General features: G+C 56.0%; 46 protein-coding genes and 3 tRNA genes (2 of these 49 only partly in view). 21 read left to right on the top strand and 28 right to left on the bottom strand.

Translation table 11 applies throughout. The features are described from left to right. The 6 genes from OSH09_RS17035 to OSH09_RS17010 all read right to left on the bottom strand — a co-directional run. Positions 1-34: the start of a formate dehydrogenase subunit gamma gene (locus OSH09_RS17035; RefSeq protein ID WP_266121650.1), read on the bottom strand. 620 nt of this gene lie to the left of the window's left edge; 34 of the gene's 654 nt are visible here — the first part of the coding sequence; it begins with the start codon at positions 32-34; its stop codon lies off the left edge, out of view. Further along, positions 18-938, bottom strand: a complete 921-nt coding sequence (gene fdxH, locus OSH09_RS17030) for a formate dehydrogenase subunit beta (RefSeq protein WP_266121649.1) — start codon at positions 936-938, stop codon at positions 18-20. The genes OSH09_RS17035 and fdxH overlap by 17 nt, the downstream gene beginning before the upstream one ends. Further along, positions 935-4,027, bottom strand: a complete 3,093-nt coding sequence (gene fdnG, locus OSH09_RS17025; protein WP_266121648.1) for a formate dehydrogenase-N subunit alpha — start codon at positions 4,025-4,027, stop codon at positions 935-937. The genes fdxH and fdnG overlap by 4 nt, the downstream gene beginning before the upstream one ends. A gap of 133 nt (positions 4,028-4,160) precedes the next feature. Continuing rightward, a complete protein-coding gene (locus OSH09_RS17020) occupies positions 4,161-5,066 on the bottom strand; it encodes a catalase (RefSeq protein WP_266121647.1) in 906 nt (301 codons plus the stop codon). 10 nt (positions 5,067-5,076) lie between these two features. After that, positions 5,077-6,570: an aldehyde dehydrogenase family protein gene (locus OSH09_RS17015; RefSeq protein WP_266121646.1), complete on the bottom strand. Its 1,494-nt coding sequence runs from the start codon at positions 6,568-6,570 to the stop codon at positions 5,077-5,079. 305 nt (positions 6,571-6,875) lie between these two features. Then, complete coding sequence (locus OSH09_RS17010) at positions 6,876-8,444, bottom strand: GMC family oxidoreductase (RefSeq protein ID WP_266121645.1); 1,569 nt, start codon at positions 8,442-8,444, stop codon at positions 6,876-6,878. A 73-nt stretch (positions 8,445-8,517) separates the two neighbouring features. Here OSH09_RS17010 and OSH09_RS17005 point away from each other — a divergent pair, with 73 nt between their 5' ends. The 4 genes from OSH09_RS17005 (at position 8,518) to fauA (ending at position 14,314) form a co-directional block, all read left to right on the top strand. Further along, positions 8,518-9,501 (top strand): LysR family transcriptional regulator, encoded by a 984-nt coding sequence (locus tag OSH09_RS17005; protein ID WP_266121644.1) that lies wholly within the window; start codon positions 8,518-8,520, stop codon positions 9,499-9,501. Between the two features lie 213 nt (positions 9,502-9,714). Then, a complete protein-coding gene (locus OSH09_RS17000; RefSeq protein ID WP_266121643.1) occupies positions 9,715-10,659 on the top strand; it encodes a helix-turn-helix transcriptional regulator in 945 nt (314 codons plus the stop codon). 101 nt (positions 10,660-10,760) lie between these two features. Further along, positions 10,761-12,002 (top strand): multidrug effflux MFS transporter, encoded by a 1,242-nt coding sequence (locus OSH09_RS16995; RefSeq protein ID WP_266121642.1) that lies wholly within the window; start codon positions 10,761-10,763, stop codon positions 12,000-12,002. 116 nt (positions 12,003-12,118) lie between these two features. Next, positions 12,119-14,314 carry a TonB-dependent alcaligin siderophore receptor FauA gene (gene fauA, locus OSH09_RS16990; RefSeq protein WP_323178771.1) on the top strand — a complete coding sequence of 732 codons (2,196 nt, stop codon included), beginning with the start codon at positions 12,119-12,121 and terminating at the stop codon, positions 14,312-14,314. A gap of 139 nt (positions 14,315-14,453) precedes the next feature. On the opposite strand, the gene OSH09_RS16985 is transcribed toward fauA, so the two are convergent. Next, the gene (locus tag OSH09_RS16985; protein WP_207875493.1) at positions 14,454-14,978 is read right to left on the bottom strand and encodes a DinB family protein; all 525 of its coding nucleotides are present in this window, start codon (positions 14,976-14,978) and stop codon (positions 14,454-14,456) included. A gap of 174 nt (positions 14,979-15,152) precedes the next feature. Between OSH09_RS16985 and OSH09_RS16980 the strand changes: the two genes are divergently transcribed. From OSH09_RS16980 to OSH09_RS16950, 7 genes are all read left to right on the top strand, one after another. Continuing rightward, entirely contained in the window at positions 15,153-15,668 is a 516-nt protein-coding gene (locus OSH09_RS16980) for a MarR family winged helix-turn-helix transcriptional regulator (protein ID WP_266121641.1), read from the top strand. Positions 15,669-15,727: 59 nt separating this feature from the next. Next, the gene (locus OSH09_RS16975; RefSeq protein ID WP_266121640.1) at positions 15,728-16,897 is read left to right on the top strand and encodes an MFS transporter; all 1,170 of its coding nucleotides are present in this window, start codon (positions 15,728-15,730) and stop codon (positions 16,895-16,897) included. Positions 16,898-17,017: 120 nt separating this feature from the next. Continuing rightward, complete coding sequence (locus tag OSH09_RS16970; RefSeq protein ID WP_266121639.1) at positions 17,018-17,602, top strand: hypothetical protein; 585 nt, start codon at positions 17,018-17,020, stop codon at positions 17,600-17,602. A 218-nt stretch (positions 17,603-17,820) separates the two neighbouring features. Further along, entirely contained in the window at positions 17,821-18,420 is a 600-nt protein-coding gene (locus OSH09_RS16965) for a TetR/AcrR family transcriptional regulator (protein WP_207875490.1), read from the top strand. After that, positions 18,417-20,069, top strand: coding sequence for an MFS transporter (locus OSH09_RS16960; protein ID WP_266121638.1), 1,653 nt, complete (start codon positions 18,417-18,419; stop codon positions 20,067-20,069). The genes OSH09_RS16965 and OSH09_RS16960 overlap by 4 nt, the downstream gene beginning before the upstream one ends. Positions 20,070-20,084: 15 nt before the next feature. Continuing rightward, positions 20,085-21,266, top strand: a complete 1,182-nt coding sequence (locus OSH09_RS16955) for an HlyD family secretion protein (protein ID WP_266121637.1) — start codon at positions 20,085-20,087, stop codon at positions 21,264-21,266. Next, positions 21,263-22,672 carry an efflux transporter outer membrane subunit gene (locus OSH09_RS16950; RefSeq protein WP_266121636.1) on the top strand — a complete coding sequence of 470 codons (1,410 nt, stop codon included), beginning with the start codon at positions 21,263-21,265 and terminating at the stop codon, positions 22,670-22,672. The genes OSH09_RS16955 and OSH09_RS16950 overlap by 4 nt, the downstream gene beginning before the upstream one ends. Before the next feature lie 171 nt (positions 22,673-22,843). On the opposite strand, the gene OSH09_RS16945 is transcribed toward OSH09_RS16950, so the two are convergent. Both OSH09_RS16945 and feaR read right to left on the bottom strand, forming a co-directional pair. After that, positions 22,844-24,817, bottom strand: coding sequence for an esterase/lipase family protein (locus OSH09_RS16945; RefSeq protein WP_266121635.1), 1,974 nt, complete (start codon positions 24,815-24,817; stop codon positions 22,844-22,846). Between the two features lie 196 nt (positions 24,818-25,013). Continuing rightward, positions 25,014-25,937: a transcriptional regulator FeaR gene (gene feaR, locus OSH09_RS16940; RefSeq protein ID WP_266121634.1), complete on the bottom strand. Its 924-nt coding sequence runs from the start codon at positions 25,935-25,937 to the stop codon at positions 25,014-25,016. Positions 25,938-26,116: 179 nt separating this feature from the next. Here feaR and OSH09_RS16935 point away from each other — a divergent pair, with 179 nt between their 5' ends. Continuing rightward, positions 26,117-27,769 (top strand): GMC family oxidoreductase, encoded by a 1,653-nt coding sequence (locus OSH09_RS16935; RefSeq protein ID WP_266121633.1) that lies wholly within the window; start codon positions 26,117-26,119, stop codon positions 27,767-27,769. 49 nt (positions 27,770-27,818) lie between these two features. Here the strand turns inward: OSH09_RS16935 and OSH09_RS16930 are convergent. The 3 genes from OSH09_RS16930 to OSH09_RS16920 form a co-directional block, all read right to left on the bottom strand. Continuing rightward, positions 27,819-27,894: transfer RNA gene (locus tag OSH09_RS16930), tRNA-Gly, on the bottom strand. A 37-nt stretch (positions 27,895-27,931) separates the two neighbouring features. Beyond that, positions 27,932-28,005 (bottom strand) — tRNA-Cys (locus OSH09_RS16925). Positions 28,006-28,047: 42 nt separating this feature from the next. Continuing rightward, a tRNA-Gly gene (locus OSH09_RS16920) sits at positions 28,048-28,123 on the bottom strand. Positions 28,124-28,471: 348 nt separating this feature from the next. On the opposite strand from OSH09_RS16920, the gene murB reads away from it, so the two are divergent. Then, complete coding sequence (murB, locus tag OSH09_RS16915; protein WP_266121632.1) at positions 28,472-29,482, top strand: UDP-N-acetylmuramate dehydrogenase; 1,011 nt, start codon at positions 28,472-28,474, stop codon at positions 29,480-29,482. On the opposite strand, the gene OSH09_RS16910 is transcribed toward murB, so the two are convergent. Then, entirely contained in the window at positions 29,479-30,150 is a 672-nt protein-coding gene (locus OSH09_RS16910) for a GntR family transcriptional regulator (protein WP_207875483.1), read from the bottom strand. The two genes, murB and OSH09_RS16910, sit on opposite strands and share 4 nt — an antisense overlap. A 172-nt stretch (positions 30,151-30,322) precedes the next feature. Here OSH09_RS16910 and OSH09_RS16905 point away from each other — a divergent pair, with 172 nt between their 5' ends. Beyond that, positions 30,323-31,612: a C4-dicarboxylate transporter DctA gene (locus tag OSH09_RS16905; protein ID WP_207875482.1), complete on the top strand. Its 1,290-nt coding sequence runs from the start codon at positions 30,323-30,325 to the stop codon at positions 31,610-31,612. Positions 31,613-31,711: 99 nt separating this feature from the next. Here OSH09_RS16905 and OSH09_RS16900 read toward each other — a convergent pair whose 3' ends face one another. The 3 genes from OSH09_RS16900 to OSH09_RS16890 all read right to left on the bottom strand — a co-directional run bounded on the left by OSH09_RS16900 (position 31,712) and on the right by OSH09_RS16890 (position 35,203). After that, positions 31,712-33,076 (bottom strand): MFS transporter, encoded by a 1,365-nt coding sequence (locus OSH09_RS16900; RefSeq protein WP_207875481.1) that lies wholly within the window; start codon positions 33,074-33,076, stop codon positions 31,712-31,714. A 157-nt stretch (positions 33,077-33,233) separates the two neighbouring features. Beyond that, a complete protein-coding gene (locus OSH09_RS16895) occupies positions 33,234-34,481 on the bottom strand; it encodes an iron-containing alcohol dehydrogenase (protein ID WP_266121631.1) in 1,248 nt (415 codons plus the stop codon). Further along, entirely contained in the window at positions 34,478-35,203 is a 726-nt protein-coding gene (locus OSH09_RS16890; protein ID WP_207875479.1) for an alpha/beta fold hydrolase, read from the bottom strand. Before OSH09_RS16890 ends, OSH09_RS16895 begins: the two co-directional genes overlap by 4 nt. A 137-nt stretch (positions 35,204-35,340) precedes the next feature. Here OSH09_RS16890 and OSH09_RS16885 point away from each other — a divergent pair, with 137 nt between their 5' ends. After that, positions 35,341-36,063: a GntR family transcriptional regulator gene (locus OSH09_RS16885; protein ID WP_207875478.1), complete on the top strand. Its 723-nt coding sequence runs from the start codon at positions 35,341-35,343 to the stop codon at positions 36,061-36,063. 18 nt (positions 36,064-36,081) lie between these two features. Here the strand turns inward: OSH09_RS16885 and OSH09_RS16880 are convergent, their stop codons facing one another. From OSH09_RS16880 to OSH09_RS16870, 3 genes are all read right to left on the bottom strand, one after another. Continuing rightward, positions 36,082-36,897 (bottom strand): sterol desaturase family protein, encoded by an 816-nt coding sequence (locus tag OSH09_RS16880; protein ID WP_207875477.1) that lies wholly within the window; start codon positions 36,895-36,897, stop codon positions 36,082-36,084. 241 nt (positions 36,898-37,138) lie between these two features. Then, positions 37,139-37,930, bottom strand: a complete 792-nt coding sequence (dapB, locus tag OSH09_RS16875; protein ID WP_266121630.1) for a 4-hydroxy-tetrahydrodipicolinate reductase — start codon at positions 37,928-37,930, stop codon at positions 37,139-37,141. A gap of 25 nt (positions 37,931-37,955) precedes the next feature. Beyond that, positions 37,956-38,423, bottom strand: coding sequence for an outer membrane protein assembly factor BamE (locus OSH09_RS16870; RefSeq protein WP_266121629.1), 468 nt, complete (start codon positions 38,421-38,423; stop codon positions 37,956-37,958). 146 nt (positions 38,424-38,569) lie between these two features. Between OSH09_RS16870 and fur the strand changes: the two genes are divergently transcribed. Then, on the top strand, positions 38,570-39,025 hold the full coding sequence (gene fur / locus OSH09_RS16865; protein WP_207875474.1) for a ferric iron uptake transcriptional regulator: 456 nt from the start codon (positions 38,570-38,572) through the stop codon (positions 39,023-39,025). A gap of 178 nt (positions 39,026-39,203) precedes the next feature. On the opposite strand, the gene recN is transcribed toward fur, so the two are convergent. Both recN and OSH09_RS16855 read right to left on the bottom strand, forming a co-directional pair. Next, entirely contained in the window at positions 39,204-40,853 is a 1,650-nt protein-coding gene (recN, locus tag OSH09_RS16860) for a DNA repair protein RecN (RefSeq protein ID WP_266121628.1), read from the bottom strand. A 6-nt stretch (positions 40,854-40,859) separates the two neighbouring features. Beyond that, positions 40,860-41,759: an NAD kinase gene (locus OSH09_RS16855; RefSeq protein ID WP_222666854.1), complete on the bottom strand. Its 900-nt coding sequence runs from the start codon at positions 41,757-41,759 to the stop codon at positions 40,860-40,862. Positions 41,760-41,886: 127 nt separating this feature from the next. Between OSH09_RS16855 and hrcA the strand changes: the two genes are divergently transcribed. The 5 genes from hrcA to dnaJ all read left to right on the top strand — a co-directional run bounded on the left by hrcA (position 41,887) and on the right by dnaJ (position 48,103). After that, positions 41,887-42,900, top strand: a complete 1,014-nt coding sequence (hrcA, locus tag OSH09_RS16850) for a heat-inducible transcriptional repressor HrcA (RefSeq protein ID WP_207875471.1) — start codon at positions 41,887-41,889, stop codon at positions 42,898-42,900. Positions 42,901-42,963: 63 nt separating this feature from the next. After that, a complete protein-coding gene (gene hemH / locus OSH09_RS16845) occupies positions 42,964-44,049 on the top strand; it encodes a ferrochelatase (RefSeq protein ID WP_207875470.1) in 1,086 nt (361 codons plus the stop codon). A 115-nt stretch (positions 44,050-44,164) separates the two neighbouring features. Beyond that, on the top strand, positions 44,165-44,755 hold the full coding sequence (grpE, locus tag OSH09_RS16840; protein ID WP_207875469.1) for a nucleotide exchange factor GrpE: 591 nt from the start codon (positions 44,165-44,167) through the stop codon (positions 44,753-44,755). 186 nt (positions 44,756-44,941) lie between these two features. Beyond that, positions 44,942-46,867, top strand: coding sequence for a molecular chaperone DnaK (gene dnaK, locus OSH09_RS16835; protein WP_207875468.1), 1,926 nt, complete (start codon positions 44,942-44,944; stop codon positions 46,865-46,867). 102 nt (positions 46,868-46,969) lie between these two features. Further along, complete coding sequence (gene dnaJ / locus OSH09_RS16830) at positions 46,970-48,103, top strand: molecular chaperone DnaJ (protein WP_266121627.1); 1,134 nt, start codon at positions 46,970-46,972, stop codon at positions 48,101-48,103. An 88-nt stretch (positions 48,104-48,191) separates the two neighbouring features. On the opposite strand, the gene OSH09_RS16825 is transcribed toward dnaJ, so the two are convergent. The 7 genes from OSH09_RS16825 to OSH09_RS16795 form a co-directional block, all read right to left on the bottom strand. Next, on the bottom strand, positions 48,192-51,035 hold the full coding sequence (locus tag OSH09_RS16825) for a M16 family metallopeptidase (RefSeq protein WP_266121626.1): 2,844 nt from the start codon (positions 51,033-51,035) through the stop codon (positions 48,192-48,194). A gap of 173 nt (positions 51,036-51,208) precedes the next feature. Beyond that, positions 51,209-51,733, bottom strand: coding sequence for a MarR family winged helix-turn-helix transcriptional regulator (locus OSH09_RS16820; protein ID WP_266121625.1), 525 nt, complete (start codon positions 51,731-51,733; stop codon positions 51,209-51,211). Between the two features lie 12 nt (positions 51,734-51,745). After that, the gene (locus OSH09_RS16815) at positions 51,746-52,555 is read right to left on the bottom strand and encodes a hypothetical protein (protein WP_266121624.1); all 810 of its coding nucleotides are present in this window, start codon (positions 52,553-52,555) and stop codon (positions 51,746-51,748) included. Between the two features lie 102 nt (positions 52,556-52,657). Further along, a complete protein-coding gene (locus tag OSH09_RS16810; RefSeq protein ID WP_266121623.1) occupies positions 52,658-54,556 on the bottom strand; it encodes a collagen-like triple helix repeat-containing protein in 1,899 nt (632 codons plus the stop codon). Positions 54,557-54,788: 232 nt separating this feature from the next. Further along, complete coding sequence (locus OSH09_RS16805; protein ID WP_243430306.1) at positions 54,789-55,379, bottom strand: MarR family winged helix-turn-helix transcriptional regulator; 591 nt, start codon at positions 55,377-55,379, stop codon at positions 54,789-54,791. Beyond that, positions 55,376-57,154 carry a collagen-like triple helix repeat-containing protein gene (locus OSH09_RS16800; RefSeq protein ID WP_266121622.1) on the bottom strand — a complete coding sequence of 593 codons (1,779 nt, stop codon included), beginning with the start codon at positions 57,152-57,154 and terminating at the stop codon, positions 55,376-55,378. The genes OSH09_RS16805 and OSH09_RS16800 overlap by 4 nt, the downstream gene beginning before the upstream one ends. A 352-nt stretch (positions 57,155-57,506) precedes the next feature. Next, positions 57,507-57,671, bottom strand: partial view of a ShlB/FhaC/HecB family hemolysin secretion/activation protein gene (locus OSH09_RS16795; protein ID WP_243430304.1) — the 3' portion only. 1,509 nt of this gene lie beyond the right edge of the window; the window shows 165 of its 1,674 coding nt (coding positions 1,510-1,674); the start codon falls outside the window, past its right edge — the gene reads right to left on this strand; it ends in the stop codon at positions 57,507-57,509.

The following is a 57,671-nucleotide window of genomic DNA, read 5'->3' as shown; positions in this document are numbered from 1 at the left end:
TGGTGCGCAGAACCAGATTACTTTTCTTGGCCATGATCGCCTCCTTCAACGGCCTTGGTTTCCGTGTCGCTGTGATCCTCGTCTTCGTCGACGCTATTGGGTCCCACTCCGATGAAGTGGGCAGCCATACCGGCTAGCGCCACTGCACCGGCGATGGCCGCCGCAGGTTTGAGCACGTCTTTCCAGCCACCGACCACAGAGCTGATTTGTGGCTCTTTGGGCAAACCGGCATAGCGCTGGGGGTCGTCTGCATGTTGCAGCACATACATGACGTGGGTGCCGCCTACGCCTTGAGGATCGTAGAGACCGGCGTTTTCATATCCGCGCTCGTTCAGATCCTCAATGCGGCTTAGGGCCAGATCTTTCATTTCCTGCTTGGAACCAAAGGCAATTGCACCGGTTGGGCAGGTTTTGGCGCAGGCAGGTGCCTGGCCTACCGTGACGCGGTCCGAGCACAGCGTACATTTGTAGGCTTTATTGTCTTTCTTGGAAATGCGCGGCACGTCGAAAGGGCAGCCTGCCACGCAGTAACCGCAGCCCACACACAGGTCGGACTGGAAATCCACAATGCCATTGGCATATTGAACAATTGCGCCGGGAACCGGGCAGGCTTTCAGGCAACCCGGGTCTTCGCAGTGCATGCAGCCATCCTTGCGGATCAGCCACTCCAGCTTGCCTGCTTCGTCCTCGTGTTCTGTAAAACGCATCAAGGTCCAGCTATCGGGGCTCAGGTCGCTGGGGTTGTCGTAGACACCGACGTTTTCCTCAACCTGGCCGCGCAAGTCGTTCCACTCATTGCAGGCAACCTGACAGGCTTTGCAGCCGATGCAGATGGACACGTCAATCAGCTTGGCGACTTCCATCTGGTGGTCACGTACCTGCGGCGCGGGCGTGACGGAGTTGGTGGCCGAACGGCGCACTATGTTTTGCGAATTCATGCCGTGGCTCCCTTCATTTTCTCGACATTGACCAGGAAGGCCTTGAACTCCGGTGTTTGCGTATTAGCGTCGCCTACGCCGGGGGCCAGGGTATTGGCCAGAAAGCCCTTGCGGGTTTCACCTTCAAAGCCCCAGTGGCAGGGGATACCAATTTGCTGCACTTCCTGACCGGCAACGGTCAGGGTGCGCATGCGCTTGGTCACCACAGCCTTGGCGGTGATGTAGCCGCGTTTGGTGGTGACTTTGACGGTATCGCCGTGACGGATGTCTTTTTCTGCCGCCAGTTGTTCGCCAATCTCCACGAACTGTTCAGGCTGCAACATGGCATTCAGGTATGAGTGCTTGGTCCAGTGTCGGAACAACTCGGTAATGGAGTAGGTGGTGGCCACATAAGGGTAGTCATGACGGTTGCCCATACGTTCGGCATCGTTGGAGAGAATCCGCGCCGTTGGGTTATGTGTCACTTTTTCGTGCAGCGGGTTCTTCGCAATCGGGCTTTCTACCGGCTCGTAATGCTCGGGGAAGGGACCATCATTAATGCCTTTTTCCGAGAACAAACGGCCCAGCCCTTCGGGCAGCATGATGAAGGGTGCGGCAGGACTGCCGGGTGGCAAGTTGGCCGGGAAGTCCGGTACATCCGCCCCGGTCCACTGTTTGCCATCCCAATGCAGGATTTGACGCTGCGGGTCCCAGGGATTACCCATTTCATCCATGGACGCACGGTTGTACAGAATGCGTCGGTTGGCAGGCCAGGCCCAGGCCCAGCCGGGGGTGTTGCCCAAGCCGGTATCGGTATTGTCCCGATTGGCCATCTGGTTGCCCTTGTCTGTCCAGGAACCCGCAAAGACCCAGCAATAGCTTTGGGTGGTGCCGTCATCACGCAATTGTGCGAAGTTATCCAGCAACTGGCCTTTGCGCAGAATCTGCTTGCCGTTCTCGTCGAAAACGTCAGCCAGCGCATAGCCATTAGCCTCTTTGGCCACTTCTTCCGGATGCGGGAAATGCGGGTCGTGATAGGTGTCGGCGTCCCAGGTCATGCTCAATACTTGCTCGGGACAGGCACCGCCTTCTTCTTCGTACAGACGACGCAGTTCCATCATGATTTCGCCCAAAATATTGGGGTCATGACGAGCAATACCTGGAGGTTCTTGTCCAGCGTAGTGCCACTGCAACCAACGGCCCGAGTTCACGATGGAACCGTCTTCTTCCGCAAAACAGTTGGACGGCAGACGGAACACTTCCGTCATGATTTCTTCGGTCTTGACGTCGTTGAACTGGCCTTCATTGCGCCAGAAGTTCGAGGTCTCGGTGACCAGCGGGTCCACAATGACCAGGAACTTCAGCTTGGACAAGGCCTTGGAGGTCTTGTTCTTGTCCGGCATCGCGGCCAGCGGGTTAAAGCCCTGCGCAAAGTAACCGTTCACCTTGCCTTCATACATCATGTCGAAGTAGGCCAGCATGTCGTAGCTGCGGTCCCACTTGGGCAGCATGTCAAAGGCAAAGTCGTTGTCTGGTGTAGCGTGCTTGCCGTACAGATTCTTCAGCAAAGAGATGAAGAACTTTGGAGTGTGCTTCCAGTAATTGACTTGTCCGGGCAGCACATCTTTGGGCGTGGTTTCGCTTAGATATTGCGCCAGAGTCTGTTGGCTGTCCGAGGGCAAGTTCATATAGCCTGGCACACGCAAGGACAGCAGGCCCAGGTCGGTATAGCCCTGAATATTGGAGTGGCCGCGCAAGGCGTTCACGCCGCCGCCCGCCATGCCGATATTGCCCAGCAAAAGCTGGATCATGGCTGCGCCACGAATAATCTGTGCACCACCCGTGTGGTGGGTCCAACCCAGCGCATAGAGCCAGGTTAGGGTTTTGTTCTTGGCCGAACAGGAGCCGATGATTTCGGCAATTTGCAGGAAGTCTGCCTGTTTGACGCCGGTAATGTTTTCTACAACTTCGGGTGTGTAGCGATCCACGTGCGCTTTCAATAACTGCAGCACGGAGCGCGGATGCGTCATGCTCATGTCGCGCATCACTTCGCCGCTCTCGTCCAGGGCATAGGTCCAGGACGATTTGTCGTACACCTTGGTCTGCGGGTTAAAGCCGGAGAACACGCCTTCGTCAAAGGTGAAGTCGTCACGCACAATCAGGCTGGCGTTGGTGTAGGAGCGCACGTAGTCGTGCTGAATCTTGTCGTTTTCCAGCAGCCAGCGCACCATGCCCATCAAGAAGGCGGTGTCGGAACCGGCGCGGATGGGCGAGAAAATGTCAGCGACGGCGGCGGTACGGTTAAAGCGTGGGTCAACCACAATGACCTTGGCCTTGTTTTTGACCTTGGCCTCGATCACCCATTTGAAGCCCACGGGGTGTGCTTCAGCCGGGTTGCCGCCCATCACGATCACCACGTTGGCGTTCTTGATGTCTACCCAGTGATTGGTCATGGCACCGCGCCCAAAGCTGGGCGCCAAGGCCGACACGGTGGGGGCGTGACAGAGCCGCGCCTGACAGTCGATGCCCAGCATCCCCAAGGCACGGGTGAATTTGAAATCCAGCAGACCGGTTTCGTTGGAGGCGGCGGAAGAGGCCAGAAAGCCCGAGGACAGCCAGCGGTTTACCACTTGGCCTTTCTCGTTCTTGGCAATGAAGTTGGCGTCGCGGTCATCTTTCAGCAGGCGCGCAATACGTTTGGTCGCCTCGTCCCAACTGATCTTGACCCATTCCTTGGAGCCGGGTGCACGGTACTCAGGGTGCAGCAGCCGGTTTTTGGAATGGATCATATCCAGCAGACCAGCGCCTTTCGGACAGAGCGAACCACGGCTGACCGGGTGATCCGGGTCGCCTTCAATGTGAAAGATGCGGGGTTTCGCATTCTTGGAGCCATCGCCCATCGAGTACATGAGGATCCCGCATCCGACTGAACAGTACGTACAGTTGTTGCGAGTCTCTTTAGCACGCAGGAGCTTGTAGGGCCGGACAGCAGCAGGAACTTGAGCGGCGGCTGTCGATAGTCCCATCGCGGTAGCTGACAGCGACGCTGCCCCAGCACCAAGAATTTTGAGAAATTGACGCCGACCAAAACTTGGCACGGTGTTGTTCATGAAGGATTCTTCTTGCAAAAAAGGTGTTGGCAAAAGGATCACTTATTGCCGGGCCGGATTATAGCAGCATGTGTATAAGGGGATTTTGCTGTGCTGATATTGCCGTTTCACCGCTGCTCAGCTTGTCTTTCTGTCAGTCCTTGATAGGCGCACCGCAGCGTCGTGCAGCCGCTATTCGATAGGCTTGCATGCGTGCTTCGATCATTGGGTCCCCGGCAAACGCCATACCGGAAGGCAGGATAGAGGGATCGAACACGAGAGACCGCTGAGACGGTTGGTCCGATGCTGTTCTTTGGAGGAAGAGGTGGCCTAGAACGATAGAGTCGTTTTTATCAGGCCAGGTCGCTGTCAGGTCGTCTGCCTGAACCTCGGCGGGTACAGGTGTAAAAACGAGCGCAATCTCCACTGGCTGTGAGGCCATTTGACGCTGCAGGCTCTCGTCGAGGTAGTCTGGGCCACTGTCCGGTGTTTGAGTACAGTCAGAATGATGACGGGTCACAATGAGCCGTCCAATTTGTGATGCCCCATCTGGGGACGTCAATCGGTAAGGGTGAAGCATGTGATAGTCCAAGGCCGTGAAGCTGGACGGGCGGGGGCCCTGGCGCATTGCCCCGAAGCGTTGCGCAGCAGGGTTTGCTTTTAGATGTGTGTTCATCCCCTCTGGCTGTTCACCTGCGTTCTTCAGTGCTTTGAGAAAGGCCAGGAAGGTTTCAGGGTCACGTGCGGGAAATCCTTCGATGGAATGCCCGACAAGAACCAAGGGCTCTTGCTCACCGATCTTTAGCGCGAGCCCGCGTGGCTCTGCCTGTGCATGGTCTTGGGCTAGGCCAGGGTCAGCCCCGGAGCTGGAAAAGCGGACAAGTAGCGCATGGTCTAGTCCATTGAATATCGAGGCGGTGGATATCTTGGAGGCTGCGGGTGTGGCCCTGAAATACCCCTCGACCAGCAGGCCTCGTGCGTGATTGACCCGGCAACCGGGTGGAACGGATGCGCCGGCATAGAGCGCGTCAATCAGTTCTTTGGCAATGTGTTTCGACATGGCAAATCCTTTAGTTTTGGCTGATTCCAGGCTTCAGGGCGATGTGCTTGTACGCCTGAAAGTCTTCCAATGCCGCAAGGCCATTCAAACGCCCGAGGCCGGACTGCTTGAACCCGCCTTCCTCCGTGCTGTCGTACACCTTCGCCCAATCATTGATCCACACGGAGCCTGCGTCAATGGCCTGTGCGACCCGCAAGGAGCGATCAAGATCGCGGGTCCAGATGCTGGCGGCCAGACCATATTCGTTATCGTTGGCTAATTGAATGGCTTCGGCTTCATTTGAAAAGCGCTGGATCGTCAGCACCGGGCCAAATGTCTCTTCCTGAATGATGGCAAGACGGTTATCGGATACCTCCAGCAGCACGGGGCGAAAGAATGCGCCGCTTGCCAATGGGCCCGTCGTTACGGCGCCGCCGCGCTCTATAGCTTTGGCACCTGCCGCGATTGCCTGCCTGACGGCCTGCTCGATGCGTTCAACATTCGCGCGGTCAATCAACGGTCCCATATCACTGCTCGGATCGGCGGCCGGGCCAACCTTGACCTTGCGCAGCCGCTCGGCCAGACCGTCGCGAACTGCCTCATACACGCCATCTTGCACCAGCAGACGAGATCCAGTCATGCAGAACTGCCCGCTAAAGATGGTTAATGCCTTTTCCAGTACGGGTAAGGCGGCAGCGACGTCCGCGTCGTTGAAGACAATCATCGGCGTCTTGCCACCGAGCTCCATCCCAAACCGCTTCAGGCGTTTAGCGCCGCTGCTACTGATCGCTCGCCCCGTCCGGGTCGATCCTGTGAAACTCACCACTGGCACGTCCGGTGTGTCCACCAGATAGGCAGAGCCTTCCGGGCCGCTCTCAAAAAACAGATTGATTACACCTCTTGGAAGATCCTTGGCTTCTGAAATGACCTTGGCCATGATGCTGGCTGTTTGCGCGACTTGGGCCGGTAGCTTGATAACTGCGGTGCATCCGGCGGCAAGGGCTGGGGCCAGGGACCGGATGGTCAATACTACCGGTGAGTTCCAGGGGGCGATGACCGCCGCGACTCCGATCGGCTGGCGCAGAATCATGGAAATGCTGCCGGGCTTGGGCGTGAGTGCACGTCCGCCTTCAACAAGTGCAGTGGCAGCGGAGTAGCGTAGTTTGCTCGGAATCATGTCAAGTTCGAATCCGGCCTCTGCTTTGATTTTGCCGTTTTCAAGTGAGAGGATTTCCAGAAGCTTGTCGCGATTGCGCTCGAATGCGCAGGCCAGTTGTTGCAGAACTCGGGCGCGCAGTTCATGATCGTGTGCCCAAAGAGTTTCTCGAAAAGCGTGTTTAGCGGCAATGACCGCCGCCTTTGCCGCTTCCAAACCATTATCAGGATAGTGGCCGATCACTTGGTAGTTTGCCGGATTGATCGAGGTCTTTCGCGTGCCCTCGGAGTGCCAGTCGCCATTAATCCAGTTGAATGCCTCGCGGGGGTTCGAGTTGTTCTCAGTCTTGGTCATAATTTTGATCTCCATGAGAAATTGCTTGGCCTTTGCAGGTGGAGCGCGCACGGGTACGCGTCTCGCCTGCGTTTACTTCTGCGGCGGTGGGGGCGTTTCCTTTGCTCGCGCTATTGAAGTAAGGGCAGCCCTGACAAGCGGCTCAGTGATATTGGTGACGACCGGCACAATAAGCACCGTCGTACCGAGTACCCGAAGTGGTAGCGGCCAGTCCTGTAGCAGGTCTCCTACCAGAGACAGTACAGCTAGCACACTGGGGTACACGGCGGCCCAGACTACGATCGTCTTTTTCAGACGCCCGAGCAGGCAGTCCCGGAGCGTCATCCTTTGATCCAGTCGCTGACACGCTCAGCCAACATGATTACGGTGGGATTGGTCGCGACAGACGGCACATCGGGAAAGCTGGATGCATCGGCGACTCGCAACTTGCCAATGCCTAGCACACGTCCTTGGTAGTCTGTCACTGCGTTTGGATCGTTATCGCCACCCATTGGAGCCGTTGAGGTGGGATGGTGGTAAATGTCCAGTGCTGTCGGTAGTGCCGCTTCCAGAGCAGCAGGCTCTACAACGGTTGCTCCGGGAACGAGTTCTTCTGTGATGATCTCGGAAAGCGGGCCCTGGCTTGTCAGACGGCGGATCATCTTGATGCCTTCAACCATCAACTCCCGATCCTCGGCCTCGCCCAGAATGTTCAGGTCAATAATGGGCGCTGTCTCGGGATTGCGGTCCCGTAGTGTCAGCTTGCCTGTGGACCGTGGGCGGGTCAGTGCCAGCGCCAACATGAAGATGGCGCCGGTAGGGGAGTCCGCCGGATCCCCGTAGTGCACTGCACTGACGTGAAAGTCTCCATCGCCAGGAAGGCTCTTGGAGGACCGAGCCCATAGAATTGCCCCGACGGGTGGGGTGGGCAATCCCAGCCGCTCGGGATGAGCTGCCCAGACGGTAAAGAAGAAGGGGTGCTCCTGCAGGCGCTGGCCGACCGGAAGATCGGCCGCCACAGGGATGCCCAATGCTTGGAGGTCGGCTGCAGGACCGATGCCGGAGCGCAGTAGGATGGCCGCCGAGCCATAGGCACCGGCTGACAGCACGATTTCGCCACCGGAGATGCGTTTGCCGTCAGCAAGGATGACGGCTTGCGCCAGGTCGTTCTCGATTTCGACACGATCGACCAGCGTCTCGCTGAGAATAGTCAGGTTCGGACGAGCCCGAACGGCCGCTGATAAGTACGTCATGCCTGTGTTCAGTCGCTCTCCCATGCGGTTGTTCATGGGATAGGGGCCGACACCGAACGGTGAGTCGCCGTTGAAGTCCTTGACCCGCGCGAAGCCGGCCATTTCTGCGGACTTGATGAAGGCGGATTGCATGTCGGAGATTTCGTCGTCTTGCAGTTGATGGATGGGTTCGGGGCCAGTGCGGCCTCGACATTCATCTGAACCGGAGACGGTTCGCTCGCTGGCCTGGAAGAATGGGAGTACATCGGTGGCAGTCCAGTGTGGCAGGCCAGCCTTCGTCCAGCGCTTGAAATCAGCAGCGGGCGCGCGCATCCATACGCCCGCATTCACTGCGGAAGAGCCGCCCAGCACCTTGCCGCGCGGTACCGGGAAAGACTTCCCGCCCCAGCCAGGTTCCGAGGTGAAGCCCCAGCCGTGCTCTGTATCACCGCCGATAATGGTTTGCAAACGGACTGAGTCCGGGTAACGGTGGGGTTCATAGGCCTTACCAGCTTCGATTAACAGGACACGGCGTGAGGCATCCTCGCTGAGGCGGCTGGCCAGCACTGCGCCTGCAGCCCCCCCGCCGACCACGATGATGTCGAAGTCATACCCGGCGCTTGCCGAGCCGGATGCGTCTGTGTTGTCCGAATTCATAGGCTGAGTTTTGCTATTCATGAAGAGCTCCAGTGTGGGCGCTACAAGTGAAATGGAAGTTCAAACCAACAGACGAGCTATACGTTGGCACATCATGTTTTCCATCATTCACCGAGATCGCCGTTTACAGAAGAGGGGTGGCAGTCGTATGATTCGCGACAATATGTCTGGAATCTTCTCGATCGAATCGCTCAGCGGCCTGGTGGCCTTTTCCGTGACTGTAGAGTCCGGCAGTTTTGCCGCAGCCGGACGAAAGCTGGGTCTGTCGGCCTCTGCGGCGGGCAAGGCGGTTGAAAGACTGGAGCTCAGGCTGGGCGTACGACTACTGAACCGTACGACCCGTTCTCTGGCTTTGACTGGAGAGGGCGAAGTCCTTTATCGGTACGTTTCCAGAGTTTTGAAAGATCTCCAGGAGGCAGAGCGGGAGCTGCAACTTTTTCAGAGCACACCTCGTGGCCGAATAAAAATAAGTGTGCCCACTGTCTTGGGGCGCAAGATTATTCTCCCGGCCTTGCGGGACTTTCAGCTCAGCTTTCCGGAAGTGACTATTGACCTCAGTCTGGACGATCGCCAGGTTGATGTGATTGAGGAAGGCTATGACCTTGTATTGCGCCTCGGGGAGCTGGAGAACTCCGGTCTCCAAGCACGATCCTTGGGGCCGCATACCTTCATAACGTGCGCCTCGCCCGAGTATCTGGCGCAACACGGAGTGCCCCGGTCACCGTCCGATCTGCATGATCACTGCTGCATTCACTACCGTTTCCCCACAAGCGGAAGGCCTGAGAATTGGGCGTTCAAGGGCACTCCACCGGCCAAGCCCCTCAAGCCGACCATTGTCTTGAACGATGGCGAAGCCTTGGCTTCTGCGGCACTTGGTGGTCTGGGTATCGTTCAGGCACCGAGCTATCTGGTCAAAGCCGATGTTGCGGCTGGACGGCTTCAGCCAGTGCTCGCTGACTATACGGATGACCGCGGTAGCATATGGCTGCTTTGGCCCTTGCGTAGTGCGCAAACCCCTCGGGTCAGATCGTTTATCGATTTCATGGCTGAGCGGATTCCGCAGCAACTATTGGATTGAAGACCTGATCCTTGCCGAGCCGTAGTTATTTCAATCGGTTGAGCTGGCTCAAAGTGAGGTCGAGTACATGGATAGGCGGGAATTTCTGCTTTGAAAGTAGTCGTTCAATTAAGAATGCATGCTATTCTCATTTTCTGTCTTTCTACTGTTATTCACGCTATAGCCTCGAACCTTGTATACGCTTGGCAAGGTTGGCTTCCCGTCTACACTCCCATGATCAGATTCACGGTATCGGACTTTGACCGACTCGGCAGTCAGGCGGGTTTTCACTATCGTTTGCCTCATTACGCAGGTCCGGATCGGGGCAGGGAAGAACTTTGCATTGCGCAAGGGCGCGTGCAGGAACATGAGGTCCGGCCCGGTATCAAGCTCGTGCTCTCGGATATCGTGACGCACCATCATTACGAGTCCAGTTCCATCAGTGCCCCGCATTTCTCCGCCATTGTGATGTTGCAAGGTCGAGCACAGACCCAGCTAGCCAGTCAGGCCTCGCTAAGTCTGGTCGCGCAAAGCGGCATCAGCATCGCACACAGCGACGCTGTAAGCATGACGGGCATTCACCCGGCGGGGCAGCGACTGCGCAGCATCAATATCTCTTTGAGTTCTCCTGAAGGTGTGGGGGACTCGCGGCTGGCCGAGACCTTGTCCAAACTGATGGGACCTTCCGGGCTGCGCATGCAGCAATGGACGGTGCCGCCACATCTGCTCAAGACCCTGGAGCATTTGATCGACAGCCCTTGGCAGGGAGCCACGCACGATTTGCTGCTGGAAGGCGTCAGCCTGCAAGTGCTGGCGCATGCTCTGGATGGACTGACTCAAAAGCCGGTCAAAGAATCACCGGCGATGGCCCGTGATCGACAGTTGCTGGAACGGGTGCGGGAGCGTTTGTATAACGCACCGGGGGAAGACCATACCTTGGCGGATCTGGCCAAGCTGGCCTGCATGAGTCCCAGCACCTTGCGGGTGAAGTTTCAGGCCATGTACCAATGCTCAGTTTTTGGCTGGCTGCGGGAGCGTCGTCTGGAACTGGCGCGCGATTATCTGGCGCAAGGCTGGAGCGTGCAGCAGGCGGCTCACTTTGTGGGCTATCGCCACGCCACCAACTTTGCGACGGCCTTTCGTGAACGCTACGGGATTTCGCCCAGCGAACTGAATTGAAGCGGCGGGGCGGCCAGCTCTGTCATTGCTCAAAGCTCTTTAGGCATTTGCCATTACCCAGTCCGGCTTGCATCGTCCATCCTGAAAGAGACCTCCCCTTTATGGGGCGTTTTTTTCTTGTTTCAGACCGAGCTGTGTTGCCTTCTTCGCTTCCCCCGTATCCCTTGATGGTGCTGATTCTGGGCCTGCTGGCCTGCGTTGCACCTGCCACGATTGACGCCTATTTACCTGCTTTCAGCGCCCTGGAGCGCGAGTTTCAGGTGCCGCCAGAAAGCGTGCAGCAGACCCTGGGGGTGTATATGTCTGCCTATGCGGCCATGTTGCTGCTGCATGGCACCTTGTCGGATGCTTGGGGCCGCAAGCCTGTGATTCTGGCGTCCTTGCTGGTGTATATCACCGGCTCGGTGATGGCGGCTTTGGCACCCAGCATGGATTGGCTCCTGGTTGCTCGCGTACTGCAAGGCTTGTCGGCCGGAGCGGGTTTGGTGATCGGTCAGGCCATGGTGCGGGATTGCTATCAAGGCGAACAGGCGCAACGCACCTTGTCTTATATCGTTGTGGTCTTTAATGTGTCGCCCGCTCTGGCCCCGATTGTGGGCGGCCAGTTGATTGCGCATGTGGGCTGGCGCTCCGTGTTCTGGATGCTGGCCGTTCTGGCAGCGGCGGCTTGCTATTTGTGTATGCGTTGCTTGCCTGAAACCTTGCCCAGCAGCAAGCGTCAGCCCTTGGTCTGGCGTCAATTGCGTAGCGATATTGCGCAATTGCTGGGTGATGTTTCCTTCATGGGCATGAGCCTGGCTTTAAGTCTGCTGGTCGGAGCTCAGGCTTTTTTGATTGGTGCCGCTCCGGATTTCATTTCCCGTACCCTGAATCTTCCCGAAACCGCCTTTGCCGTGCTGTTTGTGCCCTTGGTGATTGGGGCCATGCTGGGAGCCTTGGCGTCTGCCCATCTTGTGCTGCATTGGGGGGATATCAAGATTATTCGTCGAGCCTATGGCCTGATGCTGAGCAGTTGCGCAGCTTATACCTGGTATCTGGCCAGCGCTGCGCACCCTGCCTTGCCTTGGGCAGTGTTGTTGCCTGCTTTCTTTACCGCAGGTCTGGCCATGCTGATGCCGGTGGTGACCATGCGGATCCTGGCTCAAGTGCCAAGCCGGGCCGGGTTGGCGGCGTCCTTATTAGGTTTTTGCCAGATGACCACATTTTCTGTTGTCAGTGGCTGGCTGGTGCCGTGGGTTTATGGGCAGCCCTTGCGCATGTCTGCTGCCATGCTGACCTGCGTAGTGCTTAGTGCAATTAGCTGGTTTTGGCTGCAACAAGGCGCTGATCGACGCCCAGCATAGGAAGAAAGCGACAGGACTGATATTTGGAATAGGGTTTCTGCGTTTAGGGATACGCTTCGGTAAATACGGTAGATGATAATTGTTCGCATCTAAAATCTGTCCTGAGATCCACTTCCATGCTTGCTGTTTCTACCTGTTCTGCTCGTGCAAGGCTGCGCCTGCTGACTCCCCTAACTCGCTCGGCCATGTTGTTGGCAGCCGCTGGCAGCCCGGTCTGGGCGCAGGATAAAGCGGCGGATGCCCCAGCAGAACTGTCTGCCATCACCATCAAGAGCAATCGTGACCCTGGTGTGACGGAAACCGATCCTTCGTACACCACCAAGGCCATGAGCACAGCGACGGGGCTCTCCCTGTCCATCAAGGAAACTCCACAGTCCGTTAGCGTGGTCACCCGTCAGATGATGGATGACCGGGGTATGCAAACAACGGCAGACGCCTTGCAAAGCGCGCCGGGTATGTCGGTTACGCGTAGCGATACCAATCGCTATTCCTTTTCGGCTCGAGGTTTTGGTGTTGATAACTACCAGTTTGATGGCTGGACTCAGCCCGTGTTGTCACCCTGGGCCTTTGGGGAAAGCAATCTGGATCTGGCCATTTTTGATCGGGTTGAAGTGGTGCGTGGTGCTACGGGTTTGATGACCGGTGCCGGTAGTCCGTCAGCAGCCGTTAATTATGTGCGTAAACGTCCTTTGCGTGACTTTGCCGCCTCTGCCGGAGTGAATGTAGGTAGCTGGAACTTTGCTCGCGGCTATGCTGATATTTCTACCCCTATCACCAAGGATGGTCGTGTCCGCGGGCGCTTGGTCGGTGCTTATGGCAAGGCCGACAGCTATACCGATCTGCAAGATACCAAGACCCGTACCTTGTACGGCGTCATCACCGCAGACCTGATGCCAGGCATGGAACTGACAGGCGGGGTCGCTTACCAATCCAGTTCCAATAACGGCTTTGGCAGTGGCTTTCCCTTGTTCTATAGCGATGGCAGCCGTACGGATTTTGATCGCTCGGTTTCCAATAATGCCAAATGGGCGCGTGTTGAAAACGACACCACTACGGGCTTTATCGATTTAAGCCATCAGTTCACCAACGATTTGAAGCTGCGCGTCACCTATAACCAGTCGGTAACGGACGCGTCCATGAAACAAATCTTCCGGGGCGGCTATCCCGACCGTGAAACTGGCCTGGGTACATCGAACTCTTTCTCGTATTACAAGGGGGATGTGCGTCGTAAAGCCTTTAACGCATCCGTGTCAGGCCCGTTTGAATTGTTTGGTCGTGAACATGAGTTTTCCTTGGGCTGGATGCGTTCAGAAGATCGTGTCGATTTCCCTCAATATCGGGCACTGGCTCCTGTGCCGAATGCAGGTAGTTTCTACGAGCCGGGCCGTGTACCCGAGCCGAACTGGTCTAGCGACCCCAGTCAGGCAGACGATTTGGTCAGCAAGCAGTCTGGTGCGTATGCGGTAGGCCGCTTTGCCTTGATGGACAATCTGCGTTTGATGGTGGGTGGACGCATCAGTAACTGGGAAACCGATCAGACCTACTTTGGGGCCAAGCGTCAGTATCGCCACAAGGATCAGTTTGTTCCCTACGCCGGGCTGATTTACGACTTCAACGATACCTATACGGCCTACGCCAGCTACACAGAAATCTTCAAGCCACAAAACGCTCGTAATGAACAAGGCCAGATTCTGGACCCGATTACCGGCAAGAGCTACGAGCTGGGTATCAAGGCCGCCTGGCTGGATGGACGTGTGAACGGAGCCCTGTCCCTGTTCCAGACCCGCCAGGATAATCTGGCCGAGTCCACGGGCAATAACGTGATCGGTGCTCCGCCCAATACCCCCGCCTACCGCCCGGTTTCCGGGGCGAAAGTGGAGGGGATAGAGCTGGAAGTTGGGGGAGAGGTGCTGCCGGGCTGGCATCTGGCCAGCAGCTTGACGACCTTCACCGCCAAGGATGCCCAAGGCAAACCGATCAACACTAGCAAGCCGCGCACCTTGTTCAAGCTCTACACCACGTACCGCTTGTCGGGAGACTGGCAGGGGCTGACCGTAGGGGGCGGGATTGATTGGCAAAACCGCATGTACCAGAACGCCACGGGTCCAAATCGGCAGGTTCATAAAGTAGAGCAGGGCAGCTACGCCCTTGTGAATCTGATGGCACGCTATGACTTCAACAAACGCGTCTCGGCCACGCTGAATGTGAATAACCTGTTCGATAAAAAGTACTACTCGCAGATCGGCTTCTATAACCAGGGCTGGTACGGTGCGCCGCAGAACGTGATGCTGTCTTTACGGGCACAGTATTAAGGGGAGCTGATGCAAGGGGTGGGAGGGTCTAGCTGACGTACTCACCAATCCCTTCTGAATTTGTAGCCCCTGGGCCTCAAAACTTTGGTTTTTCGATTTTTTGAGGCCCAGGGGCTACATTTTTATTGGCGATTAATTTTCAAGACACCAAAGCCAACAAATCCGTCACCCCAATATCGACACCGGACTGAGACAGCAGGGTGCTGGCCTGGCCGCGGTGGTGAGTCTGGTGGTTGAAAAAGTGCGCTACCAGAAGTGCAAAGTCTTTCTGCATATTCTTGCCTGCCATATTGGTAAAGCTTAGCGTTTGGTTCAGTTGTGCCTGTGTCAGTGACCCGGCCCATTCTTCAATAATTCTATCCAAGGTACCGCGATACTGCTCCAGCTCTGGCAAGGTGTTGAAAAGCTTTTGATCCAAGGCGTTGGGTGCGGTAAAGGCAGCCATTTTTTCCCGCAATACCAAGGCATCGGGGTGCTCGGCGAAACGAAGCAACCAGGTTGTGTCACCCACTGCAATATGCGTCAGGGTTTGGAACAGCGAACCAAAAAATGCTCCTCGGTTTTGATGCAGTTCGTCAAAAGATAAACGTGCTGCTGCATCATAAACACGACGGTTCATCTGGCTGTTATACGAGGCCATCCGGATTGCTGTTTGGGGTGTCATGGGTGCTCTTATGGATTTCGTGAGGTAAGAAAGATTATTTATTCAAACATGTTGATGGAGCAAGGCGGTGATTGCGATCAACAGTATTGAGCCAGATTATTGTTTTTTTTAAGCTCTTGACCTACAAATAGGTAGTCAGCTACATTTCAGCCATGATGATTACATGGCAGTGCGATGTTTGAACTCAAGGATCTTCCTAGCTACGACACTCTGGTGACGCTGGGCGCCGAGTACAGCAACCCGGACGTGGACGGTTTGCAGACTTGGCTTGTCTGGGCTTCGGCAACCAGTGAAATGTTGTCGGCTTTTGAAGCCAATCTTGATCGCACTTCCGGCTTGTCGCAGACGCAGTTCTTTGTGCTGATTTTGCTGAAACGTAACCCGGACGGCTTGAGCATTGGCACGCTGGCTGACGGTGTCTCGGTTACGTCACAGACGATGACTCGCATTATTGATCGTATGGAAGTGGCTGGCCTCTGTGATCGGGAACAGCATCCTCAAGATCGTCGTGCCTGGTTAGTTCGTCTGACAGAGCATGGCGCCGACGTCCTGGGAAAAGCCTTGCCTGCTCATTACGTTTGGGTTGCTGAGTTAATGAGTCATTTCGACGCAAAAGAACGAGATTTGCTGATGCGTTTGATGCTCAAGCTCAATCAAGAGGGCATCTTGCCCAAAGCAAACGGCGGCTGATTGTCTGCCGTTTTTTTTTAATATATATGTAGCTTGCTGTATAACAGCTAGGAACATTTATGATGAAAGTACCCGCAAATGATCTGCAGGCTGTCAGTGTGCGCTTGCGCGCCCTGATGGTTCTCTGCGCTTTGTCGGTTGTTTCCCTGCTGTACCTGCCCTTGCCGATTCTGGGAGTCTTGAAGCAATCCTATGGGGTTGATGCCACGGGCATGGTCAGCAGTTTTGGATTTGCCTACGCTGCCGGATTTCTTGTTTTTGGTCCTCTGTCAGATCGTTTGGGCCGTCGCAGTGTCTTGGTCGGTGGCTTGCTGGCCTTGATATGTGCCACGGCGGTGCTAAGCCTTGCCAACTCTCCTGCTGTTTTGATCGTTGGTCGTGTACTGCAGGGACTGGCTGCTTCTTCCTTTCCTCCTGTAGCGATTGCGTATCTGGCTGAGCGAGGTAGCCCACGTCAACGGGTGTGGAGTGTGGCCTGGATGAGTACGGCTTTTCTTTCTGCTGGTTTGCTGGGGCAGATTTATGGCGGATTGATTGCCGGGCCTTGGGGGCTGGGAGCTGCATTTTGGCCGCTTTGCGCTGTGTTTTCCTTGACCGCGTGGTGCCTGGGGAAGAGGCCTGCCGATGAGCGCATGGGTCAGGGACTGACTGGGTTTTTGAGTGCTTACAGGTCCATAGGGAGTTTGCTGGCCGATGCAAGACTGCGCCGTGTTTACGTACCCGCATTTTTCCTGCTGATGTGTTTTGTCGCTTTCTACATGAGCTTGGATAGCAAACTCGGAAGGCAATTCGCCCAGTTGGGAGTTTCCCCTTTGATGACTCGCGCTTTGGTAGCGCCTGCGTTTTTGACACCTTTGCTGGTTGCCGTCGTGATGCCCCGTGTGGGGGCGCAGCGAACGCTCGGTGTGGGATTGGTGTGTGCTGCTGCGGGACTAGGAGGGAGTGCATGGGCAGGTGAAACCCATTTGATGGCCTTGCTGGGTGCCAGTTTCCTCTTTGTGGCCGGGCTGGGTATCAGCGTCCCTAGCCTGATCGCCCGAGTCGCAGGAGTCAGCGATAGCTCAGTGCGAGGCCTGGCCGTCTCGCTCTACACCTTTGTTTTGTTTATTGGCGCAAGTCTGGGGCCGTGGCTGGCGCAGCAGACGACGGATATGACTCTAGCTAGTACTTATTTGTTGCTCGCCGCTTTGCTGGTGGGCTGCGCAGTCTATGCCCTGGTTTCTGAATAGGAGTCCGTAACAATGCGAGTTCATTTTTCTCTTCCTGCTGTGCTTGCCGCAGTAACGCTGCAGGCGGCCTGGGCTCTTCCTGCACAGGCGCAGACCAGTCCTTCTATTACGGAGAATGTTATGAGTACCACAATCAATAATCCCGCCGCAGCCTTTGTTCCTGCGACTCATGCTCAGGTAGCCCAACGTGCCGTCAATGTAGACGGAGAGCCCGTTGTCCTGACCCGCTATGAGCGTGATGATGGTCGTAATGCGGGGCTGGAAGGGGAGCATTTCAGCTCGGTTGTGTCTGAGTCCGGACGTCTGAAAGGCTTCGCCAATATCTCCCTGGACTTGGTGGACCGCCCTTTACCGAGTGCAGAGCGCAGCGAGGAAATCGCGCGCGCTTTCTTGCAGGAGCATGCTCCTGACTTACTGCCGAAAATGGAAATTCATTGGGTTGATACCCATGACGAGCCGATTCGTATAGAGCGGAATGGTCGTACAGAGACGGTGACCTTGACCGGGATGAAGGTAAAGGCCCGCAACCTGGAAGATCGTTTGTGGTTCTGGGTGATTATTGGGCCCGATGAGCAGCCCATGGTGTTTGAGCGCGACATTACCTGGATCACGTTTCCCGGTCATCGTAAAACCGAGAAGTGGTTGCACGATAGCTGGCTTAAGCAGCAAAAAACCAGCCTGACGGGAGACAAGAAGCTGGTTTGAAAATCGGTGCAGCGGTTAGTTCGACTCTTGTGTGACAAGCCCATTGCTGCGAATTAGATAGCTGTTTCAAAAGAGCAGTTTTGGTCATTCAGGCCAAGGCTGCTCTTGTTTATTTCAAGCAGTCTTCAGCTTTTATTTCATACATGGAATATCGTTTCTTACCACTATTTTAATCCTGCCCCTTTTTAAGCGGACAAAACTGTCCGTATAATTTCGGGATGAAAAACCGGAATTTACCTAACCGTTCTGATGCATTGGAACGTCGGGAACTGTTGCTGGCAGCGGCTAACACGGTATTTAGCAAGCATGGCGTCACGGCTCCCTTGGACCAGGTTGTATCGCAGGCTGGCGTCGGACGGGCAACCTTGTATCGCAACTTTCCCGACCGGGCTGCCTTGATGGAAGCCTTGCTGGTACGCGCAGCAGACCGGATTGAGGAGCGCTTTCAGAGCAAGCGTAAAGGCAATGCTCAGGACTTCAAGATTCTGATGCAGGTGCTGGCTGGCTTCGCGCTGGAGTCGGCTCCCATGTCTGATTACTGGAAAGCCATTGATCCTGGACACCCCGCCATTGTGGGAGTTCGGGCGCGTCTGGTTGAGCTGGCCCGGGAGCCGCTGGAAAAAGGGCAGGCCGCCGGGCAGTGCAACCCCGCTTTGCAGCCCACGGATATCCCTCTTTTGATTGGAATGCTGGCAGCCAGTTTGCGCGGGCGCACGGACAAGGAAAGGCTGTTGTTCGTCAAGCGTTCCCTGAAGTTCCTGTGTGAAGGTGTGCTCTTGCAGGTGGATAGCCAGGCTCCGGACTGGGAGCCTGAATGAGTCCTTATTTGAAGCCACACCCGCATTGGGAGGATCACGAAAAGCCTTTCATGCCGGGTTCACCATCGGCTCCTCATCATGAGTCGCACATACGGGTCGCTTACGGCCTGGTAGCGATACTGGTTGGTTTGACGGGCGGGCTGGGGAATGCTCTGGTGTCGGTGAACCTGCCGACGCTGCAAGGGGAGCTGGGGCTGACGCCTTCCGAGGCAGCCTGGTTGCCTGCGGCTTATGCGATGGTCAATATCACCGCCAATTTGCTGGTGTTCAAGTTTCGGCAGCAATATGGCATGCGCCTGTTTGCTGAAATTGGCTTGGGTCTGTATGCCTTCTTGGCCTTGCTGCACCTGTCTATTAATAGTGCAGAGTCGCTGATTTTTCTGCGCGGTGCCAGCGGTTTTTCGGGGGCGGCGGCAAGCACGCTGGGCGTGTTGTACATGTTGCAGGCTTTCCCCAGACGTTTGCTGGGCAAGGCCTTGGTGCTGGGGGTGAGTATCACGCAGATGGCTACGCCCCTGGCCTGGGTGTTGTCTCCTTCCCTCATTGAACTGGGGAACTGGCACGGTTTGTATAGCTTTGAAGCGGGTATGGCCTTGTGTGCATTTGCGGCGGTCGTGCTGTTGAAATTGCCCCCCGGTTATCAGATCAAGGCGTTTGAAAAACTGGACTTTCTGGCCTTCGCCTTGTTTGCGCCGGCTGCTGGTTTGTTGATCATGTTTTTAACGCAGGGCTACATCCGCTGGTGGTTCAACGATAGCAATCTGGCCTGGATGGCGATCGCTTCCTTGTTCCTGTTTACGATCTGCTCCTTTCTGGAATATCACCGTGTTAATCCACTGCTTAAAGTGCGGTGGCTGGCTCAAGGCTCGACCATTTATTTTGCCGTAGGCGCCATGATTTTGCGCTTCATCACGACTGAGCAGAACTACGGCATGGTCAATATGTTGCGCTCCCTGGGCATGGGCTCGGAGCAGATGCAGCCTTTGTTCTGGGTCGTCTTTTTGGGGATTGTGTGCGGCATTGCGCTAAGTGCGCTGACCTTTGGCCCCAAGACGATTTTGCTGCAGGTGTTTGCAGCCATTTTCCTGATTGGCATTTCCAGCTTCATGGATTTTGGGCGCACCAGCATGGACCGCCCACATGACTTTTTCTACAGCCAGTTTGTGCTGTCCATTGGTGCAGGCATGTTCATGGGGCCTTTGGTGATGATTGGCTTCAAGCAAGCTTTCAAGTACGGCCCCGATCATATGGTGACTTTTATTGTGCTGCTTAATGTCACCCAGACCTTGGGGGGGCTGCTGGGTACCGCCACCTTGAGCACCTTCGAGCAGCAACGGCAGCAACATCATTATGCGGCCATTGTCAGCCACCTGAATGTGGCTGATCCCTTGGTGGCCAATCGCCTGAAGCAGCAGCAACAAGCAGTGGGTCCTGTTATGACAGACCCGGTTTTGAAAGCGGCAACCGGCACGGCCCAGTTGGCTCAAACCGCTCGTCGGGAAGCGCATGTTCGGGCCTATAACGATGTTTTCCTGCTGATTGGCCTTTTAGCGACGGGCTTTTTGCTATGGCCCGTGCTCCTGGCGGCTGGCCCTGCTCTTGAGTCCAGACGCGCGAAAGCGGCATCTGGCACTTCTTCACATTCTTAAACGTAGTCCGTATTTATGAGTCAAGACACTTCATCTGAAAATCAGGATCGCAGTAGTGAGCTTGCCGCACCGACAGACTCAGACAACGATGGCAAACTGGGTCCGGCCAACGCGCCTTCACTGCCTCCTAAAGTTATCAAACCGAGCAGACGCAGCGTCATTGTGATGGTCTTCGTGTTGCTGGGTGGCTTGCTGCTTATTTTATGGGCCTGGAACCTGGGGCCATTTAAAACCGCCCGAGTCACGACCGACAATGCCTACGTACGCGGTCAAATGACCGTGCTGGCACCGCAGGTTAGCGGTTATGTATCCCAAGTGCTGGTGCAGGACTTTGAGCGAGTTCAGGCGGGCCAGCCTTTGGTGCAGATTGATGATCGTATCTATAAAGAAAAGCTGAACCAGGCACAGGCGCAGCTAGATGCGGCACTAGCGGAGCTGGCAAATCTGGATCAGGCCCAGGCACAGAACCGGGCCAGTCTGGATGCACGCAAGGCAGCGCTGGTGTCGGCTCAGGCCGAGGCTCGGCGTGCTGAGGCGGATCGCAATCGTGCCAAGGAATTGGCGAATAAAGGCTCGATTTCTGTGCGTGAGCGCGATCAGGCTGTTGCGACGGCAGAGCTGGGGCGCGGCAATATGCTGCAAGCCAAAGCCAATATTGCGATTGCAGAAGAAACGATCAAATCCACCGACGTATCGCGGGCGACCTTGCAGGCCAAGGTGAAGTCGGCTGAAGCGGCCCTGGGTTTGGCGCGTATCGATATGGATAACACGGTGGTGACCGCACCGGCTGACGGTCAAGTCAGTGAGGCTTCTGTGCGCCAGGGCCAGTATGTGACGGCAGGCTCGCAGTTGTTGTTTCTGGTGCCGGATGCCCGTTGGGTGGTAGCGAATTTCAAGGAAACGCAGACGGCTAGCATCCATGTTGGTCAGCTTGCGCGCTTCACGGTGGATGGCCTGGATGGCGCGGAGTTTCACGGCCATGTCGAGCGTATTGCTCCAGCGACGGGATCTGAGTTCTCGGTGTTGAGGGCTGATAATGCCAGCGGCAACTTTACTAAAGTGGTTCAGCGTTTGCCAATCCGCATTGCCATCGATGCAGACCAGCCAGGAGTGGAGCGACTGCGACCCGGCTTGTCCGTCATTGCCAGGGTAGATACGTCGGGCGAATCTGATAAGGCTGGGGAGCGCAATCCATGATCTCGTCAGCAAGAAGGTATGGGATTGCTTTGTTGGGCGGGGCGGCGCTGCTATCTGGCTGTATGCCTGCTTACCGCCTTGCTCCCGAGCAATCGCAGGTAGAGGCCCCGTCAGCCTGGATAGCTGCACCTTCCGAGGCAACGGTGGTGGATTCTGCCTGGTGGAAAGCCTATGGTGACCCGGCTCTAAGTGCCGCCGTGGAAGCGGCCCTGGCACGGAATACCGATATATTGAGTGCCGCTACTCGTATCGAGCGGGCACGGGCCGAGCTTCAATTGGCCGATTCGTCTTTAGGTCCTTCGCTATCTTTTGATACCGGTGCGCATGCGGAACGGGCCTTGGGGCCTAGTGGTATGGCGATTAGCCGTGCGGTACAGCCAGCGCTGCAGTTGAACTGGGAGCTGGATCTCTGGGGGCGCTTAAGTTCCCAAGCCAAAGCGGCGGAGCTAAAACTGTCTGCTACCCAGGCAGATTACGATGCCATTGCCTTGAGTGTTGCAGCGGAAACCGCCCGTACTTATATAGGCTTGCTCAGTTTGGATGCACAGTTGCAACAGGCCCAAGCGACTTCCTCATCGCGGGCTGAAGCCTTGCGGCTGGCTCAGGAAAAATTTGAGGCGGGCTACATCTCTCAATTGGAGCTGACTCAGGCCGAATCCGAGCTTGAAGCCGTAGAGCAGCATATTCCGCAGTTAAAGCTGGCAATCAGCCGACACCACAATGCCTTGCGTTTGCTGTCCGGGGAATTGCCTGCGGCTTATGAGCAAAACACCGGCTCTACCTTGGCAGCTTTGTTGCTACCTGCACCGGGTCCAGGCTTGCCGTCCGAGCTGCTACGCCGTCGTCCTGATATTGCTCGTGCAGAGCTGGATCTGGCTTCCAAAGATGCCTCCATGGCGGCTAGCCGGGCTGCGTTTTTGCCACAAGTGTCCTTGTCGGCACGAGCCGGGGCTTTGTACGTCAGTGCCTTAAGCTACGACCCCACCAAAATCTGGAGTCTGGGTGGGAGCATTTTGGCCCCTATCTTTGATCGTGGGCGTTTGCAGGCGCAGTTTGACTCAGCAAGCGCTCAGCGTGACGAGGCCGCATTTGCGTATCGTGGGGTGGCTCTGAAGGCTTTCTCCGAGGTGGAAAATGCCTTGGCGGGTCAACAGCGTTTTGCTGAGGAATTAAGCCATGTGACTGCAAGGCGCGATGTGTTGAAGCGTTCTTTGGAGCACGCCCGCAATCGCTATGAGGCTGGCTACGCCTCATATCTGGAGCAGTTGGATGCGCAGCGGAATCTGTATCAGGCAGAGGTCCAGGTCATCGCGGTACGGGAAAGCCAGCTTCAGAATATGGTGGATCTGTACAAGGCCTTGGGTGGGGGCTGGGAGTATGACAAGGCCGTGAAGCCTGGGCTGTAGGAGGACTGCAACAGAGGGGCATTATTTCCTATGAGTTATATATGTTCATAGGAGAATGCTGGGCACCTGCACCTGCACCTGCACCTGCACCTGCACCTGCACCTGCACCTGCACCTGCACCTGCACCTGCACCTGCACCTGCATTAGCAACATCCACAGTTACAGCTACTGCTACTGTAATTGCTCCCGCAAAATCCGCCTGATTTCCAGAATTGCCTCGGGTGTCTCCTGCACGCTATGGGAGAAGGGGATCACCAGTTCCGACGTTGCCCCGGGCAGGTGGGAGCTTTGATAGGGCACCAGCCCGTCATCCGAATACAGCAAGTCTTTTTTGGGCGTGTCGTTGGCAATAATGCTGTGATAACGCACTTGCGTAGAGATCGCCATTTTGGAGGTGATCTGCATGAAGGGATCGCTGTCGCGCAGGCTTTCCACCCCATTGGGCAGAATCAGCATTTCATCTTTGGCAGGCGTATTGCCGACGGCCACCTGGCTAAGTTTATTGAGCTGAGTCACCACCGTAACCGGCAAGGTAATCAGTGCCGCTGCCAAGCGTGAGATACGATTTCCCGCAAACGGCGTGCCCTTGTGAGGGGCCGCAATAAAGATCGCCGTCGTTATGCCAGGCAGGGGAGAGAAGTGCACCACACTGCCAAACTCCTGATTCATTTTGGCGATGCTGACATCGTCCATTTGATAGCGGTCTCGGGCTGCGTCTTCCAGCAGATTGTCGGACGAGGACACCAGTAGACGCCCCAGCACCCCGCCCATGCTATGACCGATCACCACAATATTGTTCGAGGCAATCGCCTTTCTGCTGGGATCGAAGTGCCGGAAGGTTTCCGTCAGTGCTTTCCGAATCTCGGCATTGTTGTAGGGCAGGGGCAGGTTGGTCGGATAGTAGACCTGCCAGATCTGATAGCGATCCCGTAGTTCTTCATCACCCAGCACTTCATTGGCGACATTAATCCAGGCCTCAGGGCTGCTGGCCAAACCATGCAACATGATGATGACGCGACGGTTCGGGTCATAGGGTTGCAGCAGAAAGACATGTGGCGCTTCAATGCCACCATCCCGTCCCAGCGCGGTGCGTAAAGCCTGTGTCGAGAAGTCCGAGCGCGCCAGCCACAGGCCGTAGGCAGAGGTGTAGTTGGCCGCCAGTGGTACTTGCACGTCTTTTAATTGGACGCTGGTTTGCTGGTAGGGGTCGTAGCCAATAATCGTTGCGTCTCGGGTCTGCAAAACCTGGGACAGTGTTTCGCCTGGGAAGGTAATGATCCCCGTCACTGCCTGGAAAGGCGGCTCGCTATACGTGCTCTGGAATGTGGCGGGACTGATGTCCTGGGAGTCGTTCACCACCACCATCTCGGCTCCGAAGCCGTCACGGCGATAAATGCTGCGCACCCCACGGAATGTCAGTTGCGAGGCTGGAATCAGCTCATGGGGTTGTGGGGCAGTGGCATTGCGAACCTGGGATAAGTCCCCCCGAATACTCCATTGGCCGATCTTAATGGTTTTCTGAAAGGCGTAGCTGGTGTCGTGATACTTGGCAAACAGCAGCATGGTCGCTTGCTGTACCGCGTAGTTATAGTAGTCCCGCACTTGGGTCTGACGATCTTCAAAGGCGCGATCCCCAGGCCTGCGATCGGTGAAAAACAGATAGGCGTAGGCATAGCGAGCGCTTTGCAGATACGCATCGAACAACTCGACCGAAAAGTCAGGCCGTGCATTGCGCCGTCCTTGCAAACGCAAGGCCTCTTGCGTCCAGACCTCGGCCAGTGCCGCCATGCGTTGCTCGGTGTCCAGGTTCCAGAGCTCGGTCAGCCTGGATGTGCAATGAGGAATGTCTTTTGCGCATTGCTCGGGGGCGATCGCCAGGCTGGTGAGGGTATCGCGTGCGGAAGCGCTGAGCTTGTTGGTGGTGAGGATATCGCCACGGCGCTGGGCAATGTAATCCTCGGTGCTTACGGTAGCGATTTTGACGCCTGCGCAGCCGCTAAGCAGTACGAGCAGAAAAGCAATGATGCCTGTCTTGCAGGGCCCGCGCCGGTACGTATCAGATACAGACCGTATCAGGCTTGCCGCGACGGCTTTTATCGTTGCCAGCTCAAGCAGCGTGGTCCGTAAAGGATTAATCAAGGCCATCACTTTCTGGAGTGTATTTGTTGATATGTTTTTTGGAGGGGCGTGCTTATCGCCGTGTTACGGATTCAGGCACTTTTATGGCTGCTCAAGATCGACTGTTCAGCTCATTAGAGCCGTATTCGCTGCGTGCGAAATGCGATATTAACCGATAGGCCTGGCGGCTGGCAGCAGGCGAGCCCAGGCAGTGTGCGAGGGCTTAGCCTTCTTTGCTGCGGCTGCGATAGGCTGCCGGTGGCAATCCGAAGTGTTTTTTAAAGGCGCGTGAAAAATAAGCAGAGTCGCTAAAGCCCCACTGGCAGGCAATATGTGCTGCCGGTACATCCCACTTGTCGGGAGCGCTCAGTTCTTCGGCGCAGCGCTCCAGGCGTCGTCGCAATGTGTAGCGCTGCACAGTTTCCTGGCCTTGCTCGAACTGGCGATGCAGTTGCCGAACAGAAATCTTCAAGCGCTTGGCGAGTTCCTGGGGGCTGAGGGGTTCATGCAGGGTCTGTTCGATCATGCGCTCAGCCAGGCCGCGCAAATCATGCTTTTCCAAGGGCGGGCCGTTCTTTAGCAAGGGGGCCAGAAGCGTAATCAGGGTATTTTGTAGTGACGCACCATGCTGCGGGGCAAGTGGAGCGTAGGCCTGCGGTGTCATGACATTTAACTGGCGCAGCAAAGATTGCAGCAGTTGTCCATGAAAGTCCTTGTGCTGCAGCTTGCCGAAACGGTTCGCATAAAAAGGGACGTGTTGATCAAAGGCCTGGCGGTCCAGATGGACCGATAGCTGGTTAATGATGTCCAGTGATCGCATCTCGTACGGCTGGGCGGAATCCAGCAAGGCCATGTCGCCGGGGTGCAGGATGAACTGCTCGCGATCAGTGCGGATGGCCATGGTGCCTTGACGTTGCATGACCAGAAAATAAAAACGATCATCGCCGCGAGTCAGGCTGCCGTGCTCGCAGCGGACAAGATCGGCGTTGGTGCGAATGTCAGCGATGTCCAGACCGCCGAAGTCATGTACCTGGAAATTCCCGAAAAAGGGTTTTTCCTTGTTGGGGCGGCGCGTCACCAATCGGCTGCATACGGCCTGGACCAAGTCGTTCCAGTGCTCGAAAGCATACTGGTTTTGAGTAGTCATGGTTGATCGTCTCGGGAGAGTGCATTTCTCCTGAAATATTCTACCGATCAGCGGGTGGCTTGCTCCTATCGTTTTCACTTAGTTTGGCAGTCAGAGTCAATCTGGTGTCTTGGAGAGTCAATCGACTGGTTTTATGGGCCTCTAGAATTCTCAGGAAATATTTTCATTGAGGCTTCAACATGTCCAGACAAGAGTACGACTATATCGTGGTAGGGGGCGGTTCGGCGGGCTGCGTGGTGGTAACGCGCCTGATAGAACAGAACGCGGGCACTGTGTTGTTGCTTGAGGCGGGAGGGCCGGATAGCAGCATTTTTCACCGTATCCCGGCAACGGTTGTAAAGGTGTTTCAGCAAAAGTCCTGGCCTTATATGACGGTTCCTCAGCCTCACTGCAATGGCCGCGAGATGATCATTGCACAAGGCAAGGTGTTGGGCGGGGGCAGCTCGGTGAACGGCATGATTTACATCCGTGGCCAGCAGGAGGATTTTGACGAATGGGCTATGCCAGGGTGGGGCGCACGGGACGTGCTGCCGTACTTCAAGTTCGCCGAGGACAACGAAAGTTTAAGCGGTGAGTATCATCGGGCAGGCGGTTATCTGGGCGTCAGCGAGAACCGTTTCCGTCATCCCATGACACAAGCTTTTGTGCGCGCAGGCCAGGAGATGGGGCTTGCGTATGTGAATGATTTCAATGGAGCATCCCAGCAAGGGATAGGTTACTACCAGACAACTACCCGTTCCGGAGAGCGTTGCAGCACTTCCAAAGCGTATTTGGAGCGCGTGCGGGGCAATGACCAGTTGACTGTGATTACAGGCGCCCTGACACACAAAGTACTGTTTAGCGAAGGCCGCGCAGTTGGGGTGGAATTCAGCGAAAAGCAGGGAAATGTGCAAACGGCCTGGGTGCGCAATGAGGTCATTCTGAGTGCAGGTTCCTTTGGCAGTCCCAAGATCCTGATGCAGTCTGGCGTAGGCCCTAAAGAGCATTTAAGTGAATTGGGCATCGACACCTTGCTGGATTTGCCCGTTGGCAAGAATCTGCACGATCATCTGCATCTGTCCTTGAATGCGACCACGCACGCCAGCAATAGCCTGCTTGGCGAGGACAAAGGCCTGCGCGCCATCGGCCACATGTTTCAATGGGCGGCGTTCCGTAGCGGTTTGCTGACCACGAATGTCCTGGAAGGCGGGGCTTTCATCGACAGCCTGGGCGTAGGGCGGCCGGATATTCAACTGATGTTCCTGCCTGTGCTGGATAACTTTGACAATACGCCAGGAGAAAAGCCACCCGCGCAGGAGCACGGTTTGACCGTCAAGACAGGGCATGTTCGACCCGAAGCAAGAGGGCAACTGCGCTTGCGCAGCAAGGATCCGCAAGATCAGCCCCTGATTGATCCCAACTATTTAGGGACACAAGCTGATTTGGAGGGGCAGATTCGGGCCGTGCAGATTGGGCTCAGGTTAATGGAGCAACCATCGCTCAAAGCCTTGATCAAGAAGGTGACCGCGCCTGAAGACATGGATTGGCGGGATACCAAGGCGTTGGAAGCATTTGTACGGCAAAACATCAAGACGGTTTATCACCCGACGGGTACGTGCCGATTGGGGCAGGATAGCGTCAGCTCGGTGACGGATCTGGATTTGCGCGTGCATGGTGTACCCAATCTGCGCGTGGTGGATTTGTCGGTCTGCCCTATGGTGACGAGTGGCAATACCAATGCGACGGCCATCATGATCGGGGAACGTGGGGTGGCACAGATATTGGGGCGGCCTTTGGCAGCGTCCAAACCGGAGCCTGTTCGTGAACCTGCGTCCTGGTTGAAACAAGGCTGAATGCAGCAGACAAGAAAAAGCCCAAACCGAAGTTTGGGCTTTTTGAATTTGGAGCGGGAGACGAGTCTCGAACTCGCGACCTCAACCTTGGCAAGGTTGCGCTCTACCAACTGAGCTACTCCCGCATTTTTTACTACACTACCGACTTGTGACCAGAATTACTGGAGGCGCAAGCCGGAATCGAACCGACCTAGACGGATTTGCAATCCGCTGCATAACCACTCTGCCATTGCGCCGTGGTCGATTAAAAAGGGAAGCCTAGGCTTCCCTTAGGAATCTGGAGCGGGAGACGAGTCTCGAACTCGCGACCTCAACCTTGGCAAGGTTGCGCTCTACCAACTGAGCTACTCCCGCATATCTGCTGTGCAGACGGTTTGCTAAAAGCAGTTTTTAATCCGTTTTTTAGCAATTCACTTAATCTTTGGTGCTGATTAAGTAAAGAAAGCTAGTTTAGAGTGGCTGTATTTGTTTGTCAAGTGTTTTTGGTGTTTTGCTGAAGTTTCCTACCAGCTTTTTACCTGTACCGCTTAACAAACCAGACTACCTTCAAACTGCTTTTTTGCTGCGAAACTGACGCTGCCCTAAGCAAGAACGTAACTATAGACTGCTGGAAGTAAGCTTGTCAATAGATTCTGTAATTTTCCCCGGAAAATTGTCTGTCCGAGCTATGCTTATTGCTTTCTTTGATCGTGGGACAGGGCCGTGGACAGGCAGCGTAATGTGGATTTGAGTTCTTTTAATACCTTGGGTCTACGCAGTTGCGCGCGTGACCTGCTGGTGTATGACAATGTTACCCAGTTGCCTGGGCTGCAAGTGCTGACTGATCAGGGGGAGCGCATTTTCGTGCTGGGTGGTGGCAGTAATGTGGTGCTGGCCGAGCAAGTCGATGCCCTGGTACTGAAAGTTGAAAGCAAAGGTATTCGTTTACTGGCTGAAAATGAGGCTGCCTATATCGTGGAAGCGCAGGCTGGGGAGTGCTGGCATGATTTTGTACAGCATTGCTTGAATCAGGGCTGGCCCGGTTTGGAAAATCTGGCCTTGATTCCCGGTACGGTCGGGGCTGCGCCTGTACAAAATATTGGTGCTTACGGCCTGGAGCTGGAGCAGCGCGTGCATAGCGTGCTGGCCTGGAGCTTTAAAGACGGTAAGGAGATCGAGCTGTCTGCTGCGGAGTGCGGCTTTGCATATAGAGACAGCCGCTTCAAGCACGATCCGGCAGGTAGCTGGTTGATTCTGGCAGTGCGTTTTGCCTTGCCGCGTCAGTGGACGCCAGTGCTGGAATATCCCGATCTGAATAAACAAGCACATTTGGCGGGCGAGCCAGACCCTCAAACCATTTTTGATGCGGTTTGCGAAATTCGTCGTCAAAAATTGCCTGACCCTCGTGTCCTGGGGAATGCAGGTAGCTTCTTCAAGAACCCGGTTGTGCCTGTAGAGCAGCGCGATACGCTTAAACAGCAATGGCCGAACCTGGTGTCTTACGACTTGGGGCAAGGCCAATGCAAGTTAGCGGCGGGCTGGTTGATTGACCAGTGTGGCTGGAAAGGCCAGCGTAATGGTGCGGTGGGTGTACATGATCGTCAGGCCTTAGTGCTGGTGAACCATGGCGGCGGGACCGCGCATGATATTGAACGCCTGGCCCAGGCGATTCGGGGCTCTGTTCGGGAGCGCTTCGGAGTGGAGCTGGAACAAGAGCCCGTTATTGTGAATTAAGCGTCAACCGCGCCCCACCATCGCAGTGTTTGTGCCAGATGGTGGCGCACCGCTTCCATGGCTGCTTCGGGATGTCCTGCCTGAAGCGTATCCAGGATCTGCAAGTGCTCCTTCATGGCGGGCACAATGCGCTCGGGTAATGGGCGGCGCGAGTGCTGCAGCACATTGATGCGATCACAGTTTTCTTCGTAAATCGTCATGGCCGAGCGGTTCTGCAGCGCTTGAGCCAGATAGCGGTGCAAGGCCCAGTCCACTTCCATGGCCTGAATCTGCAAAGCGGTGGTGACCAGGCCGCTTTGTGCCTGCTCCAGAATCTTCTCGTGTTTGTCCCGCAAGCTCTCCAGTGCGGGCTGCTTGGCACAGCTCGCCAGTATTCTGGCCCCCTCCTGATCGAACACACAGCGCAACTGGAAGCATTCCCGTAGCGCTTCCGTGGTTGCCTCCAGAACCAGAACACCCCGCTTGGGCAGGATAGACACCAGCCCGGCAGCCGCTGCGCGCTTGACGGCTTCACGCACTGGAGCCAGCGGGAAGTCGCTTAGTTTCATCAGCTCGGCCATCGACACCATCTGCCCCGCACGTACTCGCCCTGTAGCTAGTAAATGACGAAATGCCTGGAACGCCTGGGTGGCCAGCAACGAGTCGTCAGAGGAGGAGGGAATACTCATTTAGCGTCTCCGATTTGTACTTGTAGGGGTTTTTACGACTGCTTCTTCATATTCGATTTTAATTATATTCGGTATTTCATATTGAATATATGTTGACATGTCAGATGAAATTTCAGTTTGACGGATTGGCCGTAGAAAAACGGCAGTTCTTACAAAATCACTGGAGACAAAGATGCGTTTTTTATACAGAACCTTGTTTGGACAGGTCATTGTTGCCTTGATACTTGGAGTCTTGGTGGGGGTGATCTGGCCGGACTTTGCCGCCTCGCTCAAACCCTTTGGTGATGGTTTTATCAAGCTGATCAAGATGATCGTGGCGCCCTTGGTGTTTTGTGTCGTGGTACACGGCATTTGTGGCAGCAGCGATTTGAAGAAAGTGGGGCGTGTCGGGGTGAAGGCCCTGATTTACTTCGAGGTGGTCACTACTTTTGCCTTGGCTTTGGGGATTTTGCTGGGCTATTTCTTTACTCCTGGTCATGGGATGAATGTGGATCCCAGCACGCTGGATGCCAGCGCCATGGCCGCGTATACCTCGCGGGTTGCGCAAAGTACGGATACTGTCGGCTTCTTGATGAAGATTATTCCGACCACTTTTGTGGATGCTTTCGCTTCGGGCGATATTCTGCAAGTGTTGCTGATTGCGATTTTGTTTGGATTAGCCGTGGCTCTGATGGGTGAGCGTGGTCGTCCGGTGGCATCGGCGGTGGAGACACTGTCTCATGTGTTTTTCAAGATTATTGGTTTTATTGTCCGTTTGGCACCCTTGGGCGTGCTGGGGGCGGTGGCCTTTACGGTAGGCGAGTACGGACTTGGCACCCTGGGCAAGTTGGGCTTGCTGGTTGTGCTGTTTTATGTGACCTGCGCCATTTTTGTGCTGGGCGTGTTGGGTCTGATCTTGCGCATGACTGGTTTTAGCATCGTCAAACTGTTGAGATATTTGCGAGAGGAACTGCTGGTTGTATTGGGGACGGCGTCGTCCGATGCGGTCTTGCCCCAAGTGATGCGCAAGCTGGAGCGCATGGGTATCAAACAGTCCACGGTGGGCCTGGTGGTGCCGACGGGTTATTCCTTTAACTTGGATGGCTTTTCGATTTACCTGACTTTGGCCGCTGTGTTTATTGCACAGGCCACCAATACACCCTTGTCCTTTATCGACTTGATGACCATTTTGGCCATCTCCATGCTGACCTCCAAAGGGGCACACGGCGTGCCGGGTTCTGCCATTGTGATTCTGGCAGCAACGTTGAGTGCGGTTCCCGCTATTCCAGCTATTGGCTTGGTTCTGGTTTTGTCGGTTGACTGGTTCATGGGGATGGCTCGTGCCTTGACCAACTTGATTGGTAACTGCGTAGGAACCGTGGTGGTGGGGACCTGGGAAGGTGATGTGGATCGAGAGCGGGCTCATGCGGTTTTGGATGGGCGTATTCAGGTTGACCTGAGTCAGGACAGCAATGGCAACTAGGCATAGCCATTTATAAGTAAAACCCGTAGCAGCTAAATAGGCTGGTACGGGTTTTTTTATTGAGCTTTAAGTTAACTAATTATCCATTGAATCAGTTTCTTAAGCCGATACTTCCTCCAGTGATCGCCCCTTGGTTTCTACACCCAAGGCAATCACCACCAGGGCGGCGATAGAGAAGGAAATAGCACCTAGCGTGAAGACGCCAGCATGGCCGGTCCACGGCAAGATAAAGCCCACCAGCAAAGGCCCGAACAAGGAACCCAGCCGACCTATTGAGGAGGCAAACCCGGCTCCAGTGCTGCGAGTACGTGTGGGATACAGCTCCGGGGTGTAGGCATACAAGACGGACCACATGCCAAACATGAAGAACTGCATGCACAAACCGGCACCAATCAACTGAGCAACAGGGGCCTGGCTGGTGGCGACGTGGCCATAGATAAAGGCACAGCCTGCGCTGCCGAAGAGCATCAAGACCATGGTGGCTTTGCGGCCCCATTTTTCCAGTAGCCAGGCCGAGAAGATGAAACCGGGAATACCCGCCAAGGAAATGTAGATGGTGTAGGTGACGGACTTGGTGACTTCATAACCGGCTTGTTGCAACAGGGCACCCAGCCAGGTCGTCAGACCGTAATAGCCCAGCAAAGAGAAGAACCACAGCATCCAGAGCATCAGTGTGCGGCGTGCGTACTGACCTTGCCAGAGCTGGGAGAACAAGGCGCCCCGGTTCAATTTTTCGCTCGGTGTGGCGGGCAGGGGAGCGGGCAGGGCTTGGCCTCCGTTGGCTTGAATAACCTTGTGTTCAAAGGCGCTGGTGACTTGCTCGGCACGGTCGTTATGGCCTGCTTCTTCCAGCCAACGAGGCGATTCGGGCACCCAGCGGCGGATAACAAAGACGAACAGGGCAGGGATGGACAGCGCAATGAAAATGCCGCGCCAGCCTATATAGTCCAGACTTAAAAACGTCAGAATACCGGCACTGATAAAGCCCAGGGGCCAGAAACCTTCCAGGATCGCAATATAGCGACCACGACTTTTGGCAGGGACAATTTCGGAAACCATTGCCAGGCCGATGGGAAACTCCATCCCCATGCCAAAGCCCAGCAAGACTCGAAACGCCATTAGCTGCTCAATGTTTTGAGACAGTCCACAGGCCAGACTCCCCACGCCCCAGAAAATCATGCTCCATTGGAAGACGGGTTTGCGGCCATATTTATCTGCCAGCATCCCAGCAATGGCCGCGCCCAAAAACATGCCTAGAAAACTGGAGCTGGCCAGCATGCCCGCTTGCGCGGTGCTCAAGCCCATTTCTGCTTTGATGGAGCCTAATACAAAGGTCATGATGCCCAGGTCCATAGAATCAAAGAACCAGGCGGTCGCGATAATACCGAACAGCATGCGTTGATAGCGTGTCATGGGTAATCGCTCAAGGCGATTTGCCACATTGGGGGATAGCTGGGCTGTCATAGGTGTCTCCTGTCGGTCCGCTCTTGTGGCGGGTTTTTTAGGTGTAGGTGACCTGCCGTCAGGCCAAGGCAGGCCTTTTTTCTTTTACTGATATATTACATGGATACTAGTGGTATTTATTTTAGGGTTAAATAATGGTATGTACTTAGTTGGCTAATTAACTGTTGGTGACGGCTCCGGCCAGACTGCCTTCAAAAGCGCTTTGAATAATGCGTTGGTAGGCGCTGGTGCAGTCAGCCACCGGAAAGGCTTTGGCAAGGCGAGTGACTTGCAGGGCGTCTGTTTGCAAACGCTCCAGTTGATGGGCCTGTACGCCGCATTGGCTCAGGTCGGAAGGAATATCCAGTTTTTCGACCAAGGAGCGCACATAGGCAGGCAGGGCCATCAAGGTGTCTTGGGGATTGGCGGGTGGCATGCCTAGCAGTTGGGCCACTTCCAGCAGTTCCGGGGCGCGGGTTTCACGTAGCTCATCCAGCACATAGGGCAGCAGGACGGCATTGGTCGTGCCATGGGATTGGTGCGTCAAACCGGCTAGTGCGTAGGCAATGCCGTGGACAGCGTTCAGGCCTGCTGTGCCGTAGGAAAGTGCCGCGTAGTAGCTGGCGCTGGCCATGCCATCACGGGCTTCAGTGTCGCTACCGTCGCGATAGGCGCGCAGCATGAAGGCACCACACAGGCGTATGGATTCGCGGGCAAACATCATGGTCAGGGAGGAGCGGCCGCTATAGCCAGGGTCCGGGCTTCCGGCGCGGTCAAACAGGCTGGCATCCTGAGTCACAAAGGATTCAATGGCATGGGTCAGGGCATCAATACCTGCATCGGCAGTGACGCGGGGCGGACAGCTATCGCTCAGTTCCGGGTCGATAACGGCAATGGCGGGGCGTAGCGCATTGCCCATGACGGCGATTTTGGTGGCGTTGTCGGGATCGACCAAAATGGCTCCCGGTGTAGCCTCAGATCCTGTGCCCGAGGTGGTGGGCAAGGCGATCAAGGGCAAGGGTTTGGTGTGGGCTGGCCAGGTGCCGCTGTAGGCGCGTATGGACTCCCCGGTGGGGACGGTCAGACACAGTGCTTTGGCCAGATCAATATTGCTGCCACCGCCCAAAGCCAATACGTAATCAATAGGGTGATCGGCCAAATGGGCGCGTATTTGCAGCGTGGCCTGATCGCATAAGGTGGTGGAAGGGTCCGGCTCGCCACCATCAAAAACCACGACCTCAATACCCAGCTCTCTACAGGCTGCGATGTGGTCCTGAACCCAGGTGGTTTGAATGGTGAAAAAGCGGTCGGTAATCAATAAGCCACGACGCCAGCCCAAGTGGGCAATCAGCGCAGGCAGATCATGGCGGCAGCCACGCCCCATCAAGGTGCGGGGAGGGGGGCAAAAGAAAACGTGCGTGTTCATACGGGAGTCCTTGCGGTGTGAAGGGAGCAGAAGGGGGCAATCAGGGAGGCGATCAGCTCTGTGTGCGAGCCCAGAATGCTGTGACCGGCGTCAGGCAGGCTGTGCAAGGTGGCTTGCGGCAGGGCCTGTGCCAACTGGTGGGCATGTGCAATGGGGCAGTCCAGATCCTGCTCGCCGTGAATGATCAAAGAGGGAATAGCGATACGGGGTACTTGTGCATGCAAGTCATGGTGACGATTCGCCAACCAGGTCCAGGCCACATCCTGGTGGCCAGCGGCTTCCTTCAAGCCCAGGCGCTGTTCTCGTTCTGCAATTTCCTGCAGCAGGGTGGGGGTATCTTGTGCTTGGAACCAGTGGGTACTGTTCAGGCTGGCTGTGCCTGATAACAACAGCAGAGCCTGTGGGAGCGGAGCTTGTTCATCCAGCAGCGTCAGGCAGGTTTGCAGCACAACAGACACGCCCAGACTCCAGCCGGCCAGAACATAGGGCAGGTCCTTGGGCAGGCTCTCGATGCAGACACGCAGGTCCTGTACGAAGCCATCCAGACCGTAGTCCTCTTGGCAGGTGCCACGTAGCGCCTGGCCTCGACCTCGTAAATCCGGGGTATGCCAGGACAGCGCAGGGGGGCTGATTTGGGCCAGAGGCAGCCAACTGCGATGGGTGCCTTGTATGCCGTGGATGGCGATGATGGCGCCTTGTGGTGAGTCGTGGGCAATGCTCATGTGGCTTCCTGGAGTAGATAAATACAACTAAGATATGAGGCTGTTGCTTAGGTCGGGCCTCGTAGCATGGGGGGCTTGGGCAGGCGTCAGGTGTTCGGTGTCAGCAGCAAACGCTGCGTTTTAAAGGCAGGGTTAGCATGGTCACAAGCAAGCGGAAGGTAGCGGGAAAGGGGCAAACTCTTGATGAGGGCCTGGAAATCAAGGCCTTGGCAGAGCCCAAGCCCAAGCTCACGGACATTGCTTACGAGCGTTTGGAAGAGGCCATCATTACCCTGAAGTTGCCACCGGGCAGCATCGTGTCGGAATTGACCTTGAGCCAGATGTTCGAGATTGGCCGCACCCCGATTCGAGAAGCTATCCAGCGTTTGGCGCGTGAGCATCTGATGCTGGTCTTGCCGCAGCGTGGGCTGTTGATTCCAGAACTGGATATGCCCAAACAGTTGCGTCTGATTGAGACGCGTCGGGAAATCGAACGTCTGATCTGCCGCAGTGCGGCCAAACGGGCGACACGCGATCAACGCGAGCAATTCAAGAGCTTGCATGATGCTTTCCTGGAAGCAGCCGCCCAGAACGATGAAGTCAGTTTTATCCGGGCAGATCGGCGGTTGAATGAGCTGGAAATCGAAGCCGCGCGCAATGAATTTGCGGAAGCGGCGATGCGTCTGACACATGGCCTGTCACGTCGTTTCTGGTTCTGCCACTATCAGCAAAACCCGGACTTGACGGAAATGGGCAGACTGCATGCCAATTTGGCGATGTCCATTGCCGGGGGCGATATGGACCAGGCCGGTCAGAGCCTGGACCTCTTGATGGATTACATCGAAGAACTTGCCCGCACGACCTTGATCTCCAGCTTGTAAATAAGACGCGGGGCTTCTTCAGGCCAGCCCGCGCTCCAGAGCATGGGCTTCGTCTTGCTTCAAGGCGGGGCCGTCGGTTGTATCGCCAGTATCTTCAAAGCGGAAGCGGCGAATAATCGGCTTCAGTTCTTCCTTGACGTGCTTTTCGCTATAGCCATTGAACAGGTGGCCCAGCAGACCACGGCGCAGATCCGTGGTGCCCATCGCCCAGTCAGCAATGGGGAAGGTCAGGTTCATGTTGTACTTCATCATGATGCCCTGATTGTGATGGGCCGTATGGTGACGGCGAATGGTGTTGATGAAGGGCATATTGCGCACAAAGCTGTTCTCATGCACATGACAGCAATAGTGAAAGGCCTCGTACACCAGGTATTGCGCCACCATGGTCATGAAGACAAAATAGCCTGCATTGGGGTTGATGACCGTTGCGGCCACCCAGCCCAAAATCCCCCCACCAACTCCCAGGGTCGCCAGGACGCGCCAGGGGAAAAACACAATCCTAAACTCCTTGCTGGAATCAATGGTGGCTTCGTTATCGGTGAAGTACTGATGGTGCTGGCGGGTGTGGCGTTCGTAGATTTCCCGCAAGCCAATGATGTTGATGCGTCGGTGCATCACATAGCGGTGCATGGCCCACTCAACAAAATTACCCGCCAGAAAAACGGGAATCACAATTAGCCACTCCCATCCTATGGGCCCTAGTTGGGTGATGCTGTAGTAAATCGCGGCCAGGCCCACGATGTAGGTCACTACAACGTGAACAATACCGTTGTAGGCGGGGCTGATATTGGATTTGTAGTCCTCTCGGAACTTGCGTTGGCGTTCGCTCATCATGTCAGTTGTCTCCTGCAGGAAAAGGTTTATTCTTTAAATATCCAACTAACATATTAGTGATATTTTTTTCTGCGTCAAGCAGGGAAAATAGGGAGGGGAGATGTGACAGAGGGGCGTTTGAGGAGGGCAAGCCTCTGTGTAGCTAGGTAGAAGAGATTTTTTAGAGTTGATTCAGTTGGAGCACAGATAAAAAAAAGCCGACTCAAAAGTCGGCTTTTCAGACAAAGGTGCAGATAGGTTTTTACAAACCCAGCACATCCTGCATGGAGTACAGGCCTGTGCTCTTGTCGCACAGGAAACGTGCGGCACGCAGGCTGCCATTGGCATAGCCTGCACGGCTGCTGGAACGATGCGAGATCTCGATACGTTCGCCTTCACCGCAGAAAAACACGGTATGGTCGCCCACGATGTCGCCACCGCGCACCACGGAAAAACCAATGCGACCGTCTTGACGGGCACCGGTATGACCGTGACGAGCCCAGTCGGCCACATCGTTCAGTGACTCACCCCAGGTTTTGGCGATAGCTTCACCCATTGCCAGGGCGGTGCCCGATGGCGCATCCACTTTGTTGCGGTGATGGGCTTCAAAAACCTCGGCGTCGTAGCCGTGGTTCAGCAAGGCCGCGGCCATTTCGATCAGCTTCAGCGTGGCATTCACGCCTACGCTCATGTTCGGCGCGAACATAATGGCGATTTCGCGGCCAGCCGCCATAATCTGCTGTTTTTCTGCTTCGGAAAAGCCGGTGGTGCCGATGACCAGACGGGTGCCGTATTTCTGGCACGCGTCCAGATGGGCTAAAGTGCCTTCCGGACGGGTGAAGTCGATCAGGCAGTCAGCGTGGGCCAGGGCATCCAGATCATCAGTGATCGTGACGCCACTCTCTTTACCCAGGAAAGCACCTGCGTCCTGGCCAATGGCTTTGGAGCCGCTATGGTCCAGGGCAACGGTCAGGGTCAGATCCGTACTGTTCAAAACAGATTCAATCAGCATCCGGCCCATACGGCCGTCTGCGCCAGCAATGGCAATGCGCATGTATCCAGTGTCCTTAACGTGAAGCTTAAAGTGTAGGCTGGGTGCCGCTAACGCTAGGCGTTGGGGCGGCACTGTCGGCGTCAGCAGGCGGTGGGGTTTGTTTTTTGCCGGTGTCGCTGCGCTCAAACGGTTGGCGGTCTGGCTGTTCGTCGCCTTGCCAGCGAACCAGGGTGTCGCCTTCAAACCAGACGGTGAAGGTGCGCTGCTCGCTCTTGCCGTAGCCAGGCTGGTTCAGGTAGGGGTAGTCCCAACGGTCAGCGTGGAAAATGTCTTGCAAGGTGGGTGAACCCAATAGATAACGAACTTGTTCGCGTGTCATCCCCGATTGCAGGCGGGCCACTTGCTCGGCAGTGATCCAGTTCCCCTGCTGAATGTCGGCGCGGTACGGGAAGCCCCATTTAGAGGATCCGCAGGCGCTCAGAGCGGCGGCAGCCAGACTGGCTGCGAGTATGGCGCGGATGACAGGAGTGAATGAATTGGCCTTCTTCTGCACGAAATGCCCCAGTAGGAATAAAATCGTTATCATATAAGGGTTTAGGAAAAAGCGCATGAATTGCGCATTGAACCGCCTCAAGACGAGCTGGTTTTTAATCAGAACGGACTTGAGATCCATCCCCATCAAGATGCGATAATTTAGCCATGAACGATCAAAATGAACTGAAGAACATGGGGCTTAAGGCGACTTTTCCGCGCCTGAAGATTCTGGATATTTTTCGCCGCTCCGATCAGGACGGTCAACGCCACCTTAGCGCGGAAGACGTTTACCGCCTTCTGATCGCCGAGGAAGTCGATATTGGTTTGGCCACGGTCTACCGTGTGCTGACCCAGTTCGAGCAAGCCGGTATTTTGGTGCGCAGCCAGTTCGACGGCGGTAAAGCCGTGTTTGAACTGAATGATGGCGATCACCACGATCACCTGATTTGCACCAACTGCGGCGCAGTCGAAGAGTTTACCGACAGCAATATCGAAGCCCGCCAGCACCAGGTCGCCAAAGACCACGGTTTTGTGCTGGAGAGCCACACCATGCTGTTGTACGGCATTTGCCCTAAATGCTCGGAAGCGGGCAAACAGGCCAAGCCGACTCTGCGCAGCTAAATCTGGCTTGATAGACCTATTAGCGCGGGATCTGATAGTTGGGGGCAGGATTTAGCCACATTGGCATCCTGAAAATTCAAAGAACAATCAGATCCGCGTTGCAGGGCTGTCAGGACTGGATACAAAAAACCACCGGCCGCCAAAGGCGCTGGTGGTTTAGCTTGTCCTTCGCAAAAGTCTAGCGCTGGCGTGCCAGCATTTCCCGCGCATGCTCGCGGGTTGTTTGCGTAATTTCCAGACCACCCAACATACGGGCGATTTCGTCCACGCGTTCGTCTTGCGTCAAAGGATGGATCGAGGAAAAAGTCTGGCCTTGCTCGGTCGTTTTCTCTACTTTCAAATGATGATTGCCGCAGGCAGCTACCTGGGGCAGGTGGGTCACACACAAGACTTGATGGCGTGCGCCCAGCTCTTGCAGCAAACGTCCCACCACTTCGGCCACGGCGCCACCGACACCCGTATCCACTTCGTCAAAAATCAGGGTAGGCACACGAGCCGCCTGGCTGGCGATGACGGACAGCGCCAGGGAAATTCGGGCCAGCTCACCGCCTGATGCAACTTTGGCCAGCGGACGCGGCGTTACCCCTTCATGACCCGCCACCAGAAACTCGACTTGCTCAAGTCCGTGGACCTGGGGGGCGCAGGCCGTTAGAGCCACTTCAAAGCGCCCGCCTTGCATCGCCATGGACTGCATCGCCTGGCTGACTTGCTTGCCAAGCTGAACACTGGTTTTGCGTCGTGCTGTGCTGAGCTTGCCGCTTAAATCCTGATACTGCTTTTCGGCTTGCTGGGCTTTGGCTTGCAAGGCCTCCAGGTCGAAAGACTGCTGTAATTGAGCCAGTTGCTCCTGCCAGCCTTCCAGCAGGCTGGGCAGCTCTTCTGGCTCCACTTTCAACTTTCGAGCCGCGCTGAAAATGGCTGATACCCGTTCTTCAGCCTCGGCCAGACGTTCAGGGTCCAGCTCCATATCACTTAAATAGCTGTTCAGATCCGACGCCGCTTCAGTGACAGCAATTTGTGCGGACTCCAAGGCATCCACAATGGCTTGCAGGCCGGGATCATGGCGCAGCAGGGCGCTCATTTCATGGCTGGCTTTACCCAGCAATTGCTGTACCGAGGTTTCCTCGCCATCCAGCGCCGTCAGGGCCAGCGCACTGCCATCAATCAGGGCTTGGGCGTGGGACAGGCGAGTGTGCTCCTGCTGCAACTGATCCCATTCACCCGCACGCAAACTCAGACTGGAGAGCTCATTGATCTGCCATTCCAGACGTTCCTGTTCGCGCTTTCCCTGCTCAGCACTTTGACTGGCCTGTTCGACGGCTTTGCGTGCCTGGCTCAATTGCTGCCAGGACTGGGCTACTTGACGGGCCAGCGGCAAATGGCCGCCTTGGCTGTCCAGCAGATCGTACTGACTTTGGGGATTCATCAGGCTTTGATGGGCGTGCTGGCCGTGAATATCCACAAGCAACTCACCCAGTTCGCGCAGTTGGGTCAAGGTCGCGGCGCTGCCATTGATGTAGCTGCGGTTGCGGCCTTGCTGGTCGATCAGGCGGCGCAGAATCAGTTCTTCCGAAACATCGAAATCACGCTCGCTAAGCCAGCTCTGAATGTCTTGCTCGCAGTCGAAATGCGCGCTGACCTCGGTACGTGCACAGCCTTCGCGTATGGCTTTGGCGTCGCCGCGTGCCCCTAATACCAGGGAGAGCGCATCAATCAAAATGGATTTGCCAGCGCCGGTCTCCCCGGAAAAAACCGTGAAGCCGGTGTCGAAATCAATCGTGGCTTGATCCACGATGACAAAGTCTCGAACGTGCAGGGTACGCAGCATAGGGGTTTATTCGTTTTCGTCGTTAGGCAAAGGGATGTGATTCCAGCCCAGCTTCTGGCGCAAGGTGGAAAAAAAGCTGTAGCCCTTGGGATGGATAAAGCGAATGGTGTTCTGGGCGCGCCGCACATCAATGCGGTCGCCCTGCTGACAGTCCGACCAGGTTTGCATGTCAAAGTGCACGCTGCCACCGGATTCCACCCGGCCCAGGGCCGTAATGGTCAAATTCAGGGTGCCTGTGTCGGGCAGCACAATAGGGCGGTGTGACAAGGTTTGTGGAGCCACCGGCACCAGTAAAAAAGCTTTCAGGGACGGGTGCAGCAAAGGGCCGCTGGCGGCCAGCGCATACGCCGTGGAGCCGGTAGGAGTGGAGATGATCAGGCCGTCGGAGCGCTGGCGGTACATGAACACGCCATCAAGCTCTACACGCAGCTCGATCATGCCGCCGCGACCGGCGCGGTTGATGACCACATCGTTCAGGGCTACGCCCGAATACAGCACTTCCCCGTCCCGCACCACGCGGCCTTCCAGCATGGAACGCTCTTCAACATCGTATTCACCTTTCAGGACGCTTAGCAAAGCATCATTGGCGTCATTCAAGGGGACATCGGTAATAAAACCGAGGCGACCGTGGTTAATCCCGATCAATGGCACCTTGCTGTGGGCTAATTCGCGGGCAGCGCCTATCATGGTGCCATCCCCGCCCATTACGATAGCCAGATCGGCGCGCTCGCCAATCTGGGCATAATCACCAATGGGGAATTCAGTAATACCGGCATTCTGGGCGGTTGCGGCCTCCAGCAGCACCGAGCAACCAGTGTTGACCAGGGTTGCAGCCAGCGATCGGATGGGCGCATCCAAGCCGGAGTCCTGATATCTGCCAACAATGGCAACCGTTTTGAAATGCATGGGGCGAAAACCTTATGTTTAATGAAATAATGGCGATCAGTGGATTATAGAGTTGCCACTCTAGGCTTGGCTGTAAGATTCTCCCCTTTATCATGCAGAGCTGGTGTTTTTAAGTGACGTACGCGACATGGATGACAGAGCAAATGCCTTGTTGAAGGTGCTGATCGAACGCTACATTGCCGACGGTCAGCCGGTAGGGTCCCGCACCTTATCAACCATTTTTGATTTTTCTCCGGCCACGATACGTAATGTGATGGCGGAGCTGGAAGGCCTGGGCCTGATTCATAGCCCCCACACCTCGGCGGGGCGCATTCCCACGCCTAAAGGCTACCGCCTGTTTGTGGATCGCCTCCTGGCGGCAGAGCGTTTCGAGCGGCCCGATGCCCGCAATCTAAGCCAGTATTTGCCTTTTGATGAGCCTAACCGCGCCGTCAGTTCCGCCGCTTCGCTGCTGTCGAATCTGTCGCAGTTTGCCGGTGTGGTGCTGGCGCCAAAAAAGGCGCAGACCTTCAGGCAGATTGAATTTATTCGCCTGTCCGACAAGCGAGTGTTGCTGATTATCGTCACCCCGGATGGCGATGTGCAGAACCGCATTCTGTTTGTGCCCCGCGATTATCTGGAACAGGAACTGGTCGAGGCCAGCAACTTTTTCAATCAGCACTTCTCGGGCATGTCCTTTGAGTCCGTCAAGCTGGCCTTGTCGCAAGAGCTCAGTTCTTTGCAGGTGGATATTTCACGTTTGATGCAACAAGCGGTGGATGTGGGTAGCCACCAGCCTGATAGTGAAGAGGCGGTTGTCATCGCGGGCGAGAGCAAATTGCTGAATGTCACGGAAATGGTGGCGGATATGGATCGCCTGCGGCGCTTGTTCTCTCTATTCGAGAAAAAAACCGATCTGCTGCACTTGCTGGATGTCTCCAGTCAGGCCGATGGCGTACAAATTTACATTGGTGGGGATTCCCAGCTTTTGCCGGTGGATGATGTGTCTGTGATCACCGCGCCTTACGGTGTGGACGGCAAGGTTGTGGGCACGCTGGGCGTGATTGGGCCATCGCGTATGGCGTATGATCGTGTGATTCCTATCGTGGACATTACAGCGCGGCTATTGTCCAATGCCTTGAGCCATCACTCTGCCAGTTAAACGATGGGCCTTCAGTCTGTTCTTGGGCTGAAGGCAATCTGGCTGTCTAACGCACTAATCATCATGCCCAAGTTGTTTGCTTCTCCTTATTTGCCCGAAGCGCAGGACGCCGATATGTTCAATGAGCAGGCTCCGGTACGCGAGGCCGGGCCTGTCGGCATTTTGCTGGTTAATCTGGGTACGCCGGATCAGCCTGATGCAGCGTCGATTCGGCGCTATCTGGGCGAATTCCTGTCTGACCCCCGAGTGATCGAGATCCCTCAGCCTGTCTGGCAGATTATTTTGCGTCTGTTCATCTTGCCGCGTCGTCCCAGCAAGCTGGCACCGCGCTACAAGGACATCTGGTTGCAAAATGGCGCGCCCTTGCTGGTGTACAGCCAGGCGCAGGCAGATGGCTTGCAGGAGCTGTTGCAGGGACAAGGTCACGACGTGAAAGTAGAGCTGGGCATGCGTTACGGCAACCCGTCTATTGCCAGTGGCCTGGACAAGTTGAAAGCGGCTGGTTGTGAGCGCATTTTGACCTTGCCGCTGTACCCTCAGTATGCGGCCAGCACCACGGCCACCGCGGTGGATTGCGTGGCGGCCCATCTGGGCAAGCAGCGCAATCAGCCCGAGCTGCGTTTCATCAAGCGCTATCACACCCACCCGGATTACATCGGCCCCTTGGCGGCGCAGATTCGTCGCTATTGGGATGAACATGGCAAACCAGAGCGTTTGTTATTGAGCTTTCACGGTTTGCCACGCCGCTGCGTGGAACTGGGTGACCCCTATTACCGCGATTGCCGTGAAACGGCGGATGCCTTGCGTGCGGCGCTGGATGAGCCTGCCGTCGAAGTGCATATGGCCTTTCAAAGTCGTTTTGGTGCGCAGCGCTGGCTGGAACCCTACACCGAACCCACTTTGCGCGAATGGGGCAAGCAGGGGGTGGGACGTGTGGATGCTGTCTGCCCTGGCTTTCTGGCCGATTGTCTGGAAACGCTGGAAGAAATTCAGGTGGAGTGCCGTGACGCTTTCCTGGAAGAGGGCGGTCGCGAGTTCCATTACATCCCTTGCCTGAATGACGATCCGCAATGGATTGAGGGCCTGGGGCGGCTGGCTGTGCAACATTTGGGCGGCTGGTTACCCAGCCGTCTGGTGCCTACCCGATAGCCGCAGCCGGTTTTTGAAGGGCCAGGCCAGCAAAAATACAAAGGCAGGTCTTGAACTGGGGGCAGATGCCCCCATTTTCATGCGATCAACGAATTCTGTAGTGGAGATACATCGAATGGCTACACATGCCGATCCCAATAAGCCTCTGGACGGGGAAGTGACGGAAAACACGCCTGAACAGGCACAACAGGGTACTGTCGGGCAAGACCAGCCAGAGATTCTGGGCCAGCAGCCCGAAGAAAACTCGGCTGATCTGGCTACTGAATTGGCCCAGGCCCAGGAAAAAGTGTCGCAGTACTACGACCAGTTGCTGCGCGCCAAAGCCGAAGTGGAAAACATCCGCCGTCGTGCGGATGATGATGTCTCTAAAGCCCGCAAGTTTGGCACCGAGTCCTTTGCTGAAAGCCTGATCCCCGTGCGTGACAGTCTGGAAGCCGCACTGGCCCAGACCGAGCAGAGCACGGAAACCTGGAAGGAAGGGGTGGAAACCACCTTGCGCCAGTTGAACAAGGCTTTCGAGCGCAACAACCTGAAAGAAGTGGCACCGCAAGCGGGCGACAAGTTCGATCCGCACCTGCACCAAGCCATTTCGGCTGTGCCTTCTGAATTTGAAGAAGGCGCGGTAGCCCAATTGCTGCAAAAGGGCTACACCATTTCGGATCGCGTGTTGCGTCCCGCTTTGGTCATGGTGTCGGCGCCTAAATAAACGAGCCCGTCAGGCTGTGCTGGCAGGCCGCCCGGAATTGACAGGCTTTTACGTGTAATTCCCGGGATTGTTGCTGGCACCGTTAAAAAAAATGATGGTCGCTCTTGAAATGCTCGGAGTATTCCCCATATGCATTTCATCAAACAATTTGCTTTCGCAATCAATCTTTTAGTCAGGTAAAAAATCATGGGCAAAATCATTGGTATTGACCTTGGAACCACCAATAGCTGTGTATCGGTGTTGGACGGTGACCAGGTTCGTATTATCGAAAATGCCGAAGGCGGTCGCACGACCCCTTCCATCGTGGCTTACATGCAGGACGGTGAAATCCTGGTTGGCGCACCCGCCAAGCGCCAGGCTGTTACCAACCCTACGAACACCATCTTCGCTGTCAAGCGTTTGATTGGCCGTAAGTTCACGGAAAAAGCCGTACAAACAGACATCGACCACGTGCCTTACACCATTGTTGCCGCCGACAACGGCGACGCATGGGTGGAAGCTCAAGGCAAGAAGATGGCTCCTCAGCAAGTGTCTGCCGATATCTTGCGCAAAATGAAGAAAACTGCCGAAGACTACCTGGGCGAAGAAGTAACCGAGGCCGTGATTACCGTGCCTGCTTACTTTAACGACAGCCAGCGTCAGGCAACCAAGGATGCAGGCCGCATTGCCGGTCTGGAAGTCAAGCGCATCATCAACGAGCCAACCGCTGCGGCTTTGGCTTTCGGTCTGGACAAGGCTGAAAAGGGTGATCGCAAGATTGCTGTGTATGACTTGGGCGGCGGTACGTTCGACGTTTCCATCATCGAAATCGCTGATATCGATGGCGAGAAACAGTTTGAAGTGCTCTCGACCAACGGCGACACCTTCTTGGGTGGCGAAGACTTTGACAAGCGCATCATCGACTACATCATTGCCGAGTTCAAGAAAGAAAGCGGCGTGGATCTGTCCAAAGATGTGCTGGCCTTGCAGCGTCTGAAAGAATCCGCTGAAAAAGCCAAGATCGAACTGTCCTCGACGCAGCAGACCGAAATCAACCTGCCTTACATCACGGCAGACGCTTCCGGTCCCAAGCACTTGAACCTGAAGATCACCCGCTCCAAGCTGGAAGCGCTGGTTGAAGACCTGATCGAACGCACGATCGAGCCTTGCCGCGTTGCTATCAAGGACGCTGGTGTGAAGGTTTCAGAAATCGACGACGTGATCCTGGTCGGCGGCATGAGCCGTATGCCCAAGGTGCAAGAGCGCGTTAAAGAGTTCTTTGGCCGTGAACCACGTAAAGACATCAACCCTGACGAAGCCGTGGCCGCTGGTGCAGCCATTCAAGGTTCCGTCTTGTCGGGCGACCGTACTGACGTCTTGCTGCTGGACGTGACTCCTCTGTCCCTGGGTATCGAAACCCTGGGTGGCGTCATGACCAAGATGATCCAGAAGAACACCACGATTCCTACGCGTCATTCGCAAGTGTTCTCCACGGCTGACGATAACCAGCCTGCTGTGACCATCAAGGTATTCCAGGGCGAGCGCGAAATCGCTGCCGGTAACAAGGCTTTGGGCGAGTTCAATCTGGAAGGTATTCCACCAGCAGCACGTGGCCTGCCACAGATTGAAGTGACCTTCGACATCGACGCCAACGGTATCTTGCACGTGTCCGCCAAAGACAAGGGCACAGGCAAAGAGAACAAGATCACCATCAAGGCAAACTCTGGTTTGTCCGACGAGGAGATCGAGCGCATGGTGAAAGATGCCGAAGTGAACGCGGCTGAAGACCACCGTATCGCTGAACTGGCGGTTGCTCGCAACCAGGCTGAAGCCTTGATCCACTCCACTCGCAAGTCCATGACGGACTATGGCGACAAGCTGGAAGCGGAAGAGAAAGAAGCCATAGAAAAGGCAATCGCTGACCTGGAGGAAACTCTGAAAGAAGGCGATAAGGAAGCCATCGACGCCAAGGTGGAAGCACTGGGTGTAGCCTCGCAGAAACTGGGCGAGAAGATGTACGCCGACATGCAGGCTCAAGCCGCAGCACAAGAAGGTGCTGAAGGTACGGCCCAGCAGCCCGCCGACGAGAACGTGGTCGACGCTGACTTTAAAGAAGTCAAACGCGATCAGTAATTGCGAGCCTGAGTAAGGTTCCCTGGCCCGATCTTTGGCGGCATACGCTGGAGATCGGGCATTATTATTCAATCAGCGGCGTTTAGACGTCGTTAATCAAACATGGCAAAACGCGATTTATACGAAATTCTCGGTGTGGCCAAAAATGCGACGCAGGATGAACTCCGCAAGGCGTATCGCAAGCTGGCCATGAAGTTCCACCCTGACCGTAATCCGGATAGCAAGGACGCCGAGGAAAAGTTCAAGGAAGCCAAGGAAGCGTACGAGATCCTGTCCGACGAACAGAAACGCGAAGCCTATGACCGCTATGGTCATGCCGGAGTCGATCCCAACGCTGGCATGGGCGGTATGGGTGGCGGCATGGGCGGGGCCGGATTTGCAGACGCCTTTGGTGATATTTTTGGCGAAATTTTCGGTGGTGGCGGCGGACGTCGCGGCGGTGGCCCTCAGGTATACCGCGGTGCAGATTTGCGCTACTCGCTGGACATCAGCCTGGAGCAGGCAGCGGCCGGTTTTGATACTGAAATTCGCGTACCAAGCTGGGAAAACTGCGAAACCTGCTCGGGTTCGGGTGCCAAACCCGGTACCTCTGCACAGACTTGTCGTACCTGCCAAGGCAGTGGCGCTGTCCGTATGCAGCAGGGCATTTTCAGCATGCAGCAAACCTGCCCGACCTGTCACGGTAGCGGCAAGGAAATTGCGGACCCCTGCGTGGCGTGTCACGGTGAGGGCAAGGTCAAAAAGACCAAGACTTTGCAGGTCAAGATTCCAGCCGGTATTGATGATGGCATGCGCATCCGCTCCAGCGGTAATGGCGAGCCTGGCGTCAACGGCGGTCCTGCCGGTGACTTGTATGTGGAAATCCGCATCAAACCGCACGGTATTTTCCAGCGTGACGGCGAGGATCTGCACTGCGAGCTGACTATCCCATTCACCACGGCAGCGCTGGGTGGAACGGTGGAAGTACCTACCCTGACAGGGCGTGGCGAAATCACCATTCCTGAAGGCACCCAAGTGGGCAAGACGTTCCGCTTGCGCGGCAAGGGTATCAAGGGCCTGCGCTCCAGCTACCCCGGTGACTTGTATTGCCACATTCAAATCGAGACCCCTGTGCGTCTGAACGACGAGCAAAAGAAATTGCTGCGTCAGTTTGAACAGGCCTTGAGCGATGGTGGCGTCAAGCACTCACCCAAAAGCGAATCCTGGACAGACAAGGTGAAGGGTTTCTTCTCCTGAATCCTGCAAGGGAAAGCGAAATAAAAAACCCGGTACGAAAGTACCGGGCTTTTTTATGCCTGCCTGAGCAAGCCTTGTACTTCACCTATCAGTGTTGAGCTTCCAGTGCAGCAGGGGTCGTCGATGCAGGAGTGGGAGCTTGTTCGCTTGCCTCGGCTTCAGGAGCCGCTGCACCTTGCTTCTGACGCTCGTGGTCAGCGGCAATCGCCACGACCATGTCCTTGGGCTTCAGGTATTTACGAAGAACAGCATTGACCTGTTCCGCATTGAGCTTTTGCAGATCCTGGTCCATTTTCTCCGACCATTCAAAGCTGCGGCCCAGATCCAGATAGTTCAGCCACGCGCTGCTGACCACCGTGTCCTGGCTACGCGACAAGCGGCGGTAGTTCAGCAAGGCATTCACGCCTTCCTTGACCTCTTGTTCACTAAAGCCATCTTTCAGTGTTTGAGTCAGTACTTCATCAATGGTTTTGCTCAGCTTTTCGCTATTGCTGGGAGCGTGGATGGCATATACCGTCCACGAACCATTCGGCTCATAGCTGGACGCATCCACTTGGCTACGTACGTTGTAGGACAAGCCATCTTCCACACGTACGCGGTTCCACAGGCGCGAGGTCTCAGACAGCCCCAGCAAGTAGTTGGCCAGATAGACTGCCGGGAAGTCGGCATCGCTGTCTTGCAGCTTCAGGCCCAGATCGGCCAGATAGAAGGCGTTTGCCTTGTCCGGGGTGTTGATGTCAAACACCTTGGGAGCAACGGTTTGCAAAGGATCATCCGGACGCTGGTAGGTCGGGGCTTTGCGCCAGCCTTTCAAACCATCAGCCAAAGCCTTGCGAACCTCTTCCTTGTCAAAGTCACCTACGGCGCTAAAGGCGACATCGCCCGTACCGTAGAATTTTTGATGGAAGTCCCGCACCTGCTTGATCGTAACGGCTTGCACCCGTTCTATGCCCTCTTCAAAGCTGGGCGTGTAGCGGATATCGTCTTTGGGCCATGGGTTGGTATAGCGTTCGATCGTCTGGCTTGCCAAGGCAGCAGGCTCAGTACTGGCCGATTTCAGATCGGTGACCACGGCTTGCTGATATTTCTTTAGCTCGTCCTCGGGGAAGTTTGCGTTGCGCAGCACGTCCAGCGCCAGAGCAATGGCTTTGGGCAGGTTCTCACGGTTGGAGGACAGCGTCAGGTACAAGCGACCATTGGAACCGCTGGTGCTGAACTGAGTTTGCATAGCGGTGAACTGATCGGAAATCTGTTCGCGGTTCAGTGTCTTGGTGCCTGTTGTCAGCAGGCTGGCAACGGCAGCGGCGGCAGCCGTCTGGTTCTTGAGCTGATCGGGCGAACCAAATTTGAAGGACAAGCGTGCTTCTACACGGTCAGCGCGAGTGCCTTTAGGCAGTAGTGCCATCTTCACTTCGCCCAGATCCTTGCCCAAAGATAAAGGCTGCAGATCGGTGCGGGCCATGATGTTGGCGGGGCTGGGGTCAAAGGCCTCTACCGTTTTGCCGCTGTCCTTGCCGGTGTAGTCTTGCACCAGTTTGGCAACATCGACGACGTTGGCTTCAGGTGCACGCACAGGTTTTTCTGTGGGGATGTACAAGCCGTTGCTGCGGTTGCTGGCTACCAGCCAGGTTTCTAGCGCTTTTTGAACTTGTGGTAGCTTGGCGGTTTCTACCCGATCACGCTGCAGGAAGAACAAGCGCCAATCGCCACTGGCAGCGGCTTCAGAAAGAGCACTGGCCAGCCCGGCCGGATTGGCATAAGTCTGGGTCCAGCCCGTCATCCACTGGCTGCGGATACGTTCCAGATCGGCATCTTTCAGGGGGGACTTGGCCAAGCCTTCCAGCGTGTCATTCATGGCCTTCAAGGCTTTTTGCTGATCCATGTCTTGTTTCAGCTCGGCACCAAACAGGGCGTAGCCGGGGTCGTGGCTTTCCGAATCGAAGCTGAACACGCTGGTGGCCAAATTCTTGTTGACCAGATTCTTGTACAACTGCCCGCTGGGGGTATCACCCAGGGCGCTGATCCCCAGGCTCAGGTCCATATACTCTGGGCTGGCGGCGCTGGGCAGGTGGTACAGCGACATGATCAGCGGCGTGCCGCCGTGACGACGCAAGGTAACGGTACGTGTGCCATCTTGTACTGGTTCAACCGTGTATTCAGGACGCAGGGTACGGGTCGGTTTGGGAATAGAACCAAAAGCCTTGGCAATGTTTGCCAGAGTCTGCTCAGTATCGAACTGCCCGGTCACAAAGAGCACCGCGTTATCAGGTTGGTAGTAGTCGTGGTAGAACTTGCGAAGCTGCTCGATATCCACATTCTCTACGTCCGAGCGGGCACCAATGGTGGTTTTGCCATAGCTATGCCACTGGTAGGCTGCGGCCGTCAGCTTTTGCATCAGAACACGGAAAGGGCTGTTTTCACCGCTTTCCATTTCATTACGCACCACCGGCATTTCTGCCACCAGATCCTGCTTGTCGATCAGGGCGTTGACCATCACGTCGGCCTGCCAGTCCAGATACCACTTCAGGGTTTCGGGATCTGCTGCAAAGCTGGCAAAGTAATTGGTACGGTCACTAGAAGTGGTGCCGTTGGCTTCCAGGCCGCGCTTGGAAAATTCTCCCAGTGCATTGCGCAAGGTGGGCGTGCCGCGAAACAGCATGTGTTCCAGCAGGTGAGCCATGCCGGTTTGCCCGTAATTTTCATGTCGGGAACCGACCAGATACGTCATGTTGACGGTGGTGGTGGGTTTGGAATCGTCGGGGGCCAGAACAAGGCGCAGGCCATTGTCCAGCGTGTATTGAGTGACGCCTTCGACAGAGGGGCCTTGGGCCAGACCAGCGGGCAGAGCATAGGCTGCCAGCGAGCTGGACAGCAGCGCGGCCCCTGCCAGATGGCGCAAGCGCAGGGCGGCAATCAGTACCGAGAGTTTCATGAATACATCCTTACGGTTTTAGCGATGAAAAAGCCAGCCAGGCCGACCAGTGTCTTTTGTAGCATGGGGCCGTTTAGCTGGGTAGGCAGCGCTCCCTGCAATTAGCGGGGCTTAACAAAAAAAAGCCCACCAGGGGCACTGGTGGGCAAAACAGCAAGAAAACGACGCCGCTTTTAATTGGCTTTGCGTTTCAATCCGTCCAAGGCCTCGTTACGCAGATGGTTCAGACTCTTGAGCAGAAAGTCATGCAAAGCCGTTAACTGACTGGTGCTGTAGTGTGCCGTGGCATTCATGATCTGATGCGCGGGCTGGTCCATAGAGGCAATCAAGCGTTTGCAGCGTTCGTGATGGGGATACAGGCTGGTCATGCGCCCATCGCGCGGATGCGGCTTGCGCAGCAAGTAGCCCGCATTTTCCAGACGCGTCACCAAGGCTTGGGTACCACTGGGGCTAAGGTTCAATAATTGGGCCAGCTTGCCGGGGGACAGAGGTTTGAGCTCCAGCACAAATTCCAGTGCCTTGTACTCATTCAGACTCAGACCCGCTGCCTGCGCCAACTGGTGCTTGTTCGCTTCCAGGTACACATCAAACTGGCGCAGCATCATGCGCACAATATCGTTTTGCATATGCCCTGACAAAACTTCGTCCCTTGCTTCTGGCTCGGTCCATTCAGTTGTCAGGGGCTGTTTATTGGGCATACGCAAATGTCCTTAGCGCGGTGGACCGCCTAGTAAACCGTTGACCAGGCCAGTTACCGGTTGCAGTACGCCAGTGTTGCCAGAGCCTGCTGTGGGTACGGCACCAGTAAGCCCGGCTATTAACTGATTGACCGGTGCCAGTAAGCCATTGTTCGCTGCTGAGTCAGTGGACATGTTGCCATTCAGTCCATTAACCAGATTCGTTACAGGAGCGAGTAAGCTGGTAGATGACTCATTGCCGGTTAGCAGGCTGCTGCCTGGAGAACCTTGCAATAGTTGCAACTGGCCGTTGTTCTGGAAGAGGATATCGGTCGCATTTGCAAGCCCACCCGTTGCGTAATCCAGGGCGGATGTCAATGGGGAGCGGTTGTTCGGGTCATCATAGAGCACGCCTCCAACGCTGCGTACTGTATTACCTATGCCTCTGACCAGAGTTCCAGAGACTTCGTTCAGGTCTAGTGGCAGATCAGGCTGTTCGATAAGTCGTCCTAGTACATCGATAGAATCGCCTGCGTACAGGGAAACCTCTTTCCCCGTTGATGAAGTGACATAGCTAATATCAATGGCATCCCTGATGCGGGCTTCGTAGTTCTTGAGCTGCTCTAATGTATCTACTAGCTCAGGCTGATCGAGTTGGAGGTACGAAGGTCGCTGGGGAAAGACATGATTTATAGTTCTATCAAGGTTTTGCAGTGTCGCCCCTGGAGGGGGGGTGAAGTAAGTGGTACTTAGTGAATCCGACTGGGCCGTCGCTGAAAATAGACTGGCTGTCAGGCTGAGCAAAACGATCCTGCTGGATGTAAAACGTGTCTTTGTCGTCATGACTTACTCCATCTAAAGATCAGGATTGCTCAGACAGGTCGGGGTGAGATGCGAGAGGTCCTGGGATTGAGGGATGGGGCGGGGTACGCCCCATCCTCTCGCTTATCGAGGGCTGCCCAGCAAGCCACCGAGGATGCCGGTAACTGGAGCCAGCAAGCCGCCGTTGGCACCTGCGACGGCGCCACCGCCTGCGGCCGCGCCGCCAGAGGCGCTCACGTCTACCGAGACCGTTGCTCCGCCGCCCACGCCGCCGACTAAACCACCTACCAGGCCAGTGACAGGAGCCAGCAATCCGCCGTTAGCTGCGTCGCCACCACCCAGACCACCGGTCAAGCCACCGAGCAGGTTGGTAACTGGAGCCAACAAACCGCCGTTAGCTGCATCGCCACCACCCAGTCCGCCGGTCAAGCCGCCAACCAGGTTAGTAACAGGAGCCAGCAAACCGCCATTGGCACCTTCGCCACCACCCAAACCACCCGTCAAACCACCGAGTAGACCTGTTACGGGAGCCAGCAAGCCGCCGTTAGCCGCATCGCCACCACCCAGTCCGCCAGTCAAGCCACCGACCAGATTGGTGACAGGGGCCAGCAAACCACCGTTGGCACCTTCGCCACCGCCCAAGCCACCTGTCAAACCACCGAGCAGGCCTGTGACAGGAGCCAGCAAGCCACCGTTGGCAGCATCACCACCACCCAAGCCGCCTGTCAGGCCGCCGAGCAAACCGGTGACAGGGGAGAGCAAGCCGCCTTCGCCATTGCCCGTCAGTCCGCCAGTCAAGGAAGCGACGGCTTGTGTAGCGTGGTTCAGGGTGTTGCCCAGCGGGTTCGTATTGCTATCGGTTTGATGAACCAGGCCACCGACCGAGGCAACGGCCTGACCCAAATGTCCGACTACACCGCCCAGACCCAGAGGGGCTGCGCCATCCACTTGAGTACCCACATTGGCCAGGGCGCTGCCTACTCCGCCCAGCAAGGCATTGATTGGCTGCCCAACGCCCAGGCCGTCACCCACTTGTTGAGTGACATGAGTGACCGTGGCACCTACAGGAGCGACTACGGTATCCAGGGTTTCGCCGACATTGCCCAGGATTGGGTTCAAGCCAATCGGCAAGATGTTATCGACGGTTTGCCCCACGTTGGCCAAGGAGGGCTCAAGAATAGCGGGGGCGTCCGTGCCGTTCAGCAAACCACCCAGACCCAGTTGGCCGGTGATGGGGTATAACAAGCTGCCTTCGCCCAGCAGGGAGTCGGTCAGAGCGGCAACGCCGCCAGTTGCGTGGCCCAGCACGGCTGTCAATGGTTTGGGGTTGTTAGCGTCAGCATGCAGCAAGCCGCCTGCACTACCCACTGCATTGCCCAAACCACTCAAAAGACCGCCTACACCTTGACCCAGATTCAGAGGTAGGCCGCTATTGCCCAGTTGTTCGCCCAGATTGGCAACTACGCCACCAGTCTGACCGAGCAGGCTGTTTACGGGTTGGCCCAAGCCAGTAGCGCCACCAATTTGTTGAGTCAGGCCTGTGGCTGTGTCCAGAACAGGAGCGACTACGGTATCCAGTGTCTTGCCCAGCTTGCCGCCGGTGTCTTGCAGACCGATTGGCAACATGTTATCGACAGCTTCGCCTACGTTATTCAGAGTGGTTTCCAGTGCGCCGGGAGTGCGAGTAGGAGGGTTCCCGCCGTTGTCACCGCCGCCGTTGTCGCCACCGCCATTATCGCCACCGCCGTTGTCACCACCGCCGTTGTCACCGCCGCCGTTGTCGCCACCGCCGTTGTCACCACCGCCGTTGTCGCCGCCACCGGTGCCACCACCGTTATCTCCACCACCTGTACCACCGCCGGTGCCAGGGTCTGGATTGGTTGGGACGGAGTTGTCGGAACCTCCCGAGGAGCCGCCGCCAGTGGTGCTACCGCAGGCGGTCAAGGCCAAAGTGCTGACCATCAGGGTGGCCAGGAGAGTCAGGCGCAGGCCTGGTTTCTTGCTGTCTGTATTTTTATGCATTGCTTGCTCCAATAAATGATCGGGGTACTTGCTTGCTTCCTGAATCTAGTGAAGCAATTCGCGTGCCAATTTATGGGGTTCCCTGCAAGCCGCATTCCGCTTGGGAATGGCAGAAAGTACAAGAAAAAAAGAGGGCTATTTGTTACGGGTTTTGGGGCTCGGGCGGAACGTGTTACGTAACAAAAAAAGAACCGCTGACAAGCAGCGGTTCGGAGTGGGTAGAGCAGCGGGATCAGGATGCTCGTGGCACCAGTGCCTTGGCATCCAGCCAGTCTTTGGTGTTTTGCCTGAAGGTGCTCATGCTGTCGACCAGAAAGTCATACATGGCAATGAGTTGTGCCGGGTTTTGGTTCGCCGCTGTGTTGATCGCCTGATTGATCGCCCGTTCTTTAAGGGCCAGAACTTCGCGGCATTTGTCCTGCACGGGGTGCAGAGCAATCACCCGTTTGTCCAAGGGGTGACGACCGCGCGTGATGTAGCCCCGGTGTTCCAGGCGGTTGATCAGGGCGCTGACACCACTGGCACTCAGATCCATCAGGTGGGCGAGCTGTCCGGTAGGCAGGGCATCGAACTCCATGATGTATTCCAGTGCCTTGAAGTCATTCAAGGGCATGCTGGCTTGTTCGGCCAGACTGGCTTTCAGGGCCTCCGCGTAGATGGTGAACTGACGACCCAGCATTTTGCCCAGATCCATCAGCATTTTTTCTGACAGCACACTGTGCTCATCGTTATGGGAGGACCAGTTGGAGCGGCTCCCGGCGCTTTGCGCGCCAGGATGAAAGCTCACTGGCAAACTGACCGGGTTCATGACTTTATTCATCATTTCCGGCCACCTCCCAACAGACCACCGACCAGGCCACCAACCAGGCCGGTAACCGGTGTCAACAAGCCACCACTTGCCTGGCCTTCGGCGGCTGCGCCACCGCCAATCGAAACACTGCCTGTGACCCCGCCCAGAATGCCGGTAACAGGAGCCAGCAAGCCGCCGTTAGCTGCATCACCACCGCCCAGGCCTCCGGTCAAACCGCCAACCAGGTTAGTGACGGGAGCCAACAAGCCGCCGTTAGCTGCATCACCACCACCCAGGCCACCGGTCAAACCGCCAACCAAGTTAGTGACGGGAGCCAGCAAGCCGCCGTTAGCTGCATCACCACCACCCAGTCCGCCGGTCAAACCACCCACCAGGTTAGTGACAGGAGCCAGCAAGCCACCGTTAGCTGCGTCGCCACCGCCCAGGCCTCCGGTCAATCCGCCAACCAGGTTAGTGACAGGAGCCAGCAAGCCACCGTTAGCTGCATCACCACCACCCAGGCCACCGGTCAAACCACCGACCAGATTGGTGACTGGAGCCAGCAGACCGCCGGTTGCGCCGTCACCACCACCCAGGCCGCCCAATAATCCAGTGACTGGAGCGAGCAAGCCGCCACCTTCGCCACCCGTAATCCCGCCCAATCCGCCTGTCAGTGAAGCGACGGCTTGTGTAGCGTGATTCAGTGTGTTGCCCAGCGGGTTTGTATTGCTATCGGTTTGGTGAACCAGACCGCCGACCGAGGCAACGGCCTGACCCAAGTTTCCGATCACACCGCCCAGACCCAGAGGGGCCGCGCTATCCAGTTGAGTGCCCACATTACCCAGGGCGCTGCCCACACCGCCCAGCAAGGCGTTGATGGGCGGGCCAACACCCAAACCATCGCCCACTTGCTGCGTCACATTGGTGACGGTGGCAACGACAGGTGCCACGGTATTGTCCAGAGCGCCACCGACATCACCCAGAATCGGGTTCAGGCCCAGAGGCAGAATGTTGTCTACGGTTTGTCCGACATTGCCCAGCGCAGGTTTCAGAACAGGCTCACCGCCGTCAGCCAGCAAGATTCCACCCAGGCCCAGTTGCGCCGTCAGCGGATGCAGCAGGCTGCCTTCACCCAGCAAGGAGCCTGTCAGCACTTCTACGCCTTTCGTGGCGTGGTACAGGGTATTGCCAAGTGGGTTGGTGTTCTTGGGATCGTTGACCAGCAAGCCACCCGCCGAACCGACGGCTTGGCCCAAATGGGAGAGCAGGCCGCCTGCTCCTTTACCCAGATTCAACGGCAGGCCAGTCTTGTCCAACTGATCTCCCAGATTGGTCACGACGCCACCGACTTGATTTGTCAGACCATTAATCGGTTGACCCAAACCGGTAAGCCCGCCCACGGTGCGTGTTGTGTCCGTAACGATATTGGTGACGGGTTTGAGCGCACCGTCCAGAGTTTGACCCAGTTGAGTGCCGGTTTTGCCCAGGTTAAGTGGGACTACATTGTCGACAGCCTTGCCCAGATTACCCAGGGCATTTTCGGTGATGCCGTTGCCGCCACCGTTGTTCCCGCCATTGTTCCCACCGTTATTACCCCCATTATTTCCGCCGTTATTGCCACCGTCGCCGGGGTTAGGCAGATTGGGATCAACAACCGGCGGACGTACGGCGACTTCCATGCCGTCGCGTACTCCACCGCGCGAGGAGCAACCTGCCAGGACGGCGGCGCTGATGACCAATGTGGCCACAACAGTACGTTGCAATGTGCGTTGTACCGAGGCTTTTCTTGCTGAATTCCTTGCTTTCATGTCTGACTCCGATTTGAAGTGTAAGCACGCCCTTGATGGGCTGTTGATAGACATGAAGCAATCTCTGTGCCAGGTTTGTTTTTTGTTATTTATTTTATTTTTTATTATTGTTAATCAATGGTTTGGCTCGGGTTTTGTTTTTTGTGGTGTGATGGTTTTGAGTGGATTCTGAGCAGGTTCAAGCGTGTTTCGGGCATTTTGTGCCAGGTGTTCCGTTCCCGTTACGTAACGTTTTTCGTAACACCTGGGGTCCGAATAGGCCTGGATGGAGCATAAAAAAGGCCATCTTGCGATGGCCGAGGGGGGGCAGAGGAGACAAACAGGAGCAACGGAGCTCGCGCAGGAGTAGAACTTAGAATCCGTCGTAGAAGAACAGGAAGTTGGTGTTCAGACGAAGTTTGCGCTCATCCGAGTTGACCGGCAGATCGCCCAGTGGCTTGGCAATGTTGATATCAAATAAATAGTGTTTGTTATTGGACAGCCGCACACCAATGGCAGCCGAGCGCAGGCGGCGGTT

This window comes from Alcaligenes parafaecalis, from assembly GCF_026344135.1.
Taxonomy (GTDB): Bacteria; Pseudomonadota; Gammaproteobacteria; order Burkholderiales; family Burkholderiaceae_B; genus Alcaligenes; species Alcaligenes parafaecalis.
Note: the sequence above shows the minus strand (reverse complement) of the source record. Positions and strands in the feature narration are given on the sequence as shown.

Excerpts from the sequence above, each read along its gene's own strand:
- fdxH (WP_266121649.1), bottom strand. The coding sequence starts at position 938 with ATGAATTCGCAAAACATAGTGCGCCGTTCGGCCACCAACTCCGTCACG.
- fdnG (WP_266121648.1), bottom strand. The coding sequence starts at position 4,027 with ATGAACAACACCGTGCCAAGTTTTGGTCGGCGTCAATTTCTCAAAATT.
- OSH09_RS17020 (WP_266121647.1), bottom strand. The coding sequence starts at position 5,066 with ATGTCGAAACACATTGCCAAAGAACTGATTGACGCGCTCTATGCCGGC.
- OSH09_RS17015 (WP_266121646.1), bottom strand. The coding sequence starts at position 6,570 with ATGGAGATCAAAATTATGACCAAGACTGAGAACAACTCGAACCCCCGC.
- OSH09_RS17010 (WP_266121645.1), bottom strand. The coding sequence starts at position 8,444 with ATGAATAGCAAAACTCAGCCTATGAATTCGGACAACACAGACGCATCC.
- OSH09_RS17005 (WP_266121644.1), top strand. The coding sequence starts at position 8,518 with ATGTTTTCCATCATTCACCGAGATCGCCGTTTACAGAAGAGGGGTGGC.
- OSH09_RS17000 (WP_266121643.1), top strand. The coding sequence starts at position 9,715 with ATGATCAGATTCACGGTATCGGACTTTGACCGACTCGGCAGTCAGGCG.
- OSH09_RS16995 (WP_266121642.1), top strand. The coding sequence starts at position 10,761 with ATGGGGCGTTTTTTTCTTGTTTCAGACCGAGCTGTGTTGCCTTCTTCG.
- fauA (WP_323178771.1), top strand. The coding sequence starts at position 12,119 with ATGCTTGCTGTTTCTACCTGTTCTGCTCGTGCAAGGCTGCGCCTGCTG.
- OSH09_RS16985 (WP_207875493.1), bottom strand. The coding sequence starts at position 14,978 with ATGACACCCCAAACAGCAATCCGGATGGCCTCGTATAACAGCCAGATG.
- OSH09_RS16980 (WP_266121641.1), top strand. The coding sequence starts at position 15,153 with ATGTTTGAACTCAAGGATCTTCCTAGCTACGACACTCTGGTGACGCTG.
- OSH09_RS16975 (WP_266121640.1), top strand. The coding sequence starts at position 15,728 with ATGATGAAAGTACCCGCAAATGATCTGCAGGCTGTCAGTGTGCGCTTG.
- OSH09_RS16970 (WP_266121639.1), top strand. The coding sequence starts at position 17,018 with ATGAGTACCACAATCAATAATCCCGCCGCAGCCTTTGTTCCTGCGACT.
- OSH09_RS16965 (WP_207875490.1), top strand. The coding sequence starts at position 17,821 with ATGAAAAACCGGAATTTACCTAACCGTTCTGATGCATTGGAACGTCGG.
- OSH09_RS16960 (WP_266121638.1), top strand. The coding sequence starts at position 18,417 with ATGAGTCCTTATTTGAAGCCACACCCGCATTGGGAGGATCACGAAAAG.
- OSH09_RS16955 (WP_266121637.1), top strand. The coding sequence starts at position 20,085 with ATGAGTCAAGACACTTCATCTGAAAATCAGGATCGCAGTAGTGAGCTT.
- OSH09_RS16950 (WP_266121636.1), top strand. The coding sequence starts at position 21,263 with ATGATCTCGTCAGCAAGAAGGTATGGGATTGCTTTGTTGGGCGGGGCG.
- OSH09_RS16945 (WP_266121635.1), bottom strand. The coding sequence starts at position 24,817 with ATGGCCTTGATTAATCCTTTACGGACCACGCTGCTTGAGCTGGCAACG.
- feaR (WP_266121634.1), bottom strand. The coding sequence starts at position 25,937 with ATGACTACTCAAAACCAGTATGCTTTCGAGCACTGGAACGACTTGGTC.
- OSH09_RS16935 (WP_266121633.1), top strand. The coding sequence starts at position 26,117 with ATGTCCAGACAAGAGTACGACTATATCGTGGTAGGGGGCGGTTCGGCG.
- OSH09_RS16910 (WP_207875483.1), bottom strand. The coding sequence starts at position 30,150 with ATGAGTATTCCCTCCTCCTCTGACGACTCGTTGCTGGCCACCCAGGCG.
- OSH09_RS16905 (WP_207875482.1), top strand. The coding sequence starts at position 30,323 with ATGCGTTTTTTATACAGAACCTTGTTTGGACAGGTCATTGTTGCCTTG.
- OSH09_RS16900 (WP_207875481.1), bottom strand. The coding sequence starts at position 33,076 with ATGACAGCCCAGCTATCCCCCAATGTGGCAAATCGCCTTGAGCGATTA.
- OSH09_RS16895 (WP_266121631.1), bottom strand. The coding sequence starts at position 34,481 with ATGAACACGCACGTTTTCTTTTGCCCCCCTCCCCGCACCTTGATGGGG.
- OSH09_RS16890 (WP_207875479.1), bottom strand. The coding sequence starts at position 35,203 with ATGAGCATTGCCCACGACTCACCACAAGGCGCCATCATCGCCATCCAC.
- OSH09_RS16885 (WP_207875478.1), top strand. The coding sequence starts at position 35,341 with ATGGTCACAAGCAAGCGGAAGGTAGCGGGAAAGGGGCAAACTCTTGAT.
- OSH09_RS16880 (WP_207875477.1), bottom strand. The coding sequence starts at position 36,897 with ATGATGAGCGAACGCCAACGCAAGTTCCGAGAGGACTACAAATCCAAT.
- dapB (WP_266121630.1), bottom strand. The coding sequence starts at position 37,930 with ATGCGCATTGCCATTGCTGGCGCAGACGGCCGTATGGGCCGGATGCTG.
- fur (WP_207875474.1), top strand. The coding sequence starts at position 38,570 with ATGAACGATCAAAATGAACTGAAGAACATGGGGCTTAAGGCGACTTTT.
- recN (WP_266121628.1), bottom strand. The coding sequence starts at position 40,853 with ATGCTGCGTACCCTGCACGTTCGAGACTTTGTCATCGTGGATCAAGCC.
- OSH09_RS16855 (WP_222666854.1), bottom strand. The coding sequence starts at position 41,759 with ATGCATTTCAAAACGGTTGCCATTGTTGGCAGATATCAGGACTCCGGC.
- hrcA (WP_207875471.1), top strand. The coding sequence starts at position 41,887 with ATGGATGACAGAGCAAATGCCTTGTTGAAGGTGCTGATCGAACGCTAC.
- hemH (WP_207875470.1), top strand. The coding sequence starts at position 42,964 with ATGCCCAAGTTGTTTGCTTCTCCTTATTTGCCCGAAGCGCAGGACGCC.
- grpE (WP_207875469.1), top strand. The coding sequence starts at position 44,165 with ATGGCTACACATGCCGATCCCAATAAGCCTCTGGACGGGGAAGTGACG.
- dnaK (WP_207875468.1), top strand. The coding sequence starts at position 44,942 with ATGGGCAAAATCATTGGTATTGACCTTGGAACCACCAATAGCTGTGTA.
- dnaJ (WP_266121627.1), top strand. The coding sequence starts at position 46,970 with ATGGCAAAACGCGATTTATACGAAATTCTCGGTGTGGCCAAAAATGCG.
- OSH09_RS16825 (WP_266121626.1), bottom strand. The coding sequence starts at position 51,035 with ATGAAACTCTCGGTACTGATTGCCGCCCTGCGCTTGCGCCATCTGGCA.
- OSH09_RS16820 (WP_266121625.1), bottom strand. The coding sequence starts at position 51,733 with ATGCCCAATAAACAGCCCCTGACAACTGAATGGACCGAGCCAGAAGCA.
- OSH09_RS16815 (WP_266121624.1), bottom strand. The coding sequence starts at position 52,555 with ATGACGACAAAGACACGTTTTACATCCAGCAGGATCGTTTTGCTCAGC.
- OSH09_RS16810 (WP_266121623.1), bottom strand. The coding sequence starts at position 54,556 with ATGCATAAAAATACAGACAGCAAGAAACCAGGCCTGCGCCTGACTCTC.
- OSH09_RS16805 (WP_243430306.1), bottom strand. The coding sequence starts at position 55,379 with ATGATGAATAAAGTCATGAACCCGGTCAGTTTGCCAGTGAGCTTTCAT.
- OSH09_RS16800 (WP_266121622.1), bottom strand. The coding sequence starts at position 57,154 with ATGAAAGCAAGGAATTCAGCAAGAAAAGCCTCGGTACAACGCACATTG.